The organism is Stenotrophomonas sp. SMYL8, assembly GCF_036320065.1.
Lineage (GTDB): Bacteria > Pseudomonadota > Gammaproteobacteria > Xanthomonadales > Xanthomonadaceae > Stenotrophomonas > Stenotrophomonas maltophilia_A.
The window spans coordinates 57,672-109,314 of record NZ_JAWIRR010000006.1; the positions used below are offsets into that span (position 1 = coordinate 57,672).

The window sequence follows — 51,643 nt, forward strand, 5'->3', positions numbered from 1 at the left end:
GGTGCAGGCGCGTGTAGCGGCCGATGTGGTCGCGCAGGTCGAGCGCTGGCTGCAGGACGGGGAGGGCGCATGAGCACGTTCTCGCCGTGGCAGCAGCGCGCGTTCGACCAGACCGTGGCAGCGCTCGATGCCGACCGCCTTGGTCATGGCCTGCTGATCTGCGGCCCGGCCGGGCTGGGCAAGCGCGAGGTGGCACTGGCGCTGGCCGACCACGTGCTGGCGCGCGGTGATGCCGCGCATGCCACGCGCACGCGCCAGCTGATCGCCGCCGGCACCCATCCTGACCTGCAGCTGGTCAGCTTCATTCCGAACAAGAGCGGCGACAAGCTGCGTACCGAGATCGTCATCGAGCAGATGCGCGAGATCACCGACAAGCTGGCGCTGACCCCGCAGTACGGCGTGGCGCAGGTGGTGATCGTCGACCCCGCCGATGCGATCAACCGCTCGGCGGCCAACGCGCTGCTGAAGACGCTGGAAGAGCCGCAGCCCGGCCGCTACCTGTGGCTGATCAGCAGCGACCCGGCGCGCCTGCCGCAGACCATCCGCAGCCGTTGCCAGCGTCTGGAATTCAAGTTGCCGCCGCAGCACGAAGCGCTGGCCTGGCTGCAGCAGCAGGGCCACAGCGAAGCGGCCGCGCGCGAAGCGCTGGACGCAGCGCGCGGCCATCCCGGCCAGGCTGACAACTGGCTGCGCGAAGATGGCCTGAGCCTGCGCCGCGAAGTGGGCCGCGAGCTGGAACAGCTGGCCGCCGGCAAGACCGGCGCGGTGGAGCTGGCGCAGAAGTGGTGCGGTTATGACAACGCGGCGCTGCGCCTGCGCTTCGCCGCCGACCTGGCGCTGGCCCAGGCCAGCACCGATGCCTTGACCACGCCGGAGCGATTGCACAAGCTTGCAGCCTGGTTCGATGCGGCCAACCGCACCCGCGACCTGCTGCGCACCACGGTGCGCGCAGACCTTGCCGTGGTCGAGTTGCTGCTGGCCTGGAACAAGGTGAACGAGCGGCCTGCCGCAAGGGGAAATCGATGAGTGCCAGCAACGCCCGCCAGGGCATCCTGTCCCTGGCCGTGAAGGACAAAGCCGCGCTGTACAGCGCGTACATGCCGTTCGTGAAGAATGGCGGCATCTTCGTGCCCACGCCCAAGCGCTACTTCCTGGGCGACGAGGTGTTCCTGCTGTTGACCCTGCCCGATTCCAGCGAGCGCCTGCCGGTGGCCGGCAAGGTGATCTGGGTGACCCCGGCTGGTGCGCAGGGTAACCGCACCGCCGGCATCGGCGTGCAGCTGGCCGACGGTGCCGAAGGCGAGGGCGTGCGCCACAAGATCGAGACCCTGCTGGCCGGCCTGACCGGCTCGGACAAGCCGACGCACACGATGTGATTTCGGTAGCGCCGGGCATGCTCGGTTGCATGCCCCGAAGCGCCCGTGAACACGAATGTGAAAAACGGTTGACGGCCTCTGAAAAGCCCCTATAATGAGCGGCTCAGCAACACACCGGGCGGTTAGCTCAGCGGTAGAGCATTGCCTTCACACGGCAAGGGTCACAGGTTCGATCCCTGTACCGCCCACCATGTTGCAGAACGAAAGAAGCCTCCAGCAATGGGGGCTTTTTTGTTGCCTGTGATTCCGTAGTGCCCGCCGAAGCGATCACCGTTTCAGCCGAGGTCCTCCAGCAGCTCGCGCGCGATCATCGCGGTTGCATCCAGCAGGTCGTGACCGCTGCCGGCCCGCACCACCACCGCCAGCAGGCTACGGCCCACATCGGCATTGCCGCCGCTCAGTTCCATCTCGCCTTCAAAGCACAGATCGGCCAACCATTCATGGGCCTGCTGCAGTCCGCGCTTGCGGACGCGGCGGAACTCCGCGAGCAGCTTCGCCTGGCCGGCCTCCTGCTCACCATCGGCAAGCAGGCCGATGGCACCGCCGTGCGCCGCGCGCCAGATGGCCGGTAGCGGGCGACCGTTCGCGTCCACCACGTCCGCCGAGAACTGCGCGCAGTACATTTCGTAGCGCTTGCCCGCTGTGCTGCAGGGCACGATGCCGGCCTCGGCCAGCAGGCGTTCGGCTTCATCCAGTTTGCTGAACTTCAAGCGCAGCAGTGCAGGACGGCTCAGGTGTTGTGCCAGCGCCTGCTGGTTGGCGGTGAACCAGACGTTCCAGCCCACGCTTGCGCGGCCTTCCAGTGCGGCCTTGAAGTACTCCAGGTGTTCGGCGTCCATTGCGGCCTCCTGCGCTCCCTGCTCGATTGTAGCGGGCGCAAATCCGGGCCGGTCAGGCGTCGTCGCCGGAGAGGCAATGATGTGCCTCGCGTACCAGCTGTCGCGCGGCCACGGTCAGCCCGTCGGTGTGGAAGGCGCCCAACTGTTCGTCCGGGTCGCCTTCGTTACGCACGTGGGCGGGCCCGTGCCACGAATGGAAGCAGAGGGTTCCATCCCTGCGCTGTCCCGCCGCCCCGGGCAGGCGTAGTCTCAGCCCGTCGCCGTGCCCATCCACTCTGGAGTGCCACCATGCCGCTCGCCCGCATTGATCTTCGCAAAGGTAAATCCGCCGACTACCTGCAACGCGTCGGCGAAACCATCTACCAGGCCATGCGCGCGGTGGGCGTGCCGGAGAACGATCGCTTCCAGATTTTCCAGCAACATGAGCCGGGCACGTTGATCTATGACCCCGGCTACCTGGGCGTGGACCGCACCGACGATTTCATCTGCATCCAGATCACCTGGAACGAAGGGCGCACGCTGGAGCAGAAGAAGGCGCTGTACGCCGGCATCGCCGAGGGCCTGCACGCGGCGGTGGGTATCCGCCGCGAGGATGTGTTCATCAACCTGGTGGAAGTGAAGCGGGAAAACTGGTCGTTCGGTAATGGTGTGGCCCAGTACGTGAGTTGATGCGCGAAAAGCATCCACGCATGGCGTGGATCTACTGAATGAAGGGCGTGCGCGGGCGAGGGAAGCCCTGCGTCACCGTGTCGCAGGGGCCAAACCCTGAACGGGGTCCAAGGTTGGCCACGGCCCCGTAGAATGGCGGCGTGCGCCGTTCTGCTCTCCACCGCCGGTTCCAGGCCCTGGCATGGCTTGCCATGCTGCTGGTGCTGCTTGCCCCGCTGGTGAGCCGCTGGCTGGCGCACGATCACGTGGCTGCTGCAGTGCCCGTGGCGGCGATGGACCACGCGATGCACGCAGAGCATGCGCAGCACGCGATGGACGGTCACCACGACCATCACGCGATGGCGATGCCGCATGGCGACGCCGCAAAGAAGCCACCTGCCGATCCACACGCCGATCATGAGATGGGCGTGGACTGCGATTACTGCCTGATCGCTGCACGGCTGATCACGCTGCTGGTGGCGGCAGTGCTGCTGTTGGCGCCGATGGCACCGGTGTGCCGCGCGCTGCGCGGTGCGGTGCGGGCGTTGCCGCAACGGATCAGCGGCACATTGGGAGCGCGTGGGCCGCCAGCCTTCATGGCCGCCTGAGCCGCACGCGTGTTGCATTGAACATTTTTCCATGAGGTTGCCGGCCACGGCCGGTGCCCGCACGCGCGTGTTTGTCCCTTTCTGATTGCTGCCCTGCCATTGCGGGGTGGCCTTGCATGCCGTGAACAAATGAAAACGAACCCCAACTCCGCGCACCTGCGCCGGGCGACGCTGCCAGTCCTGTGCGCATTGCTCCTGCACGCCGCGCCCCTGCTTGCCGCCGATGCGGCACCACCGACCACGCTGGATACCGTGCGGGTGATCGATACCCGCAGCGGTGAGCTGTCGTCCACTGCCAACGCCGGTTCCGCGCTGGGCCTGAGCGTGCTGCAGACACCGGCCAGCCTGACGGTGATTTCGCGCGAACAACTGGAGCAGCGTGGCGACAGCAACCTCAACGATGCGATCAGCCGGGCAGGTGCGATCAGTGCGATGCCGCACCCGGGCAACGGCCTGAGCGCGCTGTCCAGCCGCGGCTTCACCGATGGCGCTTCGGTGATGCGCCTGTACGACGGGCTGCGCCAGTACGGTGGCGTGGGCATCACCTTCCCGTTCGATACCTGGTCGATCGAGCGCATCGAAGTGCTGCGCGGCCCGGCCTCGGTCATCCATGGCGACGGTGCGATCGGCGGCGTGATCAACATCGTGCCGAAGAAGCCCACGCGTGGTGCGATCGAGAACGAGATCAGCGTAACCGTGGGTAGCGAGGACACCGCGCGCCTGGGCTTCGGCAGCGGTGGCGCGCTGACGCCCGAGCTGGCCTACCGGCTGGACGTGAGTGGCAACTACAGCGGTGGTTGGGTCGATCGTGGGCGCAACAGTGACGCGACATTCTCCGGTGCGTTGCTGTGGCAGCCGCGCGCGGACCTGCAGCTGACCCTCACCCATGCGCAGGGCTACCAGCAACCGATGCGCTACTTCGGCACGCCGCTGGTCGAGGGCCGCCAGCTGGAGGCGCTGCGCCACCGCAACTACAACGTGGAAAACAGCCAGATCCGCTACCGCGACCGCTGGACCCAGCTCGATGCGCTGTGGACGCCGAACGCGAACGTGGAATGGCGCACGCGCCTCTACCAGATCGACAGCCAGCGCGATTGGCGCAATGCCGAAGCCTATGTCTACAGTCGCGCTACCGGCTTGATCGATCGCTCGGGAAACACCGAGATCACCCACAACCAGGACCAGGCCGGGCTGACCTCGACGCTGCGTGTGCAGGGAACCGCGGGTGGCCTGCAGAACAGCTTCGCGGTGGGCCTGGATGCCAACCGTGCGCACTTCAAGCACACCAACAACACCTATGCTGGCAGTTCGGGCCCGGTCGATCCGTTCGAACCGGTGCCGGGCCAGTTCGTCAGCGACGCGCCGAACCTGCCGCGCTACCGCAATCGTGCCGAGCAGTACGCGCTGTTCGCGGAAGACCGGTTGGCGCTGAGCGAGCGCTGGTCGGTGCTGGGTGGGCTGCGCCACGACCGCGCGCGCATCGACCGTACCGATCTGATCAGCGGCCAGAATGCGTTCTCGAAGACCTACAGCAGCACCGGCTGGCGTGCAGGCACGGTATTCGCGCTGCAGCCGACGCTGAGCCTGTATGCGCAGTACTCGCAGGCGGCGGACCCGGTCAGTGGCCTGCTGATGATCAGCCCGGCCAACGGTGCCTTCGACCTGGCCAAGGGGCGGCAGATCGAGGTGGGCCTGAAGCAGGCCTTCGATGGCGGCGAGTGGACGCTGGCGGCGTATCGCATCCGCAAGACCGGGCTGCTCAGCCGCGATCCGCTGGTGCCGGACCGCCGCGTGCAGGTGGGCGCGCAGACCTCGCGTGGTATCGAGGCGTCGTTGAACTGGAACGTCGCGCCGCACTGGACGTTGGATGCCAACGCCACGGTGCTGAAGGCCGAGTTCGAGGACTTCCTGGAGACCACAGGTTCGCCGCCGATGCTGGTCTCGCGCGATGGCAACGTGCCGCCGAACGTGGCCGAACGCCTGGCCAATGTGTGGTTGAGCTGGCAGTTCGCACCGGACTGGAGCGCGGCGGGTGGCGTTCGCTATGTCGGCAAGCGCTACGCAGACAATGCCAACACGCTGGAGTTGCCCAGCTACAGCACCACTGATCTGGCGCTGACCTGGCAGGCAGCACCGCGCACGCGATTGTCAGCGCGCCTGTTCAACGTATTCGACAAGGCGTACTACGCCACCGCGTACTACACCAGCACGCAGTGGCTGCTGGGCGCGGATCGCCGCGTCGAGTTCACCGTCGACCATCGCTTCTGAGGACGCGCACCATGTCGCTGCGATCCACTGCCAAGCGCTGGACCTACCTGGTGCACCGTTGGCTCGGCATCGGCGGATGCCTGCTGATGCTGTTGTGGTTCGTCAGCGGCATGGTGATGTTGTTCATTGGCTACCCGAAGCTGACGCCCGGTGAACGTCTGGCGGCATTGCCGGTGCTGCCAGAGGCCCGCGATCTGCGCGGGCTGTCGGTGCTGCCTGCAGCCGTGCAGGCCGAGCCGGAGGCCGTGGCGCTGACCACGCTGCGTGGCGAGCCTGCGTATGTGGTGCGCACGGGAAGCAACGTGGGGGCGTGGTCAGCCGTCACCGGCCAGGCCCTGCTGCCAGTGTCGGCACAGCGCGCCGAAGCGTCAGCGGCACAGTTTGCTGGCGGCCCGGCCTTTGTCGGTGCAATGCGCGTGGAAGAGGACCGTTGGACGCATTCGCGCGCGCTGGACGCGCACCGGCCGCTGTACCGGGTGGAGGTGGGGGGCGCACAGCCCGGTGACCTGTATGTGTCCTCGCGCACCGGTGAAGTGGTGCTGGACGCACCGCATGTGCAGCAGCGCTGGAACTATGTGGGGGCCTGGCTGCACTGGCTGTATTTCCTGCGCATGCAGTCGGTGGATCCGGTCTGGACGTGGGTGGTGATCGTGCTGTCCGCGCTGTGCACGGTGGCGGCGGTCAGCGGCATTGTGGTCGGTGTGTGGCGCTGGCGTTTCCACGGGCGCTACCGCTCCGGTGCAAAGACGCCGTACGTCGAACCGTGGATGCGCTGGCACCATCTGATCGGACTGATGGCTGCGGCCTTCGTGTTCACCTGGATCTTCAGCGGGCTGATGTCGATGAATCCATTGGGAGTCTTCAGCAGCACGCGCGAGGCGATCGATGTTGAACGCTATCGTGGCAGCGCGGTAACGGTGGATGGCGCGTTGGGTGAGCCGGCGAAGCTTCTGGCGGTGGCCGATGCTGAGCGCTTCCAACCAGTCGAGATCCAGTGGCGCCGCATCGGAGGCGATCTGTTCGCGGTGCTGCTGGATGGGAAAGGCGATACCTGCATCGTGTCCGGCAACGATGGGCATCTGCAGGTTGCGCGGTTGCTGCCGGCCGCGTGGCTGCAGCAGAAGGTGCGTGCGCTGTCCGCTGCGCCGATGCAGGGCTTCGTGGTGCAGCAGGCAGCGGATGCCTACTTCTATCCGCGTGCACCCGAGGCCATGAATGGTGCAGCGGTACGCCGCTTCCCGGTAGCAGTTGTGGACTTCGGCGATGCCGAAGCGACGCGGGTCTACCTCGATCTGGCTACCGGCGATCCGTTGCTGACGATGGGGCATCGGGAACGAGTGGGACGCTGGCTGTTCTACTTCCTGCACAGCTGGGATCTGCCAGCGATGCTGCGCCAGGAAGGTGCGAGGCTGGCCGTGTTGCTGCTGCTGAGCGTTGCTGGCACCGCGTTGTGTGCCACGGCGACGGTGATCGGCTATCGGCGATTGCGGATGAAGCTGCGGCACAGGCGGCGCTGAGGCCCTGGGCTACATCCGCAGCCAACGTGTGGACACGGCCACCAGCAACAAGGCCGTGGCCACGCCGATGAACGCAGCGATCAGGCCGAAGTGGTTGGCAGCAAAACCGATCAGTGCTGGCCCAGCAAGGATGCCGGCGAAGCCCAGCGTGGATACCGCGGTGATCGCCAGCGCACCCGGCATGCGGGTCTGGTGGCCAGCCAGTGAGAACAGCGCGGGTGCGATGTTGGCGCAGCCGAGGCCGACCAGCACATAGCCCACCAGCGACGCCTGCCACGGCGTGACCAGGGTCAGCACCAGCACGCCCGCGGCGGCGAGCAGCGCGCCGAACACGATCGCGCGCTCACGGCCTACGCGCTCCACCAGTGCGTCACCGAACAAGCGCGCCACGGTCATGGTCAGGGTGAAGGTTACATAGCCGATACCGGCGAGGCTGGCATCGACGCGACGCACATCGCTGAGGAAGACCGCGCTCCAGTCCAGCATCGCGCCTTCGCCGAGGAAGGCGACGAACGCCAGCACGCCGATGAACAGCACGATGCCGTGCGGCAGGGCCAACATCGGTGTGTCGTGCGGCATGCGTTCGCTGTGCCAGTACGCCGCCGACAGCAGCATCACCAGCAGCATGGCGCCGATGCCGATCAGCACCGATGCCAGTGGCGGCAGCTGTGCGGACAACAGCACGGTCATGGTGGCCGCGCCGAGGAAGCCGCCGATGCTGAAGAAGGCATGGAAGCCGGACATCATCACGCGCCGTGCTTCGCGCTCGACGATGACGGCCTGCACGTTCATCGTGCAGTCCATCGCGCCCACGGCGGCGCCGAACACGAACAGCCCCAGCCCCAGCGTCCAGGCCGAACCGGCCAGCGCCAGGCCGGGCACGGTCAGGCAGATCAGCAGGCTGCTGGCCACCATCACCCGCCGGCAGCCCAGGCGTGCGGCCAGTACACCGGACAGCGGCATGGCCAGCAGCGAACCGGCACCGAGGCAGAGCAGCACCAGCCCCAGCGTGGCGTCATTGATCTCGGTGCGCGCTTTGGCGAATGGCACCAGGGTGGCCCACAACGCAGTGGCGAAGCCGGGAATGAAGAACGCAGCGCGGGTCGCGTGCTGTTCGGCACGCGCGCGGTTGGCAAGGGACATGAGCGGTACGGTCAGGGCGGAGTGGGGTGCACGGCGATGCCGGCGGCACGGAAGCGCGCGGCCAGCGCCGGCGGAGCCGAGGTGGTCAGAACCAGATCGTCGATTTCATCGAGGCTGGCGATCTGCCAGTTGCCGCGGGCACCGAGCTTTTCAGTGGTGGCGGCGACGATGACGCGGCTGCTGCAGGCCACCATCGCGCGTTTCAGCGTGGCTTCTTCCGAATCCATTGCCCAGACGCCGGTGTCGCCGTCCACCGCGCAGGGGCCGGGCAGGTATACGTCGGCGCGCAGGCGCTGCACCTGCGCCAACGCTTCAGCGCCGACCGCGCCGCCACCGCTGGCCAGGCGGCCGCCGATCAGCTGCACCGAAGTGCCTTCGAGCATGCTGGCGGCGGTGGCGATCTGCGGAGCATTGGTGATCACCGTCAGGCCGAGAGCGGTCGGCAGCTGCTGGGCGATCGCCAGGTTGGTCGACCCGGCGTCGAGCAGTACGACCTGGCCGGGCTGCAGCAGCGCGCAGACGCGGGCGGCCAGCTCGGCCTTGTCGCCGCGGTCGCGGGTCAGGCGCTCGCGCAGCGGCCGTTCCTTTGGCGGCGGCAGCACGGCGCCTCCGTAGACACGCTGGCACAGGCCTTGTGCGGCCAGCTCGCGCAGATCGCGGCGGATCGAATCCTCGGAAACTGCATAGCGACGCGCCAGTTCAGCGGCGACCACACGGCCCTGCTGGCGCAGTTCGTCGAGGATCAGCTGGGTCCGCTGGGCGGGGAGGGGGCTGGGATCGGAGCTCATGCCGCAAGTCTGCACGTTCGTGCATTAACGTGCAACAACGTGCATTTGGCGGGCGTGGCCACAGATCGGCTGGACTGCCGGTGAACCCAACCGCGCCAGCGTCTATGGATCGCCCTCGCGGCCCGGCATCATGGCGGGGCACCTGGCATGGAATCCACGATGTCCCCCACCGTTCACCGCAAGCTGCGCATCGGCGTGGACCAGTACACCGGCCAGAAAGTGGTCGACCAGCAGTTCCACGAATGCGATTTCTCCGGCGCTGACCTCACCGCCACCGAGTTCATCAACTGCAGCTTCTATGACGCTGAAAACCGCGCCGGTTGCCGCTTCAACGGCGCCACATTGAAGGAAGCCAGCTTCCGTAGTTGCGACATCAGCATGTGCCACTTCAGTTTCATCAAGGCGCTGGGCCTGGAGATCAGCGAGTGCCGTGCGCAGGGCGCGGATTTCAGCAACGCCAGCTTCATGAACCAGATCACCACGCGCAGCTGGTTCTGCAGCGCGTTCATCAAGAAGTCGAACCTGCGCTATGCCAATTTCTCGCGGGTGACATTGGAAAAGTGCGAACTGTGGGAGAACCGCTGGGATGGCGCGAACGTGAGCGGTGCCAGTTTCGCCGGTTCGGATCTGTCCGGTGGCCAGTTCGAGGGGATCGACTGGAACAGTGCCAACTTCACAGACTGCAACCTGACCAACTCCGAGCTGGGCGAGCTGGACCTGCGCAGCACCAACCTGCGTGGCGCCACGCTGGATGTGCAGCAGGTGGCGCTGTTGATGCAGCGTATCGGCATCACGGTGGTGCCGTAGGCATCACCCGGTGTACGCCACCCAGCCCTTGAAGCTGAAGCCGGCGTAGAACAGCTCCACACCGTCGAAGCCGGCCTCCTGCAGCAGTGCGACCTCCTGCTCGGGTGCCAGCAGCGGCAACCGTTCGGCAATGGCGTCGATCGCGCGCTGCGCATCGGCGTGGGCAACCCCCGAGGCTTCGGCGAACGCTGCGTAGCGCTGTAACCAGCGCAGCTTGCCGGCCGGGTCCTGCGGCACGCTGTGGTGCGCCACCACCAGTGGCGCGCCGGGTTGCAGGCGCCGGTGCAGTTCGCGCAGCGTGTGCAGGCGCTGCCCGGCATCGAGGAAGTGCAGGGTCAGCAGGCAGCTGGCGCCGTCGAAGCGCGCATCCGGTGCATCGTCGATATAGCCTTCCAGCAGCTGCACGCGCGACATCAGCGGACCCAGTGTCTGCTCGGCCAGGGCCAGCATCGGCGCGGCCGGGTCGACCCCCAGCAGCTGCCAGCCCGGCTGCGCCTCGGCGAAGGCCTTCAGTTCCAACCCGCCACCGGCACCCAGCACCAGCACGCGGCCCTGAGCGGGAACACGTTCGGCCAGCAGCAGCCGGCTCATCTGCTGCAGGGCGAGGAAGCCGGGCACCTGGCGCAGCGGCGCTTCGGCATAGCGGGCCACCGCCTGCGGATCGGAGAACGTGGACATGCGCGGATTCCTGCAGCGGGGGACATACCACTGTAGCGCGGCGCGCAAGAGGCATTGCGCGCCGCTGCCGCACGGGCAGGACAGGGCTCAGGCCGCTGCGGCCTCAAGCACGTCTTCCAGCCGCACCTCGCCGAGGAATCCACCGCCGCTGGTTGCCGGCTGCTGCGCTTCGATGGCGTGGGCGAACTGCACGCCGGCGTCGTCCTGCAGGCGCTCGAACAGCTGCTGCACCCTTGGGAACTCGCGTCGATCGACCACCTGGTGATAGTCGTTCCAGCGCGCGATGCCTGCGAAGTAGGCGTCGGCAAAGCTGCGCTGTTCGCCCAGCAGCCACGGGCCCGTGCCGATCATCTGCTCCAGCGCCTGGTGGGCGTGGCGTACCTTGGTCGTGCCATAGGCGCGCAGCGCCTCGCCTTCATCGCCTTCCGCATGCTCCAGTGCGTGCCAGAGCGGCGCGTAGGCACCGAAGAAACTGGTGTTGAGATAGGCCAGCCGATGGTTGAGGCGATCGAAGCCGGAGGTGCCCTGTGCGAAGCCCAGGCCCTGTGCGATGCCCTTCGCGGCCAGGTGGTTGAGGATGGCCAGGCTCTCGCTGAGCAGTTCGCCCTGTGTGGTTCGCAGGGTCGGGGTTTCGCCCAGTGGATTGAGGCGGCGGTAGTCTTCGCCCTGCACCTGGCCGGGCATCTCGATGCGGCACAGGTGATACGGCTGGCGCAGCCACTCCAGCGCGATGATGGAGCCGAACGAGCAGCCCGAGGGCACGCCGTAGAAGAGGATCGGGGTCATGGCAGGTTTCCGGTTCGAGCCGCGATGCGGCGGGTGAGGAAAGCGTGCCCACGTGGACATTGCCCAGGAAGCCGTCCGAATGGCATCCTGAAGTCTACATATGTGGACGTTGCGCATGCTCAACCTCAACGATCTGGCCCTGTTCGTGACTGCGGTGGAGCAGGGCGGTTTCGCCGCAGGCGGGCGCCATCTGGGCCTGCCGCGCTCGACGTTGAGCAAGCGCGTGGCGCTGCTGGAAGAACAGCTCCAGGTGCGGCTGCTGCAACGCAGTTCGCGCCGCTTCGCATTGACCGAGGTCGGCCAGGAGTTCTTCGAGCGCGCACGCGCAGCGTTGTCTGAGGTCGAGGCGGCCGAGGCCATCGTCCGCGACCGCCAGGCCGAACCCAGCGGCACCGTACGCATCAGCGCTTCGATTCCGGTGGTGCAGGGCGAGCTCGCCGCGTGCCTGCCTGCACTGGCCCGCCGCTATCCACGGTTGCGCATCGAAGTTGAAGTGAGTGATCGTTTCATCGATCTGGCTCAGGAGGGCATCGACATCGCTCTGCGCAGTCACTTCGGTCCGCTGCCGGATTCCGGGTTGGTGCAGCGAATGCTCGGCAGCGAGCGCATCGTGCTGGTGGCGTCCCCTGGCTATCTGGCAGCCGCGCCGGCAGTGGATACGCCCGAGCAGCTACGTGCGCATGCCGGCCTGCTGACCGCGCGTCATGCAACGCGCTGGACGCTGCACGGCCCCGACGCCCGCACCGTGCAGGTGGAGCCGAAGGTGGCGCTGGTCGGCAATGAATCGCAGCTGCTGATCGCGGCGGCCGAAGCGGGTCTTGGCATCACCGTGTTGCCACACAGCCTGTGTGCCGCAGCCCTTGCCGCCGGCCGCCTGCAGCAGGTGCTGCCGGCGTGGCATGCCGGCGAAGTGACCACCAGCGTGCTGCTGCCGCATCGTCGCGGCCAGTTGCCGGGCGTGCGCGTGGTGGTGGATGCGCTGGTCGCGCATTACCAGCTCAACGCAGCGCGCGCGCCAGTACCTGCCAGATCCTCGGGTCCTGGCACTGCGAAACGTTGAAACGTACATAGTCGGCCGCGCGCTGCGACTGGCTGAACGCGTTGCCCGGCGCCAGCACGATGCCCTCGCGCAGGCATTGCCGCGCCAGTGCAGCGGCGTCGCGGCCATCCGGTAGTTGGCACCACAGGAACAGACCGGCTTCCGGCTGCAGCCACGGGGTGATGCCCAGCGTGTGCAATTTCCGCAGCGTGTGCCGACGTGCATCGGCCAGGCGCGAACGTACCGACTGCATATGGCGGCGGTAGCCACTGTCGGTCAGCGCGATGTGCATCAACTGCATCGCCAGATGGCCGCCGCCGAAGCTGGTGGCCAGCTTCAGATCGGTCAGCGCCTCGATCCAGTCGTGGCGCGCAGCGATGTAGCCGCAGCGCGAAGCTGCCGACAGCGTCTTGGAGAAACTGCCGACGTGGATCACCCGCGACAGCCCATCGAGCGCGGCCAGCCGCGGTGCAGGCTGCAGTTCGAAGTCGGCGAAGATGTCGTCCTCGACGATGATCAGTTCATTGCGTTCGGCCAGGCCCAGCAGGCGGTGCGCGGTGCTGGCGGAAAGCACCGCGCCGGTCGGGTTGTGCAGGCCTGAGTTGGTGATGTACAGCCGCGGCGTATGCGCCTGAACTGCCTGCGCGAACGCCTCCAGGTCCGGGCCGCTGTGCGTGTACGGCACGCCGATGGCCTGCACCTGGTGCGCCTTCAGCAACGCGTGGTAGTTGAAGTAACTGGGGTCATCCACCAGCACGCAGTCGCCGGGTTTGAGCAGGAAACGGCAGAGCAGATCGACCGCGTGCGTACCGGATTCGGTCAGCAGGATCTGCTCCATCGGCGCATCGATGCCCAGCGCCGCGCTGCGCCGTTGCAGCAGCTGGCGCAATGCGGGCAGCCCGAGCGGGCCGGCGTAGTCGACCAGCTGTGATGCATCGGCACGCGCCAGCCGACGCAGGCCGCGGCGCACGCCATCGTGATACAGCCAATCACTGGGCATCCAGCCGCAGCCCGGCTTGAGGTGGCCCGGCGGGGTTTCCAGCGACTGCCGCGACACCCACAGCGGATCCACCGCGCGGTCCAGCCGCGGCTCCATTTCAGCCAGCGCCAGCGGTGCGGCCGGCCCACTGACGTAGAAGCCGGATCCTGCGCGCGCACTGATCAGGCCTTCGGCGGCCAGGCGCTCGTAGGCCTCGACCACGGTCGAGACCGACACCCCCATCGCCGCCGCCTGCGCACGTACCGAGGGCAGGCGGGAGCCGGGGCCATCCACCCGCGCACCGATGCGGGTGCGGACGGTCTGGATGACCGATTCGATGCGGGTGAGCGAACGTGGCATGGCGGAACCGTAGTGGAAGTGTGGGCAGTACAGTTACTTGCGACTGTACTGGATTGTAGCTGGGGTCGTTCCGCGCTGGATGCTTCCATACAGGTCCAGCCGGGCATCGTCCGGCATCTTCAGGAGTACAGGCGTGGAACGGTCGGCGAGTGGTTGGATCAATGGCTTCATCGGTGTAGTGATCTTCGCGGGCTCCCTGCCGGCCACCCGCCTGGCGGTGCTGCAGCTGGATGCCGGGTTCGTCACTGCCGCACGCGCCACCATCGCCGCCGTGCTTGGCCTGGGTCTGCTGCTTCTGCTGCGCCAGCCATGGCCGCGGCGCAATGACCTGCCGGGGCTGGTGGTGGTCAGCCTCGGCGTTGTGGTCGGCTTTCCGCTGCTGACGGCACTCGCGCTGCGCCATGCGTCGTCGGCGCATACCATCGTGTTCCTCGGCCTGTTGCCATTGAGCACTGCGATATTCGGCGTGCTGCGCGGCGGCGAGCGGCCGCGTCCTGCCTTCTGGCTGTTCTCGTTGCTGGGCAGTGCCTGCGTGGTCGGCTATGCGGTGCGCAACGGCATCGAGGCCTCGCTGCAGGCCGACCTGCTGATGCTGACGGCGATCGTGGTGTGCGGGCTGGGCTATGCCGAGGGTGGTCGGCTCGCCCGCCATCTCGGTGGCTGGCAGGTGATCAGCTGGGCGCTGCTGCTGGCGTTGCCGGTGATGCTGCCGCTGACAGTGCTGATGCGCCCGGCCTCGTTCACCGCGGTCGGTGCGTCGGCGTGGTGGGCGCTGGGCTACGTGGCGGTGTTCAGCATGCTGATCGGCTTCCTGTTCTGGTACCGCGGCCTGGCGCAGGGTGGCATCGCCGCTGTTGGCCAGCTGCAGTTGCTGCAGCCGTTCTTTGGCCTGGCCCTGGCTGCGCTGCTGCTGCACGAATCGGTCAGCCTCAGCATGGTGCTGGTGACCGTGGTCGCGGTGATCTGCGTGGCAGGCGCCCGCCGCTTCAGCCGCTGAGCGAAAAAGGGGACGGAGGGGATTAAGTCGTAACTGGCCACACTGTGCCTGAAACGACTTAATCCCCTCCGTCCCCTTTCCGACGATAGCGTGCGCGTATCGTGGAGGGCGGTGAACAGTATTGGCTGCGGCCTGCGTGCTTGGTTGAAGCTGGGCGCATGAAGCCGATCTCGCGTATTTCCTTCGAAGGCCAGGTGGGCCTGGTGACCGGCGCTGCCGGTGGACTGGGCCTGGCCTACAGCCGCCTGCTGGCCGAGCGCGGTGCACAGGTGCTGATGCATGACGTCGGCGCCGGTACCGACGGCCGCGGCGCCGATCCACAGCGCATCCTGCGCAGCGTCGAAGCGCTGCAGCGGCAGGGTTTGCCGGTGCAGGCCGCAAGCGGTCCCATCGACCATCGTGGCGGTTGCCATGCGCTGGTGCAGGAACTGCTGCAGGCGCATGGCCGCATCGATTTCCTGATCCACAATGCCGGCTGGGTCGAGTACCAGACGCTGGAAGCGATCGAGGACGATGCGCTGGAGCAGATGCTGTGCCTGGCGGCGAAGACGCCGTTGTGGCTGGCGCAGGCGGCGTGGCCGGCAATGCGCGCGGCGGGCGGTGGGCGCATCGTCATCACCACGTCCGATCGCGCGCTGTATCCGCAGTACGCACAGCGCGGGCTGTCCGCTTACGCGATGGGCAAGCTGGCGGCGCTGGGCCTGGTCAATGTGCTGGCGCTGGAGGGCGCCGAGCATGGCATCGTGGTCAATGCGGTTTCGCCGGTGGCAAAGACGCGCATGTGGGGCATCGAGGGTGAGCCCGATGAGCTGCATCCGGAAGCCGTTGCGCAGGGCGTGGCCTATCTGACGTCCACGCGCTGCCAGGACGGCGGCTGGGTGCTGCGCGCAAGCAATGGCCAGTTCCACGCACTGCGCCTGCAGGAGGCCGAGCATGTGGCGTATCCGCGGGATCTGCGCGCGGTCAGTGCCGACAGCATCGAGTCGGTGGCGCTGCAATGGCCAGCCATTGCCCGCGCCAGCGTGGACGCGCGCTGCTGAGGGCGTACCCTAGGCGGGTTCCCACTGCCTGCATCGAGATGATCGACCTGCGCCTGCTTCGCCAGTTCGTGGCCGTGGCCGAAGAGCTTCATTTCCACCGCGCCGCAGCCCGCCTGCACATGTCGCAGCCGCCGCTGACCGCGGCAATACGACGCTTGGAAGACGAACTCGGAAGTGAACTGATCGTGCGCGGCAACCGTACCCTGGGCCTGACCGTGGCCGGGCAGACGCTGTTGGTGGAGGCGCGGGCAACGCTGCAGCAGGCCGAGCAGGCATTGCAGCGCACGCGCGAAGCCGCCGCCGGACAGTCCGGCAGTCTGCGCGTGGGCTATGTGGGCAGTGCGCTGTATGGCCGGTTGCCGGGCCTGATCCGCCGCTTCCGCCAACAGTACCCGCAGGTGCAGCTGCATCTGCAGGAAGCGACCTCGCGTCAGCAGCAGCTGTGGCTGCGTGAGCAGCGCATCGATGTCGGCGTGCTGATTCCACCGATTCCCGCCGCCGAGCTGGTGCTGTACGACTTCGACCACGACCGCCTGGCGATTGCGCTGCCGCGTGCACATGCGCTGGCCAACGCGCCGGAGGTCAGCGTGGCGATGCTCGCCGATGAGCCGTTCGTTTCATGGCCGGCTGGAGAGGGCATCGGCTTCCACGCGCAGGTGTTGGGTCTGTGCACCGCGGCGGGCTTCACCCCGCGCGTGATGCAGGAAGCGCAGGGCATGCACGCGGTGCTGTCGCTGGTGGCGGTGGAGGCGGGCGTGGCGATCGTTCCGGCCAGCATGGCCAGCTTCCGCCCGCAGGAGATCGTCTATCGCGTGCTGGAGAGCGAAGCCGCCCGTTTCGCCCTGCAGTTCTGCATGAGGCCGGAACAACCGTCGCCGGTGCTGCGCAATTTCCTGCAGACGGCGGGCACCAACTGATTCTGTGGAGCTGCTATGCCTCGTCGCCGCGGAACAGGTTGGCAACGGCGTAGTCGATGAACACCCGCAGGCGTGCACTGGGATGGCGCCCACCGGGCCAGAGCAACGAGAACTGCCCCTGGTGCGTGGGCAGTGCTGGCAGTACCTGTTGCAGGCGGCCATCGGCCAGCGCATCGGCTGCGAGGAAGTCAGGCATCCAGGCCAGGCCTATGCAACCGATCGCAGCGGCCAGTACGGCCTCCATGTTGTTGCAGGTCATCGCGGTGGGAAGGCGCGCGCCGGCATCGCCTTCGATACCCGGCAGCTGCCACGGGTGCAGCTTTCCGGTGGTCGGGTAACGGAAGCGCAGCGCGGTATGCATGCGCAGCTCGCTCACATCACCGGGAATGCCATGGGCCTGCAGATAGCCCGGCGCCGCACAGAGGATGAAACGGAAGCCGCCCAGCCGCCGTGCGGTCAGGCTGGAATCGGCCAGTTCACCGCTGCGTATCACCGCGTCGAGGCCTTCGCTGACCACGTCGACGATGCGGTCGTTGAAGTCCAGCTCCAGCTGCACCTGCGGGTAGCGCTGCTGGAACCCCGGCAGTACCGGCAACAGGAAGCGGTAGCCGATGGTGGGCAGGCCGATGCGCAGCAGTCCACTCGGGGCGTGCTGTCGCTGCGCCAGATCCGCCTGTGCTTCGGAAAGTTCATCCAGTGCCCGCCGGCAGCGCTGCAGCAGGAGTTCGCCTTCGTCGGTGAGGTGCACGCGGCGGGTGGTGCGCTGGAACAGGCGCGTGCCGAGTTCCTGTTCAAGGCGGGCGATGCGCTTGCCCACGGCCGACGCGGAGAGGCCGAGGACGCGAGCGGCGCCGACGATGCTGCTTGCTTCGGCGGTACGGACGAAGGCCAGCAGGGCAGAGATGGAATCCATGCGGGGCATGATTGCGGAACATCGGGCCGCAATCAACGTCCATCGAGCCTGTTTTTCTGGAATAGCGGCCTGTCCATCATCAATGCCCCTGATGGATGGAGGCCCGCATGGCCCCGGTTTCGATGCTCCCCGTACCTTCCCACACACATCAGCGCTGGACGCTGCTCGCGGTCTGCCTGGCCGCGCTGGCGTTGCCGTTGTCCTTCTCGGCCGGTGCGGTCGCGGTGCCGGCGCTGGCCCGTTCCGCGGCGTCGTCGCCGACTGCGCTGGCCTGGGTGACCAACGCCTTCATGCTCACCTTCGGCAGCCTGTTGCTTGCTGCCGGTGGCCTGGCGGACCGCTATGGCCGACGGCGGTTGTTCCTGCTGGGTACCGCGGGCTTCAGCATCGCCACGGCCGTCGTCTGCCTTGCGCCCACGCTGCTGTGGCTGGATCTGGCGCGCGGGCTGCAGGGCGTTGCCGCTGCAGCGGCGCTGGCGTCCGGCACCGCTGCGCTGGCGCATGCCTGGCAGGGGCCGGTGCGTGCCCGTGTGTTCGCCCTGCTGGGCACCACATTCGGTGCGGGGCTGGCGCTGGGGCCGCTGCTCGCGGGTCTGCTGTTGCAGGCATTGGGATGGCGCAGTGTGTTCGCCGCGGGCGGTGTACTGACGCTGGCGGCGTTCGCCGTGGGCGCGCGCGCGTTGTCCGAAAGCCATGGCGAACGCGGGCGGCTGGATGTCGGCGGCATGCTGGGCTTCAGCCTGATGCTGGCGGCGTTGACCCTGGCCCTGCTGTGGCTGGGTGAGTTCGGCCTGCATGCCGTGCGCGTGCAGCTGGCGCTGTTGGCGACGCTGCTGCTGGGCGGAGCGTTCGTCTACATCGAACGACTGCACCGCTCACCGTTGCTGGACCTCTCGCTGTTCTCGCAACCGGCGTTCCTCGGTGTCCAGCTGCTGCCGGTCGCAACCTGCTTCGGCTACGTGGTGCTGCTGGTGGTGTTGCCTCTGCAGCTGCTGGGCGTGCATGCACAGAGCGCGACATTGGTCGGGCTGCAGATGCTGGCCCTGTCCGCGCCGATGCTGGTGCTGCCGATGCTGGCCGCGCGCTGGGCGGAACGCGTTGGAAGTACGCGGCTGTGTACGCTGGGCCTGCTGGTCTGTGCCTCTGGGTTGTACCTGTTGTCGCGCCACGCATCGCATCCGTCGCCGTCGCAGTGGGTGCCGTTGCTGATGCTGATCGGCGCTGGAACGGCCTTGCCGTGGGGCCTGATGGATGGGCTGTCGGTCAGCGTGGTGCCGGTGCAGCGTGCGGGCATGGCCGCCGGCATCTTCGGAACCGTGCGGGTGGCCGGTGAAGGCATCGCATTGGCCGCAGTCACGGCCTTGCTTGCGCTGCTGATCGGCCACCAGCTGCAGGGAGCATCGCCCGCATCGCTGGCGCGCGCCGGTGCCTATCTGGCAACGGGTGCGCATGCACAGGCGCAGGCACTGCTTCCGGCGATGAGCGGCGCACAGCTGCAGCAGGCCAGTGCCGAGGCGCTGGCGATACTGCTGCGTGTCCTGGCGCTGCTGACCGCCGCATGCGCGGTGCTGTTGCACCTGCTGCTGCAGCGGCCAGCGTTGGCCGTGATCAGAACCGATAGCTGATGGTGCCGGTCACCACGCGCGGGTAGCCGGCGAAGCAGTCGCCAAAGGTGCGGCACGGCGCGTAGTAGCGCTTGCCGGTGAGGTTGGTGATGTTCAACGCCATCGTCCAGTCGGTCACCTGCACTTCCAGCAATGCATCGGCCAGCGTGTAGCTGGGCGTGACGATGCGCCCGCCATTGCCCAGCGACACCGTGTTGCCGACATGGCGCACGCCCAGGCCCAGGCGCAGGCGTGCGGCATCGTCCAGTTGGAAGCCCTTCGAAACCCAGGCCGAGGCCAGGTCCTGCGGGGTGTCGTTGAGGCGCTGGCCCACTTCCAGTGCGAAGTTGCTGCGGCTGACCTCAGCCTCGTTGCGCGCAACGGCAGCGGTGATTGTGAGGTCGTTGGCGAACTGGAACTGCCCTTCCAGCTCCACGCCCTTGGAGCGGATCTGCCCGGTCTGCACCACGTTCAATACGTTGTCCGGGTCGTTGGTCTGCCGGTTGGTTTCGGTGATGCGGTACGCCGCCAGCGTCAGCAGCAGGTTGCGCGCCGGTTGCCACTTGATGCCGGCCTCGGACTGGCGGCCGCGCATCGGCTTGAAGGCGCTGCCGAACAGATCCTGGCCGGATACCGGCAGGAACGATTCGCTGTAGCTCAGGTAGGGCGAAACGCCCGCACCCAGTTCGCCGATCAGCCCGGCGCGGTAGGTGGTGGCATTGTCGGTCTGGCTGGGCTGGCCTTCGGTCTTCGAGCGTGCATGGTCGCGGCGCGCGCCCAGCACCAGCGAGACACGGTCGGCCCAGCGGATCTGGTCCTGCACATAGACACCCAGCTGGGTGGAGGTCTGGTCCGGCTGACGATCCCAGCCACGCACGATCGGTGCGACCGATACCGGGGTGTAGATGTCGATCGGCGTGCCGGTGGCGTCCAGCCGCTGCAGCTGCTCCTTGTATTGGCTGTAGTCCACGCCGGCCAGCAGCAGATGCTGGAAGGCACCGGTGGCGAAGTCGAACTGCAGCGCATTGTCGGCGCTGAAGATCTGCACGTCGGGGCGGGTGCCATAGGCCGTGCGGTTGACCACGCGGCGCTCGGCGTCGATGAAGGGATTTTCCGGATTGCTGTAGCTGTCCACGTACATCTGCTGCAGGGTGGTCCTGCCATCGATGTAACGCACTGCCGAGCGCAGGCTGAGCGTGTCGTTGAAGCTGTGGTCGAACAGCGCGGTCAGGCTGTAGACGCGCGAGTCGATGCGGTCGAAACCGGGATCGCCGATGAAGGTGGACGGGTCGAGGCGGCGTCCGGGCGGTGCAAGCAGGGTCGCGGCCAGCGGCAGGAACTGCTGGCTGGAGCCGGTCTTGTCATGCTGATAGCTGGCCAGCAGGGTCAAGGTGCTGCGATCACCGCGCCAGCTGATCGACGGTGCCAGATAGACGCGGTCATCCTTCAATACATCGGTCTGCATGTTCGATTCACGCACCAGCCCGACGAAGCGGCCGGCAAACGTACCGGCATCGTTCAATGCGCCGCCGATGTCACCCTGCAGCTGCCTGCGGTCGAAACTGCCGAGCTGCACGCCGACCTCGCCGTTGAGGGCGCCGAAGGTCGGGCGCTTGCTCATTGCATTGATGATGCCGCCGGTGGCGCCGGCACCATACAGCACCGAGGACGGGCCGCGCAGCACTTCCACCCGCTCCAGGCCATAGATTTCCGGGCGGGCGAGGGGGCTGAAACCGTAGCTGCGGCGCAGGCCATCCTGGTACTGCACCGGGTCCAGCCCGCGCACCGAGGTGGCATCGTTGCGGGTATCCAGCCCCCACGCATCGGCGGTGACGCCGGCGCTGTAGCGCAGCACTTCCTGCAGGTTGTGCGCGCCGCGATCGGTGAACAGCTGCTGGGTGACCACGCTGATCGCCTGCGGCGTCTCGGTCAGGGCGGTGTCGGTCTTGGTCGCGGTGCTGGCCCGCTCGGCCACCACCGTTACCTTGTCCAGGGTGCGCGCCGCCGGGGTGTCCTGGGCCTGGGCGATGGCCGAGGCCAGCAGGGTGGGCAGGGCGAGCGTGTACAGCAGCGGACGCGACGGCAGAGCGGGCATCGGGAGTGATCCGGGAAGGGCGGTGACGGCGGATTATCCGGATGCCCGCCCTCAAATACAAATGATTCCCAAGTGCGATTGTGGCGCCCTGGCCCGGCGTCAGGGCAGGCCGTCCGTCGCGCCGCGGATGCTCATCCAGGCGCCGCCACCGGGGGCGCTGCCGGCGCGGACACGGAAGCCGTGCAGGCCGGCAATGGCGGCCACGATCGACAGGCCCAGGCCGAATCCAGGCCCCTGGCCGGCGCTGCTGCCACGGAAGAAGCGCTGGTAGATCAGCGTGCGGTCCTGTGGCGGAATGCCCGGCCCGTTGTCGATCACATCGATCCTCGGGGCGCCGTGATCATCGACCGCACGCAGCAGGATGCGGCCGTGTGCAGGGGTGAACTGCAGGGCATTGGACAACAGGTTGGCCAGCGCTTCGAACAGCAGCTCGCGGTCGCCACGCAGCGGGCCCACCTTCGGGTCCACCTGCAGCTCCAGCAACTGCTGCTTCTCTTCGGCCAGCGGCAGGTAGAACTGGTGCAGTTCCTGCAGCAGCTCGGTGACGTCGACCGCGTCGAAGGCCGAACGTCGCTGGTGGCTCTCCAGTTCCGACACCCGCAGCAGCGCGGCGAAGCGCGCCATCAGCATGTCAGTCTCGGCCAGCGCCTTGTCCAGTGGATCGGCATGCGGGTCCCGTTCGTCCAGGCCCACGCGCATGCGGTACAGGTGGGCACGCAGGCGGGTCAGGGGCGTGCGCAGGTCGTGGGCAATGCTGTCGCACACGCCCTTGACCTCGGTCATCAGCTGTTCGATGCGTTCCAGCATTGCATTGACGATGCTCGACAGCCGATCGATCTCGTCGCGACGGCTGGAGACCGGCAGGCGCTGGCCGAGGTCGCCGGCAACAATGCGGTTGGTGGCCGCTTCGATCTGCTGGATCCGTTTCAACGGGCGCCGGCGCAGCAGATGCCAGCCCACCAGGCCGGGAATGACGGTCAGCGACACGCCCCACAGCAGTGCATCAAGGATGATGCTGTTGACCGCCATGAGCTTGCCGTTCTGGCGCACGAATACCAGCGTGCGGCCATCGCGGGTCACCACGCCGAGCGCACTGCCGCCGTTGTCGTGGCGGCCATCGGCCAGCGTCCAACCGTCCACCGCATGCGAGTTGCCATCCAGCGGCAGTCCCTCGGGGATCGCTGTCAGCGGGCCCGCCATCGGCATGCCGGCCTTGTCGAACAACCCATAGGTATAGACCTGGTGCAGATCGAAGCGCTGGCTGTCACGCAGCGCTTCATCCAGTGCCGGTCCGTCGAAGCTCATGAACAGGTGCGCGCGCTGCTGCAGGCCCGATTCGGTCAGGTCACTGAGGTAATCCGAGATGCGCCAGTACATCACGCCCAGCAGCAGGCTCGACCACGCCACGAACAGGATGCAGTACAGGCCCAGCAGTCTGCTGCTGGAAGAGCGCCAGTGGTCAGGATTGCGCGTCGAAGACATAGCCGGTTCCACGGACGGTCATGATCGGCTGCGGCCGGCCAGGTTGTTCGATGCGCTTGCGCACGCGACCGATATGCACATCGATCAGGTTGGTGCCCGGATCGAAGTGGTAGCCCCAGACTTCCTGGAACAGCATGCTGCGGGTGACCACCTGGCCGGCGTTGCGCACCAGGAATTCGAGCAGCTTGAACTCGGTCGGCAGCAGCGCGATTTCATGCCCGCCGCGTCGCGCCGAACGGGTCATCAGGTCCAGTTCCAGGTCGCCGGCACGCAGCACGTTGTCGATGGCTGCGGCCTGGCCCTGGCGCCGGATCAGCACTTCCACGCGTGCGGCCATCTCATCGGAGGCGAAGGGCTTGGTCAGGTAGTCGTCGCCACCGGCGCGCAGGCCACGCACGCGTTCATCCACGTCCGACAGTGCGCTGATCATCAGCACCGGCGTGGTGATGCCCTCACGGCGCAAGGCGGTGACCAGGGCCAGCCCGTCGATGCCGGGCAGCATGCGGTCCAGGGTGATCACCGCGTAGTCGCCTGCACGTGCCAGCGCCAGGCCGTTGCTGCCGTCGCTGGCCAGGTCCACGTCGAAGCCGTGGCTGCGCAGTTCGGTGGCGATCTCCTCGGCAGTGACAAGATCGTCCTCGATGGTGAGTACGCGCGGCATGGGCCAGTGTGCAGAGTGGGACAGGGGCATCCTCGCAATCGTGGGCAGCGACTGCAAATGAAAAATGTTTCATGCGCCATTTAGCAGGATCGTGCCGCCACGTCTTCTATATTCGGCGCCGAACGCTCCCCCACGCGTGGAACCTGCAGCCGATGATCCTTCCGAACCCCTCCCGTCCGTACCGTGCCTGGCGGCTGCCGCGAACCGCGGGCCTGCCGCTGCTGGCGCTCGCCCTGGTGGGGCTGCTCAGCGCCTGCGGCAAGGACGCGCCCAAGCCCGGCGCGACGACGCCTGAGGTGACGGTACTGACCCTGCGCAGCCAGCCGCTGGCACTGCAGCAGGAACTGCCTGGGCGCAGCGTTGCCTCGCAGGAATCGGACGTGCGTCCGCAGGTGGATGGCGTGCTGGTGAAGCGGTTCTTCGAGCAGGGCCAGTGGGTGAAGGCCGGGCAGCCGCTGTTCCAGATCGAGCCCGCGCTGTACCAGGCGGCGCTGAACGAGGCGCAGGCCAACCTGAAGACCGCCGAGGCCGCTGCGGTGACCGCGCGCCTGCGGGCGCAGCGCATGCAGGCGTTGGGCAAGGACCAGCTGGCCGCGCGCCAGGACGTGGACGATGCGATCGCCAGCGACCAGCAGGCTGCCGCCGCGGCGCAGGCCGCACAGGCCGCGCGTGACACGGCCAGCACACGGCTGGGGTTTGCCACGGTGACCTCGCCGATTGCCGGGCGCATCGGCCGCGCGCTGTTCACGCCGGGTGCGCTGGTCACCTCGGGCCAGGCCGATCCACTGGCACGGGTGCAGCAGATGGACCCGATGAACGTGGACATCACCCAGTCCAGCAATGAGTACCTGGCACTGCGCCGCGCCATCGCCGACGGTGGCGTGCAGGCCGACACAGCACCGGTGCGGCTGCGCCTGTCCGATGGCACCGACTACCCGCTGCCCGGCACGCTGGAATTTGCCGATGTGGACGTGCAGCAGGAAACCGGCAGCATCACCCTTCGGGCGCGTTTCCCCAACCCGGATGGGCAGCTGCTGCCGGGCATGTACGTGCGCGCATTGGTGGGGCAGGGGACCCGCCAGCAGGCGCTGCTGGTGCCACAGGCGGCGGTCGATCGCAGCCCCAAGGGCGAGGCGCAGGTGTGGCTGGTGGACAAGGACGGCAAGGCGCGGCTGCGCCTGTTCCGCACCGCGCGTGCGGTGGGCGATCAGTGGCTGGTGCTCGATGGCCTGGCCGCCGGGGAGCAGGTAGTGGTAGCCGGCGCGCAGGGCCTGGCCGATGGCATGACGGTGCGGGTGAAGCCGGCACCGGCACCGGTCGGGAAGGACTGAGCAGATGCTGCCGCGCTTCTTCATCCATCGCCCGGTATTCGCCTGGGTCCTGGCGATCTGCATCATGGCCTTCGGCACCATCGCGGTGACCCAGCTGCCGGTGGAGCAGTACCCGGACATCGCGCCGCCGCAGGTCAACATCACCGCGAACTACACCGGTGCCTCGGCACAGACGGTGGAAGACAGCGTCACCCAGGTGATCGAACAGCAGATCAAAGGCATCGATCACCTGTTGTATTTCTCGTCCACCAGTTCGTCATCGGGGCAGGCGCGCATTACGGTCACCTTCGACCAGAGCGCCAACCCGGATATCGCCCAGGTGCAGGTGCAGAACAGCGTCAATCAGGCGATCAACCGGCTGCCGCAGGAAGTGCAGCAGCAGGGCGTGACGGTCGCCAAGTCGCAGGGCGATTCGCTGATGGTGGTCTCGCTGTACGACACCAGCCGGCGCATGGAGCGCGTGGACGTCTCCGATTTCCTTGTCAGCAATGTGCAGGATCCGATCAGCCGCATTCCCGGTGTCGGCGAGATCAACGTGTTCGGCTCGGCTTACGCAATGCGCGTGTGGCTGGATCCGCACAAGCTGCGCGCCTATGACCTGATGCCGTCGGACGTTCGCGCTGCGATCCAGGCGCAGAACACCCAGGTGACGGCGGGTGAGCTGGGCGCGATGCCGTCCAGCCCGACGCAGAGCCTCAACGCCACGGTCACCGCGCAGTCGCGCCTGCAGACGCCCGAACAGTTCCGCGCGATCATCCTGCGCACGCTGCCCAATGGCGCGGCGGTGTTGCTGGGCGACGTCGCACGGGTCGAGATCGGCGCGGAGAACTACCAGACCAGCAGCTATCTCAATGGCTATCCGGCGGCTGGCTTCTCGGTCACTCTGGCCTCCGGCGCCAATGCGTTGGCCACGGCCGATGCGGTGCGCGCGGAGATCGAGCGGCTGCGGCCGACTTTCCCGCCCGGCCTGCAGGTGGCCTACCCACGTGACAGCACACCGTTCGTGCGGGTCTCGATCGAGGGGGTCATCCATACCCTCATCGAAGCCATCGTGCTGGTGGTGGTGGTGATGTTCCTGTTCCTGCAGAACCTGCGCGCCACGCTGATTCCGGCGATCACGGTGCCTGTGGTGCTGCTGGGCACGTTCGGCGTGCTGGCCGTTGCCGGATTCACCATCAACACACTGACCCTGTTCGCGATGGTGCTGGCGATCGGGCTGCTGGTCGACGATGCGATCGTGGTGGTGGAGAACGTGGAGCGCATCATCCACGACGAGCATCTGCCGCCGCGCGAAGCGACCGAAAAATCGATGGGCGAGATCACCGGCGCGTTGATCGGCATCACCGTGGTGCTGGGCGCGGTGTTCCTGCCGATGGCGCTGTTCGGTGGTTCCACCGGCATCATCTACCGGCAGTTCTCGATCACGATTGCGTCTGCCATGGCATTGTCGGCGCTGGTGGCGCTGACGCTGACCCCGGCGCTGTGCGCGACCCTGCTCAAGCCGTCTTCGGCGCAGAAACCGCAGGGCCGCTTCTTCCGGGCGTTCAACCGGGGCGTCGAGCGCAGCCAGTTGGCCTACCAGGGCAGACTCGGCGGCGTCGTCTCCCGGCCGCGGCGTTGGATGGCGTTTTACCTGCTGCTGGTGGTCGCCATGGTCGCGCTGTACGCGCGCATGCCCACCGGCTTCCTGCCGGTGGAAGACCAGGGCCAGGTCACCTTCCAGTTCTCCACGCCGGAAGGCACGCCGATGGCACGTACCGAAGCGCTGGGCGAGCAGATCAGCCGCTACTTCATGGAGCACGAGAAGCAGAACCTGGATGTGGTGTTCGTGGTGGTCGGACGCAACAATGCCGGCACCGGCCAGAACGCGGGGCAGGGCTTTCTCGCACTTAAACCCTGGGATGAGCGCACGGGCGACAACACCGCTGCAGCGATCATCACACGCGCCAATGCCTACTTCCGCAGCTTGCCGGATGCCAAGGTCAATGTACTGGCACCGCCGGCGGTGCGTGGACTGGGCCAGTCCAGCGGCTTCGAACTGTGGCTGCAGGACACCAGCGCGGCCGGGCGCGTGGCCCTGCAGGCGGCGCAGGAACAGGTGGTGCGCGCGGCCGGCGAAGACGACGGGCTCACCTCGGTGCGCCTGAACGGTCTGGGCGACAAGGCCGAGCTGCGGCTGGACATCGACCATGCCCAGGCCAGCGCACTGGGCCTGGCCCAGGCCGACATCAATTCAACGTTGTCCGCGGCCTGGGGCGGCAGCTACATCAACGATTTCCTCGACCGTGGCCGGGTCAAGCGGGTCTACATGCAGGGCGACCAGCCCTACCGCAGCGTGCCCGACGACATCGGCCAGTGGTATGTGCGCGGTGGCAACGGCCAGATGGCGTCGTTCGCCAGTTTCGCCAGCAGCCACTGGGCACGCGGGCCGCAGCTGCAGCAGCGCTTCAATGGCCTGCCGGCGATGCAGATCCAGGGCAGCGCCGCCGAAGGCCGCAGCTCGGGCGAGGCGATGCAGCGCATGCAGGCGCTGGTTGCCGATCAACCCGGGTTCGACCTGCAGTGGAGTGGCCTGTCCTACCAGGAACAACTGGCCAGCAACCAGACGTTGTGGCTGTACATCGCCTCCATTGCCTTCATCTTCCTGTGTCTGGCAGCGCTCTATGAGAGCTGGACGGTGCCGGTGGCAGTGGTGCTGGTGATCCCATTGGGCGTGATTGGTACCGTGCTGGCGACCACCGCGGCCGGGTTCGTCAACGACATCTACTTCCAGGTGGGGCTGCTGACCACCATCGGCCTGTCGGCCAAGAACGCGATCCTGATCGTGGAGTTTGCCGAGGCCCGCTATCGTGCCGGCAGTTCAGCGGTGGAAGCGGCCCTGCAGGGCGCACGCCTGCGCCTGCGCCCGATCGTGATGACGTCGTTGGCCTTCGTGGCCGGGGTGATCCCGTTGGCGTTGGCCACCGGCGCGGGCGCAGTCAGCCGCCGTGAAATCGGCATGAGCGTGATCGGCGGCATGGTCTCCGGCACGGTGCTGGCAGTGGTGCTGGTGCCGTTGTTCTTCGTGCTGGTGCGCCGCCTGGGCCGGTCACGGCCGCAGGACTGAGGGGGGCGCGGCTGTCATCTGGCTGCCGCAGCACCCTCACCCGTTCTTTGCCCAGGTGCCGCTAGCGTAGGTCGTCCCCGTCCCCCACGGAGACCTGCCATGTGGCTGCTTGATCATCTCTGGCCCGGCCGCAGACCTGTTCCTCCCCCGGTCGCCACCGAACCGCAGGCGACGCCCCGCCGGCCCTGGCTGAAGCGCCCGGTGCGGGCAGGCCGCAGCGGCATGGCCCCCTGGCAGAAGGTTGCCGCACCGCCACGGCGCACGCGCCACTAACCGGTGCGGTCGGCGGGATGGTTGACCCCATCGTTGACCGGGATCACACCCAGCGCGAACGGGTCGATGCCTTCCAGGCAGGCCACGTTGTAGCCGTACTGTTCCGGGTTGGAGCGGCGCCGGTGATGGGTGTAGATGCCGCACACGCCACAGAAATAGTGCTCGGCCACATGGGTGTTGAACTGGTACCGCTGCAGGTGGTTCTGCCCGCGCACCACCTGCAGGCCCGCGCGGCTGACGCTGGCGGCAATGGCCCCCCGGCGCCGGCACATCGAGCAGTCGCAGCGGCGGGGTTCGACAATACCGTCCGGCAGGTCCAGCAGCAGTTCGACCGTGCCGCAGTGGCAGGTGGCTCGGTGCCGGGGTTGGACCGGAACGCCGGCCACGGAAGTGATGCCCATCGTTGCTCCTGTGAAGTGAACCTGGCCGCAGAGGCCGCCGCCGACGGTGCGCTGCCCAGCCTGAACGGTCCGTAGATGCCACGGTGAACCCGCTTGTGGCTAACTATGCGGCTTCGAGACCGCGACAGGATGCCAGTGAACGCCGCAGGACGTTGGATGACAGGGAGTGCCATGGCGCTGGCGGCGCTGTGGGTGAGCGGGCTGCTGGCCTACCAGCTGCCGGGGCCGGGTTGGTTGGCCACCGGCGTGGCCGTGCTGTGGCTGCTGGTGGCGCTGTGGGCGTCGTGGCGGGTCGCGCGGGGACGTGCCTCCCGCCGCCTCGGCACGGCCTTCGGTGTGGCACTGGCGTTGGCCGGCCTGTGGTGGCTGCTGCTGACCCCGCGCCAGGACCGCGTATGGGCCGACGACGTGGCCCAGCGCCTGCACGTGGTGTCCTTCGACGGGCGCCATGTGGTGCTGGACAACGTGCGCGACTTCAGCTGGCGCAGCGAAACCGACTACGACGCGCACTGGGTGCGCCGCGAATACGACCTGGACCAGCTGCGCTCGGCCGACCTGGTGCTGTCGTACTGGATGGGCCCGGCGATCGCCCACACGCTGATCTCGTTCGGTTTCGAGGATGGTCGCCACGTGGTGTTCTCGCTGGAGATCCGCAAGGAGCGCGGTGAGTCGTTCTCCGCGCTGGGCGGCTTCTTCCGCAAGTTCGAGATGACCCTGGTGGCTTCGGAGGAGACCGACATCATCCGCACCCGCACCAATGCGCGTGGCGAAGATGTCTACCTGTACCGCCTGCATGGCATGGACCGCGCGCAGCTGAAGGAACTGTTGGCTGCGTACATCGAGCAGGCGCGTGAACTGGATGCGAAGCCGGGTTTCTACAACACGCTGACCAGCAACTGCACGACCATCGTCTTCGACCTGGCCCGCCACATCGCACCGCGCCTGCCGTTGGACTACCGCCTGCTGCTGTCCGGTTACCTGGCCGAGTACGCGCAGGAGGTCGGCGCGCTCACGCCGGGCGTGCCGTACACCGAGCTGCACGACAAGGGCCGCATCACCCAGCGCGCATTGGACCTGGGTGATGGCGAGCATTTCTCCACCGTGATCCGCCAGGGCGTGCCCGGCACCGAGCAGGACCCGCAGTAATGACCCAACTCTTTCTGACCCGCTGGCAGCGCCTGCTGCCGGTGTTGTTCGCCGCCTTCCTGCTGCTGGGCAGCAGCGGCTGCGCGATGGTCACCGTCAAGCAGGTCAAATCCAGTGATTCACTGGTCAACAAGCGCGCGGATGTGCTCAACACTGGCAAGCTCAGCCCCGCCGCGCGTGAAACGCTCAGCGCAGCGGGCCTGGACGAATCGCAGTGCGAGAAGGACTTCCTGGTCTGCCGCAGCACGTTGCTGATGACCGACGACCTCAATGTCGAGCAGCGGCTGTCGGCGCTGTCCGAGCTGTGGGTGAAGGCTGCATTGACGATGACGCCGAAGAAGACCGCCGCAGGCGACCCGCCGATGAGCGATGCGGCATTGGATGCCTGGCTGGAAGCCGCGCGCTATGCCTATGCCTACCTGTTCTACAGTGGCCGCTCACCGTCCGACCGGGCCTTCGAGGACCGGCAGACGCAGGTGCGCGACTACTACAACTACGCGGCCGAGAAGGCGGCGGTGGTGTTGTTCGTGCGCGCACGCGCCGCTGCGCTGGCCGGCGAGGACTATACGAAGCCGCTCACGGTCGGTAGCTGGTCGCTGGCCTCCAACTACCAGCAGCTGGGTCTGAAGAGCATTCCGGCGCAGCTGGTGCCAGCGGGAACGGTCAGCTTCGTTGGCCTGCGCAGCACCTATCGCCGCGATGGCTTCGGTGCCGAGCTGGTGATGGTGATGGACCCGCCGAAACTGGTCGCGCCAGTGATCGCGCCCGACGGCCCGAAGGCTGAAACCGCGCAGGACGACGAGGACGACGAGCGTCGTGGCCGCCGCCACCGCCATGACGATTCGGTGCCCGAGTTCAGTGAGATGTCCTCGATCAACGTCACCGCACTGCTGCGGTTCGAGGGCAGCAGCCTGGAAGACGTGATGCGCACGCGCCGGGTCGAGCTGGATGCCTATTCGCCGGAAGCGACCGAGCGCATCACTCTGCACGGTGAGCAGGTACCGCTGGCCGGCAACTTCACTGCCGCCTACGGCCTGTGGCTGGCGCAGAGTGGCTTCGCCCGGCAGTCGCTGCGTACCCTGTTCGGTATGAGCGAGGGCATCGGCGAGCCGCACATCTACCTGATGCAGCCGTGGGACCCGAACCGCCGCATCATCTTCATGCTGCACGGCCTGGCCAGCAGCCCGGAAGCGTGGGTGAACCTGGCCAACGAGATCATGGGTGACCCCGAGCTGCGCCAGCAGTTCCAGGTGTGGCAGGTCTATTACCCGACCAATGCGCCGATCGCGCTGAACCGCTACGAGATCGCCAATGCATTCAACGACACGCTGAAGCATTTCGATCCCAACGGCAGCACGCGTGCGTCGAAGGACATGGTCTACATCGGTCACAGCATGGGCGGCGTGCTGGCGCGCCTGCTGGTGAGCGATTCCGGCGATGTACTGTGGAACGACCTGCTGGCCAACTACGACCTGAAGGGGGAACGGCTGAAGCGGGTGCAGAACAAGCTGGGTCCGCTGCTGCATTTCAAGGCACAGCCGAACGTGGAGCGTGCGATCTTCATCGCCGCGCCGCACCAGGGCACCGACATTGCCGGCAACAAGGTCGGTCGCCTGATTGGTCGCTTGGTACGCCTGCCGCTGACAATCCTCGGCAAGTTCGAGGACGTGTTCATGGCGCTGGCGCAGGCCGAGCAGCAGGTCGATGGCACCGCCAAGCCGAAGATCCCGAACAGCATCGACAACCTCAAGGCCAGCGATCCGTTCGTGAAGGCCGCCGCACAGCTGCCGATTGAGGCGGGCCTGAAGTACCACTCGATCATCGCCCAGCGCAAGCCGGAGCTGCCGGTGGAAAAATCCGATGATGGGCTGGTGCCGTACTGGAGCGCACATCTGCCGGGCGCGCTGTCGGAGAAGGTGATCATCTCCGGCCACAGCGTGCAGGAAACCCCGCAGGCGGTGCTGGAGGTGAGGCGCATCCTGCACCGGGATATCGATGATATGGGGACCGGCAGCCGGTAGTGCCGGCCGCTGGCCGGCAATCCCGCAATGCGGCGGTGCTACACCCGCCGCGCGATCACCGTGGCCAGCAGCGCCAGGCCGAAGGTGATCGCCAGGCACAGCACGTAGCCGGTGTGGGGTGCGCTTTGCACGAACAGCGCGAACAGTGCACCGGAAATCGCCAGTGCGGTGGTCACCGACAGCGCCTCGCTCAGCTGCAGTGCCGAGGTGTTGGCACCCTGCTCGTGCGGTGCGGACAACGACAGCGTCAGCACCGACAGGCTGGCGTAGATCATGCCCATGCCGAAGCCGGTCATGGCCCAGCCGACCAGTGCCACCGGCAGCGGCACTGCGTTGAACAGCACGGCCAGTGTGGCGGCGATACCGATCGTCATCAGCGGTGTGCCAACGCGCAGCAGCTGCTGGCGTGACCAGCCGCGCTGCTGGTGGCCCTGCAGCCATGAACCGGCGAACCAGCCCAGTGCACCAAGACTGAGCACGGCACCGGCCCAGCTGGGCGAGAGCCCGCGTTCGCGCTGCAACAGCAGTGGCAGGTAGGCCTCACAGGCGAAGAATGCGGCCGCCGCGATGCCGCGCAGGGCGATCACGCTGGGCAGTCCGCGGCGCAGCAGCAACGTGCCGGCTGGCAACAGGCGGTGCACGCAGAACAGCAGCGCAAGCATGGCCACGCCGATGCAGAGCAGCGCAGGCAGGCCCTGCTGCTGGCCGCCGAAGTAGAGCAGCAGCGCCGCCAGCGAGGCGCCGCTGGCCCAGCGCACCACGTTGCCGCGACCATCGTCGCTGCTGGCAGCATGAGTGGGCTGCATGCGTGCGAGCGCCGGGCGCAGCAGCAGCGCGGCCGGGACCGCCAGCAGTGGTACGGCCAGGAACACCCAGCGCCAGCCGAGATGCTGCACGATCAGGCCGCTCAGTGCCGGGCCGATCATCGACGGCACCACCCAGCCGGCGGAGAACGCGGCGAATACCTTCGGGCGCAGGTGTTCGGGATAGCTGCGGCCAACCATCACGTACAGCGAGACCGAGATCGCGCCTGCGCCCAGGCCCTGTAGCAGGCGCCCGGCCACCAGCATGCCCATGCGCATGGCGAAGCCGGCCAGCAGCAGGCCCAGCACGAAGCAGCCCAGGCCATACCACAGCGGCCGAGCTGGCCCATGGCGGTCGGCCCAGCGTCCGGCCAGGGTCATGCCGATGACACTGGTGGCCAGGGTGCCGCCAAAGGCCAGCGCATACAGGCGCAGGCCATCCAGCGCCTCGGCCACGGTCGGCATGGCGGCGGCCACCGCCAGGGCCTCGAAGGCATGCAGCGCCACCAGTGCCACCATGCCGATGGTGGTGGCGCGATAGCGGGGAGACAGGATCGACGTATCAGCCGGCGCACGGGCGTCGGCGGGCGAAAGAGTGGGGGACATACGAGTCAGATGCGGGCCGCGCTTGTCAACTGGCGGCGAAGATAGCAGCATGCCACCTCAACTGCAGTTTAGGTCAAGCAATGGTTTCCCAGGAACTCAGCGTTGGCGAAGTCTCCCAGCGCAGTGGCGTGGCGGTTTCCGCGCTGCATTTCTACGAGCGCAAGGGGCTGATCAGCAGCCTGCGCACCTCGGGCAACCAGCGGCGCTACAGCCGTGACGTGCTGCGACGGTTGGCCGTGATCCGCGTCGCGCAACGGGTGGGCATGCCACTGGAAGCTGTCGGCCGTGCCTTCGAAAGCCTGCCCGAGGGCCGCGCGCCGACCAAGGCCGACTGGGCCAAGCTGTCCGCGCGCTGGCGCACCGAGCTGGAGGAGCGCATCCACATGCTGGAACTGCTGCGCGATGAACTGACCGGCTGCATCGGCTGCGGCTGCCTGTCGCTGCAGCGCTGCCGCCTGGCCAACCCCGAAGACGTCCTCGGCGAACGCGGCGACGGCCCGATGCGCTGGGAGTGACCCGCGAAAAGGGGACGGAGGGGATTATGTCGTTTGTGCATTAACGACTTAATCCCCTCCGTCCCCTTTTTTCTTACCAGACCGTGATCGTCTCGCCGCTCTGGATGCCTTCCACCGCGCGCTGGAAGGCCAGCGCCGCGCGCTGCGCGCTCACCGCTTCGAAGCCTGGGAAATAGGGGCCGTAAGCCGCCATCGATTCGATCAGCACGTTCGGGCTGACCACGTTGATGCGCAGGCCACGGGGCAGCAGCTCCAACGCGGCGGCACGCACGAAGCCTTCCAGTGCGGCATTCACCGAGGTGGCGTTGACGCCATCGCGGATCGGCTGTGCGCTGACGATGCCGCTGGTCAGGGTGATCGAGCCGCCGGCGTTGAGGTGGTGCTGGGCGACCAGTGCCAGCCGCACCTGGCCCAGCAGCTTGTCCTGCAGGCCGAGGTTGAACTGCTCGGGTGTCATGTCCTTCAGCGGACCGAAGTGCAGCTTGCCAGCGGTGGAGATCACTGCATCGACCGGACCGGTGCGCGCGAAAAGTTCGGCGACGCTGGCGTCGTCTGTCAGGTCGACGCGCAGCTCACCGCTGTTGCGGCCGGCGGCGAGGATCTGATGCTGCTGGCCGAGCTGGTGGGCGACTGCCAGGCCGAGGGTGCCGCTGGCACCCACAAGGAGAATCTTCATGGCGGTTCCTTGCGAGAGGGGGAATGGGCGCAGTCTGCGCCCTCACAGTGGGGTTAGGTAAGCGGCGTATGCTTCGCAGATTCCTAACTCTGGATTAGCAATGGATACCCTTCGCTGCATGCAGGCCTTCGTCGCCGTGGCCGAGTCCGGGAGCTTTGCAGGAGCTGCCGAACAGCTGCAGGTGTCGGCGGTGATGGTCGGCAAGTACATCCAGCAACTGGAGGCGCACCTGGGGACCGCGCTGCTGCAACGGAACACCCGCCGCCAGCGCCTGACCGAAGCCGGCAGCGCCTACCTGGCCGGGTGCCGGCAGGTGCTGGAGCAGGTGCAGCAGGCGGAGGCGGACGTGGCCGGCCTGCAGGTACAACCCCGCGGACTGCTGCGGGTCAGCGCGCCAACCACCTGGGGCAGTTGTGTGCTGGCGCCACAACTGGCCGGCCTGCTGCGCGCGCAGCCGCAGTTGAACATCGAGCTGGACCTGAGCAACCGCCGCGTGGACCTGATCGAGGATGGCTTCGACGTGGCGATCCGGGTCGGGCCGCTGCCATCGCAGGAGGTGGTGGCGCGGCCGCTGCCGCCGTATGCAATGAGCCTGTGTGCGGCACCGTCCTACCTGCGCCGGCGCGGCACGCCGCGCACGCCCGCGGATCTGCAGGGGCATGATTGCCTGAGCCACCTGGCTTGGCGCGGCGGCCATGGCTGGCAGTTGGCCAACGGCGAACAGGTGGACTGGGAGGCGCGGCTGACCTGCAACGACGGTGTTGCACTGCGCGAAGCCGCCGTGGCCGGCGCAGGGCTGGTGCTGCAGCCGACCGCGCTGCTGGCCGGCGAAATCGCGGCCGGGCGGTTGAAGCCGCTGCTGCGCGACTACCTGCCCGAACCGCGGCCCATGCATCTGATCTACCTGCCGGATCGACGGCCGCGCCCGCGGTTGCAGTGCTTCGTCGATTTCGTCGTGGCCACATTGGGGCAATGAACATCCACGCCATGCGTGGATGATGGTAGGTGCCGACCGTTGGTCGGCACACATCGGGATCAATCATTCGCCGCAGACAGTTCCTGCCCACGTACCTGCGCGGCGCGCAGCGCGGTGTCCACCAGCGCCTCGAAACCACCGGCCTGGAAGCTCTCGATCGCGGCCTGGGTGGTGCCGTTCGGCGAGGTCACGCGACGGCGCAGCTCGGCCGGGCTTTCACCGGCCTCATCAAGCATGCGCGAGGCTCCCAGCAGGGTCTGCACCACCAGCGCACGCGCAGCGTCGGCCGGCAGGCCCTGGGCGATGCCCGCCGCTTCCATCGCTTCTGCCAGCAGGAATACGTAGGCGGGGCCGCTGCCGGACACCGCAGTGACCGAATCCATCAGCGACTCGCTGTCGATCCACACCGTGCGCCCGGCACTGGCCAGCACCTGTTCGGCGCGTGCGTGCTGCTGCGCGTCCACCGACGCGGTGGCGTACAGGCCGGTCACGCCGGCGCCGAGCAGGGCCGGCGTGTTCGGCATCGCGCGCACCACAGGCAGGTTCCCGCCCAGCCAGCGTTCAAGCTGCGTGCTGGTGATGCCGGCGGCAATCGACACCACCAGCGGTCGGTTCGCCTGTGCCAGCGCCTGCAGCGACTGGCACACATCGCGCAGCACCTGCGGCTTCACCGCCAGCAGCCAGGTGCGGCCGTGCGCGGCGGCATCGGCGGCGTTGTCGTGCACCTGCACGCCGAAGTCGGCAGCCAGTGACTCGCGCAGTGCGGCCACCGGTTCGGCCACGTGGATGTGCGCGGCAGGCACGCCCTGGCGGATCAGGCCGGCGATCAGGCTGCGGGCCATGTTGCCGCCGCCGATGAAGGTGATGGAATCAGCTGCCATGGAAGTCTCCTTGGAAAATCAGGCCGGGCCCGGGCGGGCGCCGAACAGGGCGGTGCCGATGCGCACCAGGGTGGCACCCTCGGCGATGGCTTCGGCGTAGTCGCTGCTCATGCCCATCGACAGCGTGTCGATCCGCGCGTGCTGGGCAGCCAGCGACTGGAAAAGTGTGCGCATGCGCACGAATGCATCCCGACGGCGCTCCGCTTCCGGCCACGGTGCGGGAATCGCCATCAGGCCACGCAGGCGCAGGCTGGGTTCGGCGGCAATCGCGGCGGCCAGTGCATCCACTTCTTCCGGTGCACAGCCATGCTTGCTGGATTCATCGTCGATGTTGACCTGGATCAGTACGTTCAGCGGGCCACGCGCGGCCGGGCGATGGCGTGCCAGCGCGGTCACCAGCTTGGAACGGTCCACGCTCTGTACCCAGTCGAAATGGCTGGCCACGGCATCGGCCTTGTTCGACTGCAGGTGGCCGATCAGGTGCCATTCCAGCGCCAGGTGCTGCAGCGCCTGCATCTTGGCCAGTGCTTCCTGCACGTAGTTCTCGCCGAAGGCGTGCTGGCCCTGTGCGGCCAGCGCGGCCACGGCCTCGGCCGGCTGGGTCTTGGACACCGCCAGCAGGCGTGGGTCGGGCCTGCCAGCGGCCTCGGCGGCGGCGTGCAGGTTGCTCAGGATCTGGGGCAGGGGAGTGGCCACGTAACGCGTTCCGTTGAATCAGGAGGCTATACTGCCGCCCGGGGAAAGATCCTTCCAGTCGAAGCCGTTATTGGGGAGTAGCCGCTCATGGATATCGCCGAGCTGTTGGCGTTTTCCGTAAAGAACAAAGCGTCCGACCTGCACCTGTCCGCAGGCCTGCCGCCGATGATCCGCGTGGACGGCGACGTGCGCCGGATCAACATCCCAGCCCTGGACCACAAGCAGGTCCACGCGCTGGTGTACGACATCATGTCCGACAAGCAGCGCCGCGATTACGAGGAATTCCTCGAAGTGGACTTCTCCTTCGAGATCCCGTCGCTGGCGCGCTTCCGTGTCAACGCGTTCAACCAGAACCGCGGTGCCGGTGCGGTGTTCCGTACCATTCCGTCCGAGGTGCTCACCCTCGAGGACCTGGCCTGCCCGCCGCTGTTCCGCGAAGTGATCCAGCAGCCGCAGGGCCTGATCCTGGTGACCGGCCCGACCGGTTCGGGCAAGTCGACCACGCTGGCGGCGATGATCGACTACATCAACAAAAACGAATACGGCCACATCCTCACCGTCGAGGATCCGATCGAATTCGTGCACACCTCGCAGAAGTGCCTGATCAACCAGCGCGAAGTGCACCGCGACACGCATGGCTTCAACGAAGCGCTGCGCTCGGCACTGCGTGAGGACCCGGACATCATCCTGGTCGGCGAACTGCGCGACCTGGAAACCATCCGCCTGGCGCTGACCGCCGCGGAGACCGGCCACCTGGTGTTCGGCACCCTGCACACCAGCTCGGCGGCCAAGACCATCGACCGTATCATCGACGTGTTCCCGGCCGGCGAAAAGCCGATGGTGCGTTCGATGCTGTCCGAGTCGCTGCGTGCGGTGATCTCGCAGGCACTGCTGAAGAAGGTCGGCGGCGGCCGTACCGCTGCGTGGGAAATCATGGTCGGCACCCCGGCCATCCGCAACCTGATCCGCGAGGACAAGGTGGCGCAGATGTACTCGGCGATCCAGACCGGCCAGCAGTACGGCATGATGACCCTGGACCAGCACCTGCAGGACCTGGTCAAGCGCAGCCTGATCACCCGCAACCAGGCCCGCGACTACGCCAAGGACAAGCGCCTGTTCGAGTAAGGCGGGCAGCAACGGGGCGGCGGGCGCCAGTGCGCCGCCGTTCCCGCGCCGTTTCCGCCTCCGACCGTTTCCTGGTACATGCCCCATTGGGAGCCCGCCGTGAACACCACCGCGACCACCATCGATTTCACTTCGTTCCTCAAGCTGATGGCGCACCAGCGTGCCTCGGACCTGTTCATCACCGCCGGCATGCCGCCGGCGATGAAGGTCAACGGCAAGATCTCGCCGATCACCCAGACACCACTGACCCCGCAGCAGAGCCGCGACCTGGTCCTGAACGTGATGACCCCGGCGCAGCGCGAGGAATTCGAAAAGACCCATGAGTGCAACTTCGCCATCGGCCTGTCCGGTGTCGGCCGCTTCCGTGTCAGCTGCTTCTACCAGCGCAACCAGGTCGGCATGGTGCTGCGTCGCATCGAGACGCGCATTCCGACCGTGGAAGAGCTGAGCCTGCCGCCGATTATCAAGACGCTGGCAATGACCAAGCGCGGCATCATCCTGTTCGTCGGTGCCACCGGTACCGGTAAATCGACCTCGCTGGCGGCGATGATCGGTTACCGCAACCAGAACTCGACTGGCCACATCATCACCATCGAAGACCCGATCGAATTCGTGCACAAGCACGAGGGCTGCATCATCACCCAGCGCGAGGTCGGCATCGATACCGACAGCTGGGAAGCGGCGCTGAAGAACACCCTGCGCCAGGCGCCGGACGTGATCATGATCGGCGAAGTGCGTACCCGCGAAGGCATGGACCACGCCATCGCGTTTGCCGAAACCGGCCACCTCGTGCTGTGCACCCTGCATGCCAACAACGCCAACCAGGCGATGGACCGCATCGTCAACTTCTTCCCGGAAGATCGTCGCAACCAGTTGCTGATGGATCTGTCGCTGAACCTCAAGGGCGTGGTTGCGCAGCAGCTGGTGCCGTCGCCCGATGGCCGCTCGCGCAAGGTGGCGATGGAGATCCTGCTGGGCACGCCGCTGGTGCAGGACTACATCCGCGACGGCGAGATCCACAAGCTGAAGGAAGTGATGAAGGATTCGGTCCAGCTGGGCATGAAGACCTTCGACCAGAGCCTGTTCGAGCTGTACCAGGCGGGCGAGATCAGCTACGAGGACGCACTGCGCTACGCCGATTCGCAGAACGAAGTGCGCCTGCGCATCAAGCTCAGCCAGGGCGGCGACGCCCGCACCCTGTCGCAGGGGCTGGATGGCGTGGAGATCTCCGAGATCCGGTGACCTGGGTATTCCGTAGCGTCGAGCCTGCTCGACTGTTCTTGTCGAGTCGAGCAAGCTCGACGCTACGGGCGGGCGGCTCCGCGCATTGATGAATTCCAGTCATGACCAACTGCAATGCTGCCCATTCAATCCGTGGGCTCTGCAGGCGTATCGTCAGCGCTCCCCCTCTGGAGCACGACGATGCAGACACGTGAACTCGGCCGCAGTGGCCTGAAGGTTTCCGCCCTCGGCCTGGGCTGCATGGGCCTGAGCCATGGCTACGGCCAACCGGTGGAGCGGGGCCAGGGCATCGCCCTGCTGCAGGCCGCCGTCGAGCGTGGCGTGACCTTCTTCGACACCGCCGAAGTGTACGGCCCTTACACCAACGAAGACCTGCTCGGCGAGGCGCTGGCGCCGTACCGCGACAGGCTGGTGATCGCCACCAAGTTCGGCTTCAAGGATGCGCGCGTCGATACCGGGCTGGACAGCCGTCCCGAGAACATCCGCGCGGTGGCCGAGGCCAGCCTCAAGCGCCTGCGCACCGACCATATCGACCTGTTCTACCAGCACCGCGTCGACCCCAACGTGCCGATCGAAGATGTCGCTGGCACCGTTCGCGACCTGATCGCCGAGGGCAAGGTAGGCCACTTCGGCCTGTCCGAGGCCAGCGCCGCGACCGTTCGCCGTGCGCATGCGGTGCAGCCAGTGGCCGCCGTGCAGAGCGAGTACTCGCTGTGGTGGCGTGAGCCGGAGCGCGAACTGTTGCCGACGTTGCAGGAACTGGGCATTGGTTTCGTGCCCTTCAGCCCGCTCGGCCGTGGCTTCCTGACCGGCGCGATCAACGCCGATACCACCTTCGACGCCAACGACTTCCGCAACACCGTACCGCGTTTTGAAGTGGAGGCGCGTCGTGCCAACCAGGCGCTGGTTGACCGCATCAGCACGATCGCTGCCGCACGTGGCGCGACGCCGGCGCAGGTAGCGCTGGCTTGGCTGCTGGCGCAGGCACCGTGGATCGTGCCGATTCCGGGCACCACCAAGATCCATCGCCTGGAAGAAAACCTGGGCGCGGCCGACCTGCAGCTGGCGCCGGAGGAGCTGCAACGCATCGCGCAGGCGCTGGATGAAGTGTCGATTGTCGGTGAGCGCTACAACGCGCAGCGCGCCGCGCAGGCCAAGGGCTGACCGCCGGCCGTGGGTGCGGACCGTTGGTCCGCACTCCTCAGCTCATCCAGCCATCAGCCCGCGCAACGCATCAAGCACAGTGCGCATCGCCACGGTGACGTGGCGGCGTGACGGGTAATACGCGTAGTAGCCATCGAAGTGCGGGCACCAATCGTCCAGCACGGATTGCAGGCGGCCATCGTCCAGCATCGGCTGCACCTGGTCTTCCGGCAGCCAGGCCAGCCCGCTGCCGGCCAGTGCAGCCGCGCGGGTCATGCCCATGGTGTTGAAGGTCCACTGACCGGTCACGCGCACGCTCAGTTCGTTGCCGTCCTGGCCGAAATCCCACGGCATCAGTCCGCCATGCGTAGGCAGGCGCAGGGTGATGCAGTTGTGGTTGGCCAGGTCGTGCGGATGCCGTGGCACCACATGCTGGCGGAAGTAGCTGGGCGCACCGACCACGCGCATGCGCAGCGGTGGGCTGACCGGTACCGCGATCATGTCGCGCGCCAACCGTTCGCCGAGGCGGATGCCGATGTCGTAGCGCTCGGCGACGATGTCGGCCAGCCCGTAGTCTGCAGCCAGTTCCACCTTCAGGTCCGGGTACTGCTGCAGCAATGGCGCCAACCGCGGCCAGGCGATGTATTCGGCGGCATGGCCGGTGGCATTGATGCGGATGGTGCCGGCCGGGCGTTCGCGGTACTCGGCCAGTGCGGCCAGTTCGTCCTCGATCTCGGCCAGGCGCGGGGCGAGGGTCTCGAGCAGGCGCGCACCGGCTTCGGTGGTGGACACGCTGCGGGTGGTACGGGTCAGCAGGCGCACGCCGAGGCGCTCTTCCAGGCCACGCATGGCATGGCTGAGCGCGGACTGGGAGACACCCAGCTGGGCGGCGGCCCGGGTGAAGCTGCCTTCGCGGGCAACGTGGACGAAGGCCTGCAGGTCGTTGAGATTTTCACGGGGCATGACGGGATGATACGGCCGGGCTGCGCCCGGCACCCGCCGAAACAACGTCAATGGCAACGTCAAAAGCTGGCTTCCTGAGGGGAGGCGGGGTGGCTCAGGTTGCGGGGGACGGCGCAAGTACGTCCATGTAGCCTCGGTCGCGCCATCCATGGCGCTCACGCCCCCGCAACCTGAGCCGGGGCGCGCGGTGGGGGGGGGCCGCCCCACGCCCCCCCCCCCCCCCGCCGCCCCCCCCCCCCGGCCCCCCCCCCCCCCCCACCCCCCCCCGCCCCGCCTTCGACAATTTCCCGCGAGCTGTTGGAACGGCTCCGACCCCATTCTGTGTAGGCGTGTGGGGATGTCGATTTCAGGGACTGTGGTTCGTCGAATGAATGACTTCAACGGGAGCTGCACATGAGCGCTGACACCAAGCCCAAGGGCCCGGCCTCGTACTTCCCCTCCATCGAGAAGACCTACGGTCAGCCGGTGGCGCACTGGTTCGGGCTGCTGGCGGGCAAGAAGGGCCTGAAACACATGGAACTGGTCAGCTTCCTGAAAAGCGAGCATGGGGTGGGCCACGGCCATGCCAATGCGTTGGTGGTGCACCATCTGGCCGGAAAGGGCTGAGCAGGCAACCCGGCGCTGAACGGTCGTGTGGGGGTCAGGCTACACGGCCTCCGGGGTCAGGCAGACTGGGCGTTCATCCCGAGGCAGGACGCCCTCATGCAGGTCACGCTGGACGCGATCACCGTCGACAACTACGAAGCCGTGTGCGATCTCGACGTCAGCGAGGCGCAGCAGGACTTCGTGGCCGGCAATACCTGGTCGCTGGTGCAGGCAGCATTCCATCCCGGCTACCAGACCCGCGCCATCCAGGCCGATGGCGAGCTGGTCGGGTTCTTCATGTGGGTGCCGGAGACGCCGCAGCGCATCTCGATCTGGCGCTTCATGGTCGATCAGCGCTGGCAGGGGCGTGGCATCGGGCGGCGCGCGCTGGAACTGGCGCTGGCGCAGATCCGGGACACGCCCGGCCTGGCCGAGATCGAGATCTGCTACAACCCGCGCAATCCGGTGGCGGGCGCCTTCTATGGCAGCTTCGGTTTCGTCGAGACAGGCATGGACGATGATGGCGAGGACATGCTGGCCGTGCTGCCGGTGACGCCTCCGGAATAACCTGAATGGGCGAGCGCAGCTGAACGATTTCATCTGCAACTGTCATGCAGATCGTGTCTAATAGCGCTCCCCACCTGCTGTTCCCCCACCCGTATGTCCCTTCCCGCCCATGGCCCCGCGCCGTGCGACGACGCTGACGGCCACCTGGTCACCGCTGGTCCGCTGACCCCGCCGCCCGACAGTGCCGGCACCACCGCCGACGAAAAAGCGCTGCGCCACTCGATCGCCGAGGACGTGCAGGGCATGGTGCTGGCCACGATGGTGGCCTCGCTGGGCCTGGCCATCTTCGCCAAGGGTGGGCTGATGATCGGCGGCATGGCCGGCATGGCCTTCCTGCTGCACTACTCGATGGGTTGGAACTTCGGCCTGGTGTTCGTGCTGGTCAATCTGCCGTTCTACTGGGTGGCGCTGCGCCGCATGGGCTGGGAATTCACCCTGAAGACCTTCGCTGCGGTCACCGCCTGTGGCGTGCTGACCGACCTGCTGCCGCGCTGGATCGATTTCTCGCACATCAACCCGCTGTATTCGGCGATCGTTGGTGGTGCGTTGTCCGGCCTGGGCATCCTGTTCTTCATCCGGCACCGTGCCAGCCTCGGTGGTATCGGCATCCTGGCGGTGTACCTGCAGCGCACCCGCGGCTGGAGCGCGGGCAAGGTGCAGATGTCCTACGACGCCTGCCTGATGGTGGCCGCGTTCTTCGTGTTGTCGCCGTCGAAGGTGCTGTACTCGGCGATCGGCGCGGTGGTGCTCAGCCTGGTGCTGATGTTCAACCACCGCCCGGGCCGTTACATGGGCGTGTGACGATTCGACGGTAGTGCCCGGGGGGGGGGGGGCCCCCCTGCCTCGAGGACTCGGGGGGCGGCAGCGCCGGGCGCGCCCCGCGCGCGCCCCCCCCCGCCCCCCCCCCCCCCCCCCCTCCCCCCGCCCCCCCCCCCCCCCCCCCACTACCGGGAGGCCTGCAACCACGGCGGCGACAGCGTCAGCAGTCGCGCATGCACCGGGCAGTCCTCGGCGTGCGCACCGGGCAGGTAGCCCAGGCTCATCAGGAATTCGCCGGTGATCTCGCCGCCGGTGAAGCGGAACGTCTTCTTGAACAGCTTCACCCAGTCGGCCTTGCTGCGCGGATGGTGCGCGTCCAGCCACGCCGCGAAGCTGCCGTGGCTGGCCCGCAGCTGCTGGATCACCTGTGCGTTGTGGATCGCCGCCAGCACCTTCAGCCGGTTGCGGATGATGCCCGCGTCCGACAGCAGCCGTTCGATGTCCTGCTCGGCGTAGGCTGCAACCCGATCCACATCGAAGCCGTCATAGGCCGCGCGGAAGCCCTCGCGCTTCTTCAGGATGGTCTCCCAGCTGAGGCCGGCCTGGTTGATCTCCAGCACCAGCCGCTCGAACAGCTCGCGCTCGTCACGCTGCGGGAAGCCGTACTCGTTGGCGTGGTAGTAGTCGTGCACCGGATGGCCCGGGGCGATGAGGCAGTAACCGCTCATGGGGAAGACTCGTTGGATTCGGGTTCGGGATCGATGGCCAGCGCGGGGCGTCCGCCGATGGACAGCATCGGCCAGCGCGGTGGCACAAGCGTGAGTTTGCCGTCACGCAGGGCCTGGTTGATCGCCTCGGCCTGGCCGCTGACGGTGCCGAACAGCGAACCAGCTCGGCGCCACTGGCCATCCCCGCCACGTGCGTACAGCACGCAGTCCGGCCCACGGTGGGTGTACAGCTCGCACAGCAGCACGTCGGTGCTGCCGTCGCCATCCAGGTCGCGATACACGATCAGGCAGTCGCGCTCGCTCTGGGCGCAGGATTCGCCATTGATCGCGCGGGTGGCCAGTGCCTGCCACCAATCGTCCGGTGGCGAGCTGGATCCCTTGGCCAGCTTCAGCGCGCGCTGCAGGGCGGCGACGTCCTGCAGACCCTTGTCCAGGCGCTGTCCATCGTCCCAGCGCGAGGTACGTGCCAGCGCGGCAGCGATCACCTGTGGCGCGTTGGCATCGGCGGTGATGGCCGGATCACGCTGCAGCTCGCGCAGCGCCTGCACGCCACGGCGCCCAAGATCGAAGCGCAGCACGTTGACGTCACTGCTGGTGATCGCTGGCGGGTCCGCACGCAGGCGCGCCAACTGGCTGGACAGGGTCAGCCGCACCGGGTCCAGCAGCGGCGAGTTGCCCAGCAATGCCAGTGCCAGCACCGCCCAACACATCCAGCGGTTGACCGGCTCCAGCGTCTGCAGCCAGCGGCCCTGCCGGCGCACTACCGCCAGCGCGTAGCCCAGTGCATAGCCGGCCACGGCCAACGCGATCAGCACCGCCCAGAAGCGGTCCAGGGTCCAGCCGTACTGCACCACGCGCAGGCCCAGTGCATACAGCGCCAGCACCGCATAGACCGGCAGCGCCAGCAGGCTGGCCTCGACCAGCCGGCGCAGCAGCAGGGGGTAGGGCGCGGTGTCGTCGCCTTGCTGGTAGACCGCATTGGTGAATGACACCAGCAGCAGCGACAGCACCAGCAGCAGGCTGGCGGCCGAGCGGGTCTTCCACAGCGGCTCCAGCCCGGTCAGCGGCAGGCTCAGCACGAACAGCACGGCGATGAACGAGAGCAGCGGCAGCAGCCCGCGGCAGATCGCGAACAGCACCTGGCGGGTGATCTGGATCGCGCGGTGCTGGGTGCGCCCGATCAGCACGCCGAACCCGGCCAGGCTGCCGGTGGCCAGCGCGATGAACGCGTCCTGCCGGAACAGGTCGCGGAAGATGGTCACGTCGAGCAGCTGGAACAGCGCCGCCCACAGCCACAGCAGCAGCCAGGTCAGCCCGGTGAACAGCGCGGCGAGGGCCAGGGTCAAACCATTCTGCCAGGCGCGCTCGAACAGCTCCGGGTAGCTGGCGCGCCAATGCCCGTGCTGCAACTGGAACTGCCACCAGGGCAGGGCCACGAACACTGCTACGGCCATGCCCAGGGTCAGCGGGAACTGCAGCGCGCCCGATTCCAGTGCGGTCTCGCCGTTGAGGTTCCAGCCGATCCAGGCGGCCAGCACCAGCACCACCGCCGAGCCGAGCGCGGCCTGCAGCCACAGGCGGCGCTGGCCCAGCTCGACCAGGCTCAGCGCCACCGCGCTGGGAATGGCCAGCACCCAGGCATACCAGCAGTAGCGCCAGCCGATATCGCGGAACGGCCACGCATCGGACAGCTCCTGTGCGGCATACAGCATCAGGCCCTGCAGCAGCGCGATCAGGACGATGGCGCTGCGTGCCGGCAGGGTCAGGGGCGATGAAGACTGCATCGACGACCTTCCATGGCAAAGCACCATCCTAGCCCATCGCGGTTCGGCGCCATCGCGCGACCATCCCGCCCCCAGCAGGTAGAATGGGCCCATGCCTGTTACGCCGACTTCCCTTGCCGATCACCTGCTCGTCGCGCTGCCGTCGCTGCTCGACGCGACCTTTGCCCGCAGCGTCGCGCTGATCTGCCAGCACGACGAGAACGGGGCGATGGGCGTGCTGGTCAACCAGCCTTCCGAGTACACGCTGGGGGAAGTGCTTGCACAGATGGACATCACCACCGGTGATGGCGACCTGCAGGCGCGCATGGTGCTCAACGGCGGCCCGGTGCATCCCGAGCGCGGCTTCGTCATCCATGACGACGCGCGGGCGTGGGATTCCAGCCTGACCGTGGGCGACGGCCTGTACCTGACCACCTCGCGCGACATCCTCGAAGCGATGGCGCGCGGCGAAGGCCCGGCCAATGCCGTGGTCACCCTCGGCTGTGCCGGTTGGGGCGCAGGGCAGCTGGAAAGCGAGCTGTCCGAGAACAGCTGGCTGACCGTGCCGGCCGATGCCGAGCTGGTGTTCCAGCTGCCGCTGGAGCAGCGTTGGCAGGGCGCGGCTTCGCGCATCGGCGTGGACCTGTTCCGGCTGACCGACTACAGCGGCCATGTCTGAGCCCATCACGCCCGCGCCGGATTCTGCTGCCCCGGCCATCCGCCGTGACGGCACCGTTCTGGGGTTCGATGTCGGCTCGCGCCGCATCGGCGTGGCCATCGGCAGTGCCTTCGCTGCGCATGCGCGCGCGGTGGCGGTGGTCGATGTGCATGGCAACGGCCCGGACTGGACCGCGATCGAACGCCTGCTCAAGGAATGGAAGCCCGACGGCCTGGTGGTCGGCGACCCGCTGACCCTGGACGGCCAGGACCAGCCCAACCGCAAGCGCGCGCAGGGCTTCGCCCGCCAGCTGCGGGAGCGCTTCAAGCTGCCGGTGGTGATGATCGACGAGCGTTCCAGCTCGGTCGAGGCCGCCCGCCGCTTCGCTGTCGAGCGCGCCGAAGGGCGCAAGCGCCGACGCGATGCGGCCGCCCTCGATGCCGTGGCCGCGGCGGTGATCATCGACCGCTGGCTGTCGTCGCCGGACGACGGTACCCCCATTCCCTGACTGCACGACTCCCGCCATGACCGCACAGCAAATCGATGCCTCCGGACGCCTGCGCCACCTGCTGACCCTGGAGGGCCTGCCACGCGAAACCCTGCTGCAGCTGCTCGACCGGGCGGGGCAGATCCGCGACGCCGCGGTCGGCCGCGTCGGCAACAAGCGCCACGTGCTGGCCGGTTCGGCGGTATGCACGCTGTTCTTCGAACCGTCCACGCGCACCCGCAGCTCGTTCCAGCTGGCCGCGCAGCGCCTCGGCGCCGATGTGCTCAACTTCGATGCCTCGACCTCGTCCACGCGCAAGGGCGAAACCGCCTGCGACACGCTGCGCAACCTGGAAGCGATGGGCGTGCGCGGCTTCGTGGTGCGCCACCCCGATGATGGCGCCGTGGCCGCGCTGGCCGAAGCGGCGGGCGAGGGCACCGCGCTGATCAACGCCGGCGACGGGCGCAGCGCGCACCCGACCCAGGGCCTGCTGGACATGCTGACCCTGCGCCAGGCCAAGGGCCCGGACTTCTCAAAGCTGAAGGTGGTGATCGTCGGCGACGTGAAGCATTCGCGCGTAGCCCGCACCGACCTGCATGCACTGCGCACGCTGGGCGTGGGCGAGATCCGCGTGTGCGGCCCGCAGTCGCTGCTGCCGGACGACGAGACCCTGAAGGGCTGCGTGGTCGGCGATGATTTCGACGCGATGCTGGAAGGCGTCGACGCGCTGATGATGCTGCGCCTGCAGCGCGAGCGCATGGAAGAAGGCCTGGTGCCTTCGCTGGAGCAGTACCACGCCCAGTACGGCCTGACCAACGAACGCCTGGCGCGCGCGGGCAAGGATGCCGCGGTGCTGCACCCGGGCCCGATCAACCGCGGCGTGGAAGTCACCGACGAGGTGGCCGACGGCCCGCAGTCGTGGGTGCTGCGCCAGGTCGCCAACGGCGTCGCCGTGCGCATGGCCGTGCTGGAAACGCTGCTGGGCTGATCGCCGCTCTGGTGGGTGTCAACCTTGGTTGGCACTGCAGTTGTGGTGGGTGCCAACCTTGGTTGGTACTGCTGTTGTGGTGGGTGCCAACCTTGGTTGGCACACTCACCGCTCGGCTTGTCCGCGCACCGCTTTGGTAGATGCCAACCTTGGTTGGCACTATCCACCGGAGCTCATGTCACCGGGCAGATCACATGATGCCCCAAGCTCCCATTCGCACCAGGCATGGGGATATTGCCCCAACCGCGTCGTCAGCCCGGCCCTGATCGGATTTCCCATCAGGTACATCGCATGTCGGTGCAACGATTCGTCCGAGCGGATCGCATGATCGTGATAGCAGGCCTGCCAGAAGCGCCCGACTCGCCCCAGCAGCCGGTTTGCCTGCTGGGCTGTGCGCGACTTGAAACGCTTCATGACCGTTTCCAGTGACCCGGCGCGCAGTTCGACCAGCCAGTGAATGTGGTCGGGCATGACCACGTAGGCAATCGAGCGGGTGAAGCCTTCCTGATCCAGTCGCTGGAATTCGCGCACTGCCAAGGCGGCCACTGCGGCGTTGGTGAAGAGCGGTGCGCGGTCATGGACGACTGTGGTGAGGATATAGCTGAGGCCGACGCTGGAGCGACGACCGAGCAGGAGACGTGTGTTCTGCATGGAGCAAGCATGGATGGGCCTGCTTCCAGTGAACATCGGGGAATGGCTTGGTTTCAGGTAGGCCAGTGCCAACCAAGGTTGGCAACTACCAGAGCAGTCAATGCCAACCGAGGTTGGCAATTACCAGAGCAGTCAATGCCAACCAAGGTTGGCAACTACCAGAGCAGTCAATGCCAACCAAGGTTGGCAACTACCAGAGCAGTCAGTGCCAACCCAGGTTGGCAGCTACGAGAAACTGCGGTTCAGCGCTTCTGCGCGAACAGCCACGCCCACATGGCCGGGTCGGCGTAGGTAGCGTCCCAGGCATTGTGATTGCCTTCCGGGTACTCGGTGTAGCGCACATCGCGTGCGTTGGCGCTCTGGAATGCGGCATGCAGCCTGCGGTCGTCATCCGGAGGCACCACGTCGTCCAGCGCGCCGTGGAAGATCCAGATCGGCGTGTGCTGCAGGCGCTGCGCGATCACGGCATACGGATCGGTTTCCTGGGCGACCTGCTCGACGAACAGGGTCGGGCGCTTTGCGCGTGGTGCCAGCACGGCACCGCACACCGGCACGATCGCGGCAAAGCGGCGCGGGTCGTCCAGGGCGATGTTCCAGCTGCCGTAGCCGCCCATCGACATGCCGGTCAGGTACTGCCGTGCCGGGTCGGCGCCGAATTCGGCGATCGTCGCGTCCAGCGCGGCAACGGCCGCACGGTTGTTGCGGCCGCTCCATTCCTCATGGCCCGGTACCTGTGGGAACACCACCAGGGCAGGGAAGTCGGGATGCTCGCGCAGATAAGGCCCCAGCCCGGCGTGGGTCTGCTTGATGCCATCGGCGCCGCGCTCGCCCGAACCGTGCAGGAACAGGATGACCGGGACGTTGGAGGTTGCGCGCGTCTGCCCACCAGGGCTGCGGGCCTGCAGGCCCGCGGGAATGAACACCTGGTAGTAGGCCGTGTGCCCGTCCACCTTCACCGCACGTGCTTCGAAGCGGCCACGCGCGCTGTCCGGCAGCGAAGTGCAACCGCTCATCATCAGAAGGGCCAGCAATGGCAGCCAGCGCGACAGCAAACGGACCATGGGGTTTTCCGAAGCGGCGAGAACGCCTGCATCGTAGTCCGCCAACGTCGGCCCGGCATCATGCGCCGCGTCACTGCGGGCGCGGGAAGCTGGCGATGATGTCCAGCTGCTCCTGTGCCTCGGCATTGCCTTCGGCGGCCGCAGCCTGCACCTGCGCCATATCCGGGTGCAGCACCACCAGCAGCGGGTTCTCGCAGACCGGGCAGTCGTACTCGGTGGCGTCCTCGTCCAGCTCCATCTCCATGGCACGCGAGCTGCCCTTCCATTCGCAGGCCGGGCAGGTGTGCTGCTGGTCGCGCCAGCCGGGCTGGAAGTAGTTTTCTATCGTTGTTGCCATGGGTGTTCCCGTTGAGTGGGGTCCGAGCCCCGCTTGGCGGGCCCCGATCCTTGATGCGGTCAGTGCAGCAGCACCAGGGTGGCCAGGCCGAGGAAGGTGAAGAAGCCCATCGAGTCGGTCACGGCGGTCAGGAAGATGCCGCTGGCCAGCGCCGGGTCGAAGCCGAAGCGTTTCAGGGTCAGTGGCACCAGCACGCCGGCCAACGCGGCGAACAGCAGGTTGCAGGTCAGCGCGATGGCGATCACCGCCGACAACCCGGGCGAGTGGAACCAAGCGAGTACGATCAGGCCCAGCACCGAACCCAGCATCACGCCGTTCAACAAGGCGACCCGCACTTCCTTCCACAGCAGCGTGCGCGCGTTGGAGGCGCCCACCTGGCCCAGCGCCAGGCCGCGCACCATCAGCGCCAGCACCTGGGTGCCGGCGTTGCCTCCGAGGCCCGCAACGATCGGCATCAGCACCGCCAGCGCCACCAGCTTGTCGATGGTGCCCTCGAAGTGGCCGACCACGCTGGACGCCAGGAATGCCGTGCACAGATTGACCGACAGCCACATCAGGCGGCGGCGCATGGCGCGCCAGACCGGGCTGAACAGATCCTCGTCCTCGTCCAGGCCGGCGGCGCCAAGCGCCTGGTGCTCGGCCTGTCCACGGATGATGTCGACCACGTCATCGATGGTGATGCGGCCGACCAGGATGTTGTTGTCGTCCACCACCGGCGCGGAGATCCAGTCATGGTCGGAGAACTGGCGGGCGACCTCCTGGTCGCTTTCGCCGACATCGATCGCCGGTTGCTCGTCGTCGATCAGGCGGTTGATCGGGGTGGTGTCCTCGTGGGTCACCAGTGCCGCCAGCGACACCCGGCCGAGGTACTGATGGCGACGGCTGACCACGAACAGGTGGTCGGTGTGGTCGGGTAGTTCGCCACGCAGGCGCAGGTAGCGCAGCACCACGTCAACGTTGACGTCGGCGCGCACGGTCACCACGTCCGGGTTCATCAGGCGGCCGGCGCTGTCCTCGGGGTAGGACAGCACCTGCTCCAAGCGCTCGCGGTTCTCGCGGTCCATCGACTTGAGGACTTCGTCGATGACCGTGTCCGGCAGATCTTCGACCAGGTCGGCCAGATCGTCGATGTCCAGGTCTTCGACCGCGGCGATGATCTCGTCCGGGTCCATGTCGGCGAGCAGGCTCTCGCGCACGTCGTCGCCGACGTGGACCAGCACCTCACCGTCATCTTCCGGATCGACCAGGCCCCAGACCACCTCGCGCTTGCCCGGCGGCAGCGATTCGAGCAGGTTGCCGATCTCGGCCGGGGCCAGGGTGTTGACCAGGCGGCGCACCGGGCCCAGCCGACCGCTGTCCAGTGCGTCGGACAGCATCCGCAGTTGGCGCGCAGTCTTGTCGTGGCGTACAGCTTCAGCCATCGCAGCTCCCGCGGGATAAGAAAAGCCGCGATCCCGGCAAGGATGCGGCAACAGGGGTGTTCAGCGCGTCATTATCGCAAGGGGATGTTTCAACGCATAGCCGCCGGGCGGTGGTAGTGCCGGCCGCGGGGCGGGCCGGGGGCCCCAGCGCGGGGGGGGGGGTGCCGGGGCGCGGGGGGGCGGGGCCCT

The 51,643-nt window shown here is 67.3% G+C and carries 50 protein-coding genes and 1 tRNA gene (1 of these 51 running past the window's edge); 29 read left to right on the top strand and 22 right to left on the bottom strand.

The genetic code is table 11. The features are described 5' to 3' along the window. The 4 genes from tmk to V3B25_RS07395 form a co-directional block, all read left to right on the top strand. Positions 1-73 carry the final stretch of a dTMP kinase gene (gene tmk / locus V3B25_RS07380; protein WP_049400648.1) on the top strand. 593 nt of this gene lie to the left of the window's left edge, so 73 of the gene's 666 nt are visible here — the last part of the coding sequence; its start codon lies off the left edge, out of view; it ends in the stop codon at positions 71-73. Further along, positions 70-1,026, top strand: coding sequence for a DNA polymerase III subunit delta' (locus tag V3B25_RS07385; RefSeq protein ID WP_329810394.1), 957 nt, complete (start codon positions 70-72; stop codon positions 1,024-1,026). Before tmk ends, V3B25_RS07385 begins: the two co-directional genes overlap by 4 nt. Further along, complete coding sequence (locus V3B25_RS07390) at positions 1,023-1,376, top strand: PilZ domain-containing protein (RefSeq protein WP_005412452.1); 354 nt, start codon at positions 1,023-1,025, stop codon at positions 1,374-1,376. The genes V3B25_RS07385 and V3B25_RS07390 overlap by 4 nt, the downstream gene beginning before the upstream one ends. A 116-nt stretch (positions 1,377-1,492) precedes the next feature. Next, positions 1,493-1,567: transfer RNA gene (locus V3B25_RS07395), tRNA-Val, on the top strand. 84 nt (positions 1,568-1,651) lie between these two features. On the opposite strand, the gene V3B25_RS07400 is transcribed toward V3B25_RS07395, so the two are convergent. Further along, positions 1,652-2,215 carry a hypothetical protein gene (locus tag V3B25_RS07400; RefSeq protein WP_049463479.1) on the bottom strand — a complete coding sequence of 188 codons (564 nt, stop codon included), beginning with the start codon at positions 2,213-2,215 and terminating at the stop codon, positions 1,652-1,654. Positions 2,216-2,503: 288 nt separating this feature from the next. Between V3B25_RS07400 and V3B25_RS07405 the strand changes: the two genes are divergently transcribed. The 4 genes from V3B25_RS07405 to V3B25_RS07420 all read left to right on the top strand — a co-directional run bounded on the left by V3B25_RS07405 (position 2,504) and on the right by V3B25_RS07420 (position 7,256). Next, the gene (locus V3B25_RS07405) at positions 2,504-2,884 is read left to right on the top strand and encodes a tautomerase family protein (protein ID WP_329810395.1); all 381 of its coding nucleotides are present in this window, start codon (positions 2,504-2,506) and stop codon (positions 2,882-2,884) included. A 191-nt stretch (positions 2,885-3,075) separates the two neighbouring features. Beyond that, positions 3,076-3,471, top strand: coding sequence for a DUF2946 family protein (locus V3B25_RS07410; protein ID WP_049421571.1), 396 nt, complete (start codon positions 3,076-3,078; stop codon positions 3,469-3,471). Positions 3,472-3,600: 129 nt separating this feature from the next. After that, on the top strand, positions 3,601-5,739 hold the full coding sequence (locus V3B25_RS07415; RefSeq protein WP_329810396.1) for a TonB-dependent receptor: 2,139 nt from the start codon (positions 3,601-3,603) through the stop codon (positions 5,737-5,739). Between the two features lie 11 nt (positions 5,740-5,750). After that, positions 5,751-7,256, top strand: a complete 1,506-nt coding sequence (locus tag V3B25_RS07420) for a PepSY domain-containing protein (RefSeq protein WP_329810397.1) — start codon at positions 5,751-5,753, stop codon at positions 7,254-7,256. A gap of 9 nt (positions 7,257-7,265) precedes the next feature. Here V3B25_RS07420 and V3B25_RS07425 read toward each other — a convergent pair whose 3' ends face one another. Continuing rightward, positions 7,266-8,399, bottom strand: coding sequence for an MFS transporter (locus tag V3B25_RS07425; RefSeq protein ID WP_049421568.1), 1,134 nt, complete (start codon positions 8,397-8,399; stop codon positions 7,266-7,268). Between the two features lie 11 nt (positions 8,400-8,410). After that, positions 8,411-9,187 (bottom strand): DeoR/GlpR family DNA-binding transcription regulator, encoded by a 777-nt coding sequence (locus V3B25_RS07430; protein WP_107431416.1) that lies wholly within the window; start codon positions 9,185-9,187, stop codon positions 8,411-8,413. Positions 9,188-9,346: 159 nt separating this feature from the next. On the opposite strand from V3B25_RS07430, the gene smqnr reads away from it, so the two are divergent. Next, on the top strand, positions 9,347-9,994 hold the full coding sequence (gene smqnr, locus V3B25_RS07435; RefSeq protein ID WP_012510253.1) for a SmQnr family pentapeptide repeat protein: 648 nt from the start codon (positions 9,347-9,349) through the stop codon (positions 9,992-9,994). Positions 9,995-9,997: 3 nt separating this feature from the next. Here smqnr and V3B25_RS07440 read toward each other — a convergent pair whose 3' ends face one another. Further along, positions 9,998-10,672: a methyltransferase domain-containing protein gene (locus V3B25_RS07440; protein WP_329810398.1), complete on the bottom strand. Its 675-nt coding sequence runs from the start codon at positions 10,670-10,672 to the stop codon at positions 9,998-10,000. 87 nt (positions 10,673-10,759) lie between these two features. Next, positions 10,760-11,458 (bottom strand): glutathione S-transferase family protein, encoded by a 699-nt coding sequence (locus V3B25_RS07445; protein ID WP_049421564.1) that lies wholly within the window; start codon positions 11,456-11,458, stop codon positions 10,760-10,762. Positions 11,459-11,573: 115 nt separating this feature from the next. Between V3B25_RS07445 and V3B25_RS07450 the strand changes: the two genes are divergently transcribed. Beyond that, positions 11,574-12,518, top strand: coding sequence for a LysR substrate-binding domain-containing protein (locus V3B25_RS07450; RefSeq protein ID WP_049421592.1), 945 nt, complete (start codon positions 11,574-11,576; stop codon positions 12,516-12,518). On the opposite strand, the gene V3B25_RS07455 is transcribed toward V3B25_RS07450, so the two are convergent. After that, the gene (locus V3B25_RS07455) at positions 12,457-13,836 is read right to left on the bottom strand and encodes a PLP-dependent aminotransferase family protein (protein WP_329810399.1); all 1,380 of its coding nucleotides are present in this window, start codon (positions 13,834-13,836) and stop codon (positions 12,457-12,459) included. The genes V3B25_RS07450 and V3B25_RS07455 overlap by 62 nt on opposite strands. A 133-nt stretch (positions 13,837-13,969) precedes the next feature. Between V3B25_RS07455 and V3B25_RS07460 the strand changes: the two genes are divergently transcribed. The 3 genes from V3B25_RS07460 to V3B25_RS07470 all read left to right on the top strand — a co-directional run bounded on the left by V3B25_RS07460 (position 13,970) and on the right by V3B25_RS07470 (position 16,790). After that, positions 13,970-14,833, top strand: coding sequence for a DMT family transporter (locus V3B25_RS07460; RefSeq protein ID WP_329810400.1), 864 nt, complete (start codon positions 13,970-13,972; stop codon positions 14,831-14,833). Positions 14,834-14,991: 158 nt separating this feature from the next. After that, the gene (locus V3B25_RS07465; RefSeq protein WP_329810401.1) at positions 14,992-15,873 is read left to right on the top strand and encodes an SDR family NAD(P)-dependent oxidoreductase; all 882 of its coding nucleotides are present in this window, start codon (positions 14,992-14,994) and stop codon (positions 15,871-15,873) included. Positions 15,874-15,911: 38 nt separating this feature from the next. Beyond that, the gene (locus V3B25_RS07470; RefSeq protein ID WP_071228038.1) at positions 15,912-16,790 is read left to right on the top strand and encodes a LysR family transcriptional regulator; all 879 of its coding nucleotides are present in this window, start codon (positions 15,912-15,914) and stop codon (positions 16,788-16,790) included. 13 nt (positions 16,791-16,803) lie between these two features. Here V3B25_RS07470 and V3B25_RS07475 read toward each other — a convergent pair whose 3' ends face one another. Continuing rightward, positions 16,804-17,703, bottom strand: coding sequence for a LysR substrate-binding domain-containing protein (locus V3B25_RS07475; protein ID WP_329810402.1), 900 nt, complete (start codon positions 17,701-17,703; stop codon positions 16,804-16,806). A 107-nt stretch (positions 17,704-17,810) separates the two neighbouring features. On the opposite strand from V3B25_RS07475, the gene V3B25_RS07480 reads away from it, so the two are divergent. Further along, positions 17,811-19,328 carry an MFS transporter gene (locus tag V3B25_RS07480; protein ID WP_329810403.1) on the top strand — a complete coding sequence of 506 codons (1,518 nt, stop codon included), beginning with the start codon at positions 17,811-17,813 and terminating at the stop codon, positions 19,326-19,328. Here the strand turns inward: V3B25_RS07480 and V3B25_RS07485 are convergent. From V3B25_RS07485 to V3B25_RS07495, 3 genes are all read right to left on the bottom strand, one after another. After that, a complete protein-coding gene (locus V3B25_RS07485; protein WP_329810404.1) occupies positions 19,312-21,402 on the bottom strand; it encodes a TonB-dependent siderophore receptor in 2,091 nt (696 codons plus the stop codon). The two genes, V3B25_RS07480 and V3B25_RS07485, sit on opposite strands and share 17 nt — an antisense overlap. 99 nt (positions 21,403-21,501) lie before the next feature. Then, positions 21,502-22,884: a HAMP domain-containing sensor histidine kinase gene (locus V3B25_RS07490; RefSeq protein ID WP_329810405.1), complete on the bottom strand. Its 1,383-nt coding sequence runs from the start codon at positions 22,882-22,884 to the stop codon at positions 21,502-21,504. Beyond that, a complete protein-coding gene (locus tag V3B25_RS07495) occupies positions 22,862-23,545 on the bottom strand; it encodes a response regulator transcription factor (RefSeq protein ID WP_100437437.1) in 684 nt (227 codons plus the stop codon). Before V3B25_RS07495 ends, V3B25_RS07490 begins: the two co-directional genes overlap by 23 nt. A gap of 152 nt (positions 23,546-23,697) precedes the next feature. Between V3B25_RS07495 and V3B25_RS07500 the strand changes: the two genes are divergently transcribed. Both V3B25_RS07500 and V3B25_RS07505 read left to right on the top strand, forming a co-directional pair. After that, positions 23,698-24,876 (top strand): efflux RND transporter periplasmic adaptor subunit, encoded by a 1,179-nt coding sequence (locus V3B25_RS07500; RefSeq protein ID WP_329810406.1) that lies wholly within the window; start codon positions 23,698-23,700, stop codon positions 24,874-24,876. Between the two features lie 4 nt (positions 24,877-24,880). Further along, positions 24,881-27,982, top strand: coding sequence for an efflux RND transporter permease subunit (locus tag V3B25_RS07505; RefSeq protein WP_329810407.1), 3,102 nt, complete (start codon positions 24,881-24,883; stop codon positions 27,980-27,982). 269 nt (positions 27,983-28,251) lie between these two features. On the opposite strand, the gene V3B25_RS07510 is transcribed toward V3B25_RS07505, so the two are convergent. Beyond that, positions 28,252-28,656, bottom strand: a complete 405-nt coding sequence (locus V3B25_RS07510) for a GFA family protein (RefSeq protein WP_049421554.1) — start codon at positions 28,654-28,656, stop codon at positions 28,252-28,254. A 171-nt stretch (positions 28,657-28,827) separates the two neighbouring features. Here V3B25_RS07510 and V3B25_RS07515 point away from each other — a divergent pair, with 171 nt between their 5' ends. Beyond that, a complete protein-coding gene (locus tag V3B25_RS07515) occupies positions 28,828-29,802 on the top strand; it encodes a DUF4105 domain-containing protein (RefSeq protein WP_329810424.1) in 975 nt (324 codons plus the stop codon). Beyond that, a complete protein-coding gene (locus tag V3B25_RS07520) occupies positions 29,802-31,823 on the top strand; it encodes an alpha/beta hydrolase (protein ID WP_329810408.1) in 2,022 nt (673 codons plus the stop codon). The genes V3B25_RS07515 and V3B25_RS07520 overlap by 1 nt, the downstream gene beginning before the upstream one ends. Positions 31,824-31,861: 38 nt before the next feature. Here V3B25_RS07520 and V3B25_RS07525 read toward each other — a convergent pair whose 3' ends face one another. Continuing rightward, positions 31,862-33,283: an MFS transporter gene (locus V3B25_RS07525; protein ID WP_049421552.1), complete on the bottom strand. Its 1,422-nt coding sequence runs from the start codon at positions 33,281-33,283 to the stop codon at positions 31,862-31,864. A gap of 29 nt (positions 33,284-33,312) precedes the next feature. On the opposite strand from V3B25_RS07525, the gene soxR reads away from it, so the two are divergent. After that, positions 33,313-33,747 (top strand): redox-sensitive transcriptional activator SoxR, encoded by a 435-nt coding sequence (gene soxR / locus V3B25_RS07530; RefSeq protein ID WP_032127734.1) that lies wholly within the window; start codon positions 33,313-33,315, stop codon positions 33,745-33,747. Between the two features lie 73 nt (positions 33,748-33,820). On the opposite strand, the gene V3B25_RS07535 is transcribed toward soxR, so the two are convergent. After that, entirely contained in the window at positions 33,821-34,423 is a 603-nt protein-coding gene (locus V3B25_RS07535; RefSeq protein WP_329810409.1) for a short chain dehydrogenase, read from the bottom strand. Between the two features lie 100 nt (positions 34,424-34,523). Here V3B25_RS07535 and V3B25_RS07540 point away from each other — a divergent pair, with 100 nt between their 5' ends. Further along, positions 34,524-35,399, top strand: coding sequence for a LysR family transcriptional regulator (locus V3B25_RS07540; protein ID WP_329810410.1), 876 nt, complete (start codon positions 34,524-34,526; stop codon positions 35,397-35,399). Positions 35,400-35,458: 59 nt separating this feature from the next. On the opposite strand, the gene proC is transcribed toward V3B25_RS07540, so the two are convergent. Next, positions 35,459-36,280: a pyrroline-5-carboxylate reductase gene (gene proC / locus V3B25_RS07545; RefSeq protein ID WP_189720655.1), complete on the bottom strand. Its 822-nt coding sequence runs from the start codon at positions 36,278-36,280 to the stop codon at positions 35,459-35,461. 18 nt (positions 36,281-36,298) lie between these two features. Continuing rightward, positions 36,299-36,976, bottom strand: a complete 678-nt coding sequence (locus V3B25_RS07550; protein ID WP_107431432.1) for a YggS family pyridoxal phosphate-dependent enzyme — start codon at positions 36,974-36,976, stop codon at positions 36,299-36,301. Positions 36,977-37,063: 87 nt separating this feature from the next. Between V3B25_RS07550 and V3B25_RS07555 the strand changes: the two genes are divergently transcribed. The 3 genes from V3B25_RS07555 (at position 37,064) to V3B25_RS07565 (ending at position 40,507) form a co-directional block, all read left to right on the top strand. Then, a complete protein-coding gene (locus tag V3B25_RS07555; RefSeq protein WP_006422551.1) occupies positions 37,064-38,101 on the top strand; it encodes a type IV pilus twitching motility protein PilT in 1,038 nt (345 codons plus the stop codon). Positions 38,102-38,179: 78 nt separating this feature from the next. Next, positions 38,180-39,343: a PilT/PilU family type 4a pilus ATPase gene (locus V3B25_RS07560; protein WP_049400675.1), complete on the top strand. Its 1,164-nt coding sequence runs from the start codon at positions 38,180-38,182 to the stop codon at positions 39,341-39,343. Between the two features lie 180 nt (positions 39,344-39,523). After that, complete coding sequence (locus tag V3B25_RS07565; protein ID WP_149908898.1) at positions 39,524-40,507, top strand: aldo/keto reductase; 984 nt, start codon at positions 39,524-39,526, stop codon at positions 40,505-40,507. Positions 40,508-40,549: 42 nt separating this feature from the next. Here V3B25_RS07565 and V3B25_RS07570 read toward each other — a convergent pair whose 3' ends face one another. Further along, positions 40,550-41,449: a LysR family transcriptional regulator gene (locus tag V3B25_RS07570; protein ID WP_049421546.1), complete on the bottom strand. Its 900-nt coding sequence runs from the start codon at positions 41,447-41,449 to the stop codon at positions 40,550-40,552. 393 nt (positions 41,450-41,842) lie between these two features. On the opposite strand from V3B25_RS07570, the gene V3B25_RS07575 reads away from it, so the two are divergent. The 3 genes from V3B25_RS07575 (at position 41,843) to V3B25_RS07585 (ending at position 43,402) form a co-directional block, all read left to right on the top strand. Beyond that, entirely contained in the window at positions 41,843-42,055 is a 213-nt protein-coding gene (locus tag V3B25_RS07575; RefSeq protein ID WP_329810411.1) for a DUF4287 domain-containing protein, read from the top strand. A gap of 96 nt (positions 42,056-42,151) precedes the next feature. After that, positions 42,152-42,601 (top strand): GNAT family N-acetyltransferase, encoded by a 450-nt coding sequence (locus V3B25_RS07580; RefSeq protein ID WP_049421544.1) that lies wholly within the window; start codon positions 42,152-42,154, stop codon positions 42,599-42,601. A 93-nt stretch (positions 42,602-42,694) separates the two neighbouring features. Continuing rightward, positions 42,695-43,402: a YitT family protein gene (locus V3B25_RS07585; protein ID WP_032130182.1), complete on the top strand. Its 708-nt coding sequence runs from the start codon at positions 42,695-42,697 to the stop codon at positions 43,400-43,402. Positions 43,403-43,545: 143 nt separating this feature from the next. Here the strand turns inward: V3B25_RS07585 and V3B25_RS07590 are convergent, their stop codons facing one another. Continuing rightward, positions 43,546-44,088, bottom strand: coding sequence for a DNA-3-methyladenine glycosylase I (locus tag V3B25_RS07590; protein ID WP_049400680.1), 543 nt, complete (start codon positions 44,086-44,088; stop codon positions 43,546-43,548). Beyond that, positions 44,085-45,872 carry a DUF4153 domain-containing protein gene (locus V3B25_RS07595; RefSeq protein ID WP_329810412.1) on the bottom strand — a complete coding sequence of 596 codons (1,788 nt, stop codon included), beginning with the start codon at positions 45,870-45,872 and terminating at the stop codon, positions 44,085-44,087. Before V3B25_RS07595 ends, V3B25_RS07590 begins: the two co-directional genes overlap by 4 nt. A 91-nt stretch (positions 45,873-45,963) precedes the next feature. Between V3B25_RS07595 and V3B25_RS07600 the strand changes: the two genes are divergently transcribed. Genes V3B25_RS07600 through V3B25_RS07610 form a run of 3 tightly spaced genes read left to right on the top strand, consistent with a single transcriptional unit; the run spans position 45,964 to position 47,984 of the window. After that, entirely contained in the window at positions 45,964-46,530 is a 567-nt protein-coding gene (locus V3B25_RS07600) for a YqgE/AlgH family protein (protein ID WP_005408377.1), read from the top strand. Beyond that, positions 46,523-47,017: a Holliday junction resolvase RuvX gene (ruvX, locus tag V3B25_RS07605; protein WP_049421541.1), complete on the top strand. Its 495-nt coding sequence runs from the start codon at positions 46,523-46,525 to the stop codon at positions 47,015-47,017. Before V3B25_RS07600 ends, ruvX begins: the two co-directional genes overlap by 8 nt. Before the next feature lie 16 nt (positions 47,018-47,033). Then, entirely contained in the window at positions 47,034-47,984 is a 951-nt protein-coding gene (locus V3B25_RS07610; RefSeq protein WP_049421540.1) for an aspartate carbamoyltransferase catalytic subunit, read from the top strand. A gap of 159 nt (positions 47,985-48,143) precedes the next feature. Here V3B25_RS07610 and V3B25_RS07615 read toward each other — a convergent pair whose 3' ends face one another. The 4 genes from V3B25_RS07615 to mgtE all read right to left on the bottom strand — a co-directional run bounded on the left by V3B25_RS07615 (position 48,144) and on the right by mgtE (position 51,454). Then, on the bottom strand, positions 48,144-48,635 hold the full coding sequence (locus V3B25_RS07615) for a transposase (protein WP_049421539.1): 492 nt from the start codon (positions 48,633-48,635) through the stop codon (positions 48,144-48,146). Between the two features lie 242 nt (positions 48,636-48,877). Continuing rightward, a complete protein-coding gene (locus V3B25_RS07620; protein ID WP_049421538.1) occupies positions 48,878-49,696 on the bottom strand; it encodes a prolyl oligopeptidase family serine peptidase in 819 nt (272 codons plus the stop codon). A 70-nt stretch (positions 49,697-49,766) separates the two neighbouring features. After that, the gene (locus V3B25_RS07625; protein WP_010483664.1) at positions 49,767-50,033 is read right to left on the bottom strand and encodes a hypothetical protein; all 267 of its coding nucleotides are present in this window, start codon (positions 50,031-50,033) and stop codon (positions 49,767-49,769) included. Positions 50,034-50,092: 59 nt separating this feature from the next. Continuing rightward, the gene (gene mgtE, locus V3B25_RS07630) at positions 50,093-51,454 is read right to left on the bottom strand and encodes a magnesium transporter (RefSeq protein WP_010483662.1); all 1,362 of its coding nucleotides are present in this window, start codon (positions 51,452-51,454) and stop codon (positions 50,093-50,095) included. Positions 51,455-51,643: the final 189 nt, after the last annotated feature.

Coding starts and splice junctions, on each gene's coding strand:
- V3B25_RS07610 (WP_049421540.1), top strand. CDS start 47,034: ATGACCGCACAGCAAATCGATGCCTCCGGACGCCTGCGCCACCTGCTG.
- V3B25_RS07430 (WP_107431416.1), bottom strand. CDS start 9,187: ATGAGCTCCGATCCCAGCCCCCTCCCCGCCCAGCGGACCCAGCTGATC.
- V3B25_RS07620 (WP_049421538.1), bottom strand. CDS start 49,696: ATGGTCCGTTTGCTGTCGCGCTGGCTGCCATTGCTGGCCCTTCTGATG.
- V3B25_RS07600 (WP_005408377.1), top strand. CDS start 45,964: ATGCCTGTTACGCCGACTTCCCTTGCCGATCACCTGCTCGTCGCGCTG.
- V3B25_RS07580 (WP_049421544.1), top strand. CDS start 42,152: ATGCAGGTCACGCTGGACGCGATCACCGTCGACAACTACGAAGCCGTG.
- V3B25_RS07450 (WP_049421592.1), top strand. CDS start 11,574: ATGCTCAACCTCAACGATCTGGCCCTGTTCGTGACTGCGGTGGAGCAG.
- V3B25_RS07615 (WP_049421539.1), bottom strand. CDS start 48,635: ATGCAGAACACACGTCTCCTGCTCGGTCGTCGCTCCAGCGTCGGCCTC.
- V3B25_RS07425 (WP_049421568.1), bottom strand. CDS start 8,399: ATGTCCCTTGCCAACCGCGCGCGTGCCGAACAGCACGCGACCCGCGCT.
- V3B25_RS07510 (WP_049421554.1), bottom strand. CDS start 28,656: ATGGGCATCACTTCCGTGGCCGGCGTTCCGGTCCAACCCCGGCACCGA.
- V3B25_RS07475 (WP_329810402.1), bottom strand. CDS start 17,703: ATGGATTCCATCTCTGCCCTGCTGGCCTTCGTCCGTACCGCCGAAGCA.
- V3B25_RS07625 (WP_010483664.1), bottom strand. CDS start 50,033: ATGGCAACAACGATAGAAAACTACTTCCAGCCCGGCTGGCGCGACCAG.
- V3B25_RS07455 (WP_329810399.1), bottom strand. CDS start 13,836: ATGCCACGTTCGCTCACCCGCATCGAATCGGTCATCCAGACCGTCCGC.
- V3B25_RS07575 (WP_329810411.1), top strand. CDS start 41,843: ATGAGCGCTGACACCAAGCCCAAGGGCCCGGCCTCGTACTTCCCCTCC.
- soxR (WP_032127734.1), top strand. CDS start 33,313: ATGGTTTCCCAGGAACTCAGCGTTGGCGAAGTCTCCCAGCGCAGTGGC.
- V3B25_RS07410 (WP_049421571.1), top strand. CDS start 3,076: ATGCTGCTGGTGCTGCTTGCCCCGCTGGTGAGCCGCTGGCTGGCGCAC.
- V3B25_RS07490 (WP_329810405.1), bottom strand. CDS start 22,884: ATGTCTTCGACGCGCAATCCTGACCACTGGCGCTCTTCCAGCAGCAGA.
- V3B25_RS07555 (WP_006422551.1), top strand. CDS start 37,064: ATGGATATCGCCGAGCTGTTGGCGTTTTCCGTAAAGAACAAAGCGTCC.
- mgtE (WP_010483662.1), bottom strand. CDS start 51,454: ATGGCTGAAGCTGTACGCCACGACAAGACTGCGCGCCAACTGCGGATG.
- V3B25_RS07405 (WP_329810395.1), top strand. CDS start 2,504: ATGCCGCTCGCCCGCATTGATCTTCGCAAAGGTAAATCCGCCGACTAC.
- V3B25_RS07470 (WP_071228038.1), top strand. CDS start 15,912: ATGATCGACCTGCGCCTGCTTCGCCAGTTCGTGGCCGTGGCCGAAGAG.
- V3B25_RS07465 (WP_329810401.1), top strand. CDS start 14,992: ATGAAGCCGATCTCGCGTATTTCCTTCGAAGGCCAGGTGGGCCTGGTG.
- V3B25_RS07515 (WP_329810424.1), top strand. CDS start 28,828: ATGGCGCTGGCGGCGCTGTGGGTGAGCGGGCTGCTGGCCTACCAGCTG.
- V3B25_RS07590 (WP_049400680.1), bottom strand. CDS start 44,088: ATGAGCGGTTACTGCCTCATCGCCCCGGGCCATCCGGTGCACGACTAC.
- V3B25_RS07500 (WP_329810406.1), top strand. CDS start 23,698: ATGATCCTTCCGAACCCCTCCCGTCCGTACCGTGCCTGGCGGCTGCCG.
- V3B25_RS07495 (WP_100437437.1), bottom strand. CDS start 23,545: ATGCCGCGCGTACTCACCATCGAGGACGATCTTGTCACTGCCGAGGAG.
- V3B25_RS07400 (WP_049463479.1), bottom strand. CDS start 2,215: ATGGACGCCGAACACCTGGAGTACTTCAAGGCCGCACTGGAAGGCCGC.
- V3B25_RS07445 (WP_049421564.1), bottom strand. CDS start 11,458: ATGACCCCGATCCTCTTCTACGGCGTGCCCTCGGGCTGCTCGTTCGGC.
- V3B25_RS07525 (WP_049421552.1), bottom strand. CDS start 33,283: ATGCTGCTATCTTCGCCGCCAGTTGACAAGCGCGGCCCGCATCTGACT.
- ruvX (WP_049421541.1), top strand. CDS start 46,523: ATGTCTGAGCCCATCACGCCCGCGCCGGATTCTGCTGCCCCGGCCATC.
- V3B25_RS07570 (WP_049421546.1), bottom strand. CDS start 41,449: ATGCCCCGTGAAAATCTCAACGACCTGCAGGCCTTCGTCCACGTTGCC.
- V3B25_RS07520 (WP_329810408.1), top strand. CDS start 29,802: ATGACCCAACTCTTTCTGACCCGCTGGCAGCGCCTGCTGCCGGTGTTG.
- V3B25_RS07505 (WP_329810407.1), top strand. CDS start 24,881: ATGCTGCCGCGCTTCTTCATCCATCGCCCGGTATTCGCCTGGGTCCTG.
- V3B25_RS07385 (WP_329810394.1), top strand. CDS start 70: ATGAGCACGTTCTCGCCGTGGCAGCAGCGCGCGTTCGACCAGACCGTG.
- V3B25_RS07595 (WP_329810412.1), bottom strand. CDS start 45,872: ATGCAGTCTTCATCGCCCCTGACCCTGCCGGCACGCAGCGCCATCGTC.
- V3B25_RS07585 (WP_032130182.1), top strand. CDS start 42,695: ATGTCCCTTCCCGCCCATGGCCCCGCGCCGTGCGACGACGCTGACGGC.
- smqnr (WP_012510253.1), top strand. CDS start 9,347: ATGTCCCCCACCGTTCACCGCAAGCTGCGCATCGGCGTGGACCAGTAC.
- proC (WP_189720655.1), bottom strand. CDS start 36,280: ATGGCAGCTGATTCCATCACCTTCATCGGCGGCGGCAACATGGCCCGC.
- V3B25_RS07485 (WP_329810404.1), bottom strand. CDS start 21,402: ATGCCCGCTCTGCCGTCGCGTCCGCTGCTGTACACGCTCGCCCTGCCC.
- V3B25_RS07480 (WP_329810403.1), top strand. CDS start 17,811: ATGGCCCCGGTTTCGATGCTCCCCGTACCTTCCCACACACATCAGCGC.
- V3B25_RS07535 (WP_329810409.1), bottom strand. CDS start 34,423: ATGAAGATTCTCCTTGTGGGTGCCAGCGGCACCCTCGGCCTGGCAGTC.
- V3B25_RS07415 (WP_329810396.1), top strand. CDS start 3,601: ATGAAAACGAACCCCAACTCCGCGCACCTGCGCCGGGCGACGCTGCCA.
- V3B25_RS07560 (WP_049400675.1), top strand. CDS start 38,180: ATGCCCCATTGGGAGCCCGCCGTGAACACCACCGCGACCACCATCGAT.
- V3B25_RS07390 (WP_005412452.1), top strand. CDS start 1,023: ATGAGTGCCAGCAACGCCCGCCAGGGCATCCTGTCCCTGGCCGTGAAG.
- V3B25_RS07440 (WP_329810398.1), bottom strand. CDS start 10,672: ATGTCCACGTTCTCCGATCCGCAGGCGGTGGCCCGCTATGCCGAAGCG.
- V3B25_RS07420 (WP_329810397.1), top strand. CDS start 5,751: ATGTCGCTGCGATCCACTGCCAAGCGCTGGACCTACCTGGTGCACCGT.
- V3B25_RS07565 (WP_149908898.1), top strand. CDS start 39,524: ATGCAGACACGTGAACTCGGCCGCAGTGGCCTGAAGGTTTCCGCCCTC.
- V3B25_RS07540 (WP_329810410.1), top strand. CDS start 34,524: ATGGATACCCTTCGCTGCATGCAGGCCTTCGTCGCCGTGGCCGAGTCC.